Raw genomic sequence first — 57,671 nt, 5'->3', positions numbered from 1 at the left:
CCCGGCCAGCGAGAACCAGGCAACCGACCGCGCCTACCGCATCGGTCAGGACAAGCCGGTGTTCGTCTACAAGCTGATCACCCGCGGCACGGTGGAAGAAAAGATCCAGCAGTTGCAGCAAGAGAAAGCCGCCCTCGCGGCCGGCCTGCTCGATGGTGGGCAGGCCGGTCAGTGGCGGCTCGGGGATGACGAGATCGAAGCACTGTTCGCGCCGTTGCCGGGCAAGCGAGGGCGCTGAATACGGGGCGCCTACTTCGCAGACACCCCGGTCAATCCACCAACTGCCCGTCCTTCAAAGCCCCCAGCGCCTCGAGCCAACGCGGCTGCTGACGGTAGTCGGTGCGCGCAAAGCCCCGCCCGCGCATGCCGGCGATACGTGGCGAAGGCCGCACCTTCAAGCGCTGCGCCGCGCTCAGTGCAAGCTCCGCCGCCGCCCGGTCATTGCACACCAGGCCCATGTCGCAACCGGCGCTCAACGCCGCCTCGATGCGATTGGCCGCATCGCCCACCACATGCGCACCGGCCATGGACAGGTCGTCACTGAAGATCACCCCCTCGAAGCCCAGCTCACCACGCAGGATGTCCTGCAGCCAGCGCCGCGAGAAACCTGCCGGCTGGTTGTCGATCTGGGGGTAGATCACATGGGCCGGCATCACCGCTGCCAGTTGCCCACTGAGGCGGGTGAACGGCACCAGGTCAGCCTCGCGCAATTGCGCCAGGCTGCGCTCATCGGTCGGGATCGCCACGTGCGAGTCGGCCTCGGCCCAACCGTGCCCCGGGAAGTGCTTGCCACAGGCCGCCATGCCTGCGGCGTTCATGCCACGAATAAAAGCACCGGCCAGTTGCGTGGCGCGCTGTGGATCGCCCTCGAAGGCACGACTACCAACCACCGCGCTGCGCTGGTGATCGAGGTCCAGCACCGGCGCAAAGCTCAGGTCCAGGCCGACCGCGAGAACTTCGGTCGCCATCAGCCAACCGCATTGTTCGGCCAGGTAATCGGCGTTGGCGTTGTCGGCGATGGCACGCATGGCGGGCAAACGTACGAAGCCCTGGCGCAGACGCTGGACCCGACCACCTTCCTGATCGACCGCCAGGATCAGGTCAGGACGAATAGCACGGATCGAGGCGCACAGCTCGCGCACCTGGCGTGGGCTATCGATGTTACGGGCAAAGATGATCAGACCGGCCACTTCGGGCTGGCGCAGGAGGTGACGATCCTCGGGGGTCAACCATTGACCGGCGATATCCACCATCAGGGAGCCTTGCAGGCTGGCAGTCATAGGGTGTCCTTCATTAAATATCCAGAGAGGCCCATTGCGGGCAGGCAGCCTCGTCTATGCGCACCGGACAATGGAGCGGTACGCGCTCGAACAGATCCGACAGCTCGCGGTTGCGCAGGCGCACGCAGCCATGGGACAACGGCACGCCCAGCGGTTCGCTGTCAGGCGTGCCGTGCAGGTAAATGTAACGACTAAAGGTATCGACTCGACCCAGGCGGTTGACGCCCGGTTCGCAGCCACTGAGCCAGAGGATTCGGGTGAGGATCCAGTCTCGGCCTGGAAATTGCTCATGCAGAGCGCACGACCAGACTTCGCCGGTCCAGCGTCGACTGCGGAGCACAGCCCCTTGCGGCAATCCAGCGCCGATCTTCGCCCTGACCTGATGCAGGCCACGCGGTGTGCAGCCGGAACCCTTGAGTTCACCCGCTCCCAGACGCGCAGTGGAAACATCCAGGCGCACGCACAACGTCCCCCGGAAAAATCCGTAAAGGCGTTGGTCTGCGAGGGAGATGTGCAGGAAATCAAGGTCGGGCATGGGCGCTAGCTTAGCCGAAGCGTCCTGCTGCGCCCAGTGCTCAAGCCTTGGCTGGCGTACCGCTGACTGCGCTCTTGCTGCGTGGTCGCAGTTGCGCGGCCGCCATGGCCTCGTCGGTCACCCCGGTATCGGCACGCATGCCGGCGGCGAGGAACGGCACCATCAGGCGCATGACCTGCTCGATCGAAGTGTTGATGCCAAAATCGGTTTCAGCGATGGCGCGCAGCGCCTTGATACCGGACATGCTGAACGCCGCGGCACCCAGCATGAAATGCACGCGCCAGAACAGCTCGATGGGGGGAATGCGCGGAGCAGCTTCGTTGACCAACAGCATGTAGCGCCGGAACACCTTGCCGTACATGTCTTCAAGGTAGCGGCGCAGGTGGCCCTGACTCTGACTGAAGGCCAGACCCAGCAGACGCATGAAGATCGACAGGTCGTTGTTGCTGCGCGGTTGCACGGCCAGGGCCTGCTCCACCAGCATCTCCAGCAGCTCTTCGAGCGTCGGCTTCTGCTCCGGGCGCGCCTGGCGGCGCTCGAGCTCACGCTCCAGGCTGGCACAGAACGGACCGAGGAAGCGCGAGAATACCGCCTGGATAAGCGCCTTTTTGGAGCCGAAATGGTAATTCACCGCCGCCAGGTTGACCCCGGCCTTGCTGGTGATCAAACGCAACGAAGTTTCCGCGAAACCTCTTTCCGCGAACAGCTGCTCGGCAGCATCGAGAATGCGTTCAACGGTTTCCGATTGGGCCATGACTTATCCGCCTGACAAACAGTTGTTTGAAACATACGTTTCAAGCACGCGCATGTCAAGGTTCGGTGACCCGACGGTCGCCCTTTTTAAAGCGCCGTGGCTCAAGCTGCAAGCCACAAATATCAAGGGCTGGGCACAACGCCTGGCAGATCGCGGCGATTTTCTTGAAGCGTGGAGCTTGCAGCAGCCCCTGCACTGTATATAATCCCAGTCACTGTATAAAAAGACAGAGCCACTCGCCATGCTGAAACTGACGCCACGCCAAGCCGAGATCCTGGCCTTCATCAAACGTTGCCTCGAAGACAACGGTTTCCCGCCTACCCGCGCAGAAATCGCACAAGAGCTAGGGTTCAAGTCGCCCAATGCCGCCGAAGAGCACCTCAAGGCCTTGGCGCGCAAAGGCGCCATCGAGATGACGCCTGGCGCCTCCCGCGGCATTCGCATCCCTGGCCTCGAAGCCAAGCCTGACGACAGCGGCCTGCCGATCATCGGTCGTGTTGCAGCAGGTGCCCCGATCCTCGCCGAGCAGCACATCGAGGAATCCTGCAACATCAATCCAGCCTTCTTCCATCCCCGCGCCGACTACCTGTTGCGCGTCCACGGCATGAGCATGAAGGATATCGGCATCGTCGACGGCGACCTGCTCGCCGTGCACACCTGCCGCGAAGCCCGCAACGGCCAGATCGTGGTCGCCCGCATCGGTGACGAAGTTACCGTCAAGCGCTTCAAGCGCGAGGGCAGCAAGGTCTGGCTGATTGCCGAAAACCCCGAATTCGCCCCCATCGAAGTCGACCTGAAAGATCAGGAGCTGGTGATCGAGGGCTTGAGCGTCGGCGTCATTCGCCGCTGATCCAGGAGGCGTCATGCAGCAGTCCGCCCATTTATCGCAGCCCGCACAATTGCCATTGTTCGAAGCCTTTCTCGCACAGCCGGTACTGCCAGGCCTGAAAAGTCGAGAGGAACCGCGCAAGCCCGGCCAACCTGAACTGTTCAGTGAACTGTCGCTGCGCGGCGCGCCAGGGCACTGCCAGAGCCTTTTGGCCCCTATCCTGCGCGAGCTGAGCGAAGAAGATGATGCGCGCTGGCTGACACTGATCGCACCGCCGGCCAGCCTCACCCAAACCTGGCTGCGTGAGGCGGGCCTGAATCGCGAACGCATCCTGCTGCTGCACCCCGGAAGCAACCAAAGCGCCCTGCAACTGGCCTGCGAAGCGCTACGCCTGGGCCATAGTCACACCGTGGTCAGCTGGCTCGGCAACGTCAATACCAGCATCCGCCAACAGCTCGTTCGTGCCGCCACCTGCGGAAACGCACAAAGCCTGAACATCCGCCTCGGCTGATGTTCAGGCTTTGCCTGTACGATCTGCAATGATGACTCAACTGGCGTGTTCAATGCAGAACACGCGGCCCCTCATCACGCTCGAAGTCGCCTTCGATCAATTTACCTGCCATCTGCACACCAACGCTGAGCATGGCTTTGGCCACTTCTACATGCTGCCCTTGAAGAAATGCCTTGGCATCTTCGGAGAAATCCAGGGTAACCAGCGAACCCTCGTCCTCGGCACGGCGCAGTTCGATCCGGCCATCAGGCAATTCGACAATTTCTAGAAAGGACGTTGACATAAAGGGCCTGCTGTTCACGAAAGGCGAGTAGTGTACCAGCCGCGCAGATTGTCAGCACTCACTCAACGCTTCCCGGAAACGTCTTACAAGCCCTTTGAGGTTCTGCCGCCACTCTTCCAACTGTTCCCGAGACAGCACGATTTCCTCGACTTCATCGAGATTGACGGCCTGAATCAACGGCTGGGTGACATCGGTCTTGGCGACTTTCTTCGCGACCGGTGGTTGGAACAAATCGGCATAAGCCTTGATCAACTGCGCCAGCCAGGTTTGCGGCTGGCGTGCCAGCTCAAGCATCTCGGCCATTTCCGGAATGGCAACGGTCTTCAGCGTTTCATCGTCAAGCAACAGCTCCGCACGGGACGCCTTCGCCTGCGGCAGGCGATAGAAACCAGCAATCTCGTGACACAGCCCGAGCAACGCCCCATACAGATGGAACAACGCCGCTTCGCGCTCAGCTTGGATCAGGCCCTGGGCGTTCATGGCCTGGCTCTGCCCTGCCTTGGCCATGGACTCGAGGGCCAGGCCTGCAAAGAACAGTTTCTGGTTGGTGCGGGTGTAGAGTTCCTGGGCCATTTCGGATGACCTCCCATAGGCAGCAAGGCGAATAGCTGCATCATAAATGATTAGGGCCGCAAAGCGGCCCTGATCAAAACACCGAAGAATCAGCGCTTGTCTTCGACCTTCCACGCCTTGCCGTCGTAGAACGCCTTCCAGCCTGTCGGCTTGCCGTCTACCTCGGATTGCACGTACTGCTCCTTGGTCTTGCGGCTATAGCGGATCACCGCCGGACGACCGTCCGGATCCTTCTGCGGCGCATCGCAGAGGAAGTGGTACTTGGGGTCGATCTCGTGCTTGTGCGGGATGATCTCAAGCACCAATGGCGCACGGGTCTCGCGATTCTTCGGGAACTGGCTTGCCGCCAGGAACAAGCCCGAGGCACCGTCACGCAGCACGTAGGTGTCATCGACCTTCTCGCACTTGAGCTCCGGCATCTCCACCTTGTCCATCTTCGGTGGCGCCGCCTCACCGCTCTTGAGCAGCTTGCGGGTGTTCTTGCACGCCGGGTTGGTGCAACCGAAGAACTTGCCGAAGCGGCCGGTCTTGAGCTGCATCTCGCTGCCGCACTTGTCGCACTCAAGGCTCGGCCCTTCGTACCCCTTGATACGGTAGCTGCCTTCCTCGATCTCGTAGCCGGCACAATCCGGGTTGTTACCGCAGATATGCAGCTTGTGCTTCTCGTCGAGCAGATAGGCATCCATCGCCGTCGAACAGATCGGGCAGCGGTGCTTGCCGCGCAGCACCAACGACTCGGACTCACCTTCGTCATCCGCCGCGATTTCGTCGCCCGGCACCAGGTTCACAGTGGCCTTGCAGCGCTCTTTCGGTGGCAGGCTATAGCCCGAACAGCCGAGGAACACTCCGGTGGACGCGGTACGGATCATCATGGGGCGACCACATTCCTTGCATGGAATGTTGGTCAGGGTCGGCTGGTTGGCACGCATGCCATTCTCGGCGGACTCGGCCGCCAGCAGCTTTCTGCTGAAATCGCCGTAGAACTCATCGAGCACGTTCTTCCAGTCACGCTCACCCTGGGCCACATCATCGAGGTTCTCCTCCATGCCGGCGGTGAAACCGTAGTCCATCAGATCGGAGAAGCTTTCCGACAAACGCTCGGTGACGATGTCGCCCATCTTTTCGGAGTAGAAGCGGCGGTTGTGCAGGGTCACGTAACCGCGGTCCTGGATGGTGGAAATGATCGCTGCATAGGTCGACGGACGACCGATACCGCGCTTTTCCATTTCCTTGACCAGGCTCGCTTCAGTGAAGCGCGCTGGCGGCTTGGTGAAATGTTGGCTCGGATCGAGCTGGATCAACTTGAGCGTCTCGCCCTGCCCCATTTCCGGCAGCACGTCGTCCTCGCCCGGCTTGGCCTGCTGAGGCAATACGCGGGTGTAACCGTCGAACTTGAGAATACGCCCCTTGGCACGCAACTCGAAGTTGCCAGCCGCCACGGTGACGCTCGTGGACAGGTACTGCGCCGGTGGCATCTGGCAGGCCAGGAACTGGCGCCAGATCAGCTCGTACAGGCGCTCGGCATCGCGTTCCATGCCGCTGAGTTTGGTCGGATGGGTGTTGACGTCGGACGGACGAATCGCTTCGTGCGCCTCCTGTGCCCCTTCCTTGCTGCCGTAGACGACCGGAGCGGCCGGCAGGTACTGCTTGCCAAACTCGCTTTCGATGTAGCTGCGCGCCATTTCAACGGCATCGGTCGACAGGTTGGTCGAGTCGGTACGCATATAGGTGATGTAACCGGCTTCATACAGACGCTGGGCCATCATCATGGTCTTCTTTACCCCGAAGCCCAGGCGATTGCTTGCCGCCTGCTGCAAGGTCGAGGTGATGAAGGGTGCCGACGGCTTGCTGCTGGTCGGGCGATCCTCACGCTTGATCACGCTGTAGCTGGAAGCCTTGAGCTTCTCCAGCGCCGCCATGGCCTGCGCTTCGTTCAACGGCTTGAAGGCTTCGCCGTTCTCGCGCGCCACTTCGAAGCGCACCTTGGCGTTCTTCGCAGTACCCAGGTCAGCATGGACCTCCCAATACTCCTCGGGATTGAACGCACGGATCTCGCGCTCACGCTCGACCACCAGTTTCACTGCTACCGATTGCACACGACCGGCAGACAGGCCACGGGCGATCTTGGACCACAGCAGCGGCGAAACCATGTAGCCCACCACGCGATCGAGGAAGCGCCGCGCCTGCTGGGCGTTGACCCGAGCGATATCCAGGTCGCCAGGCTGCGAAAACGCCTCCTGGATGGCCTTCTTGGTGATTTCGTTGAACACCACGCGCTTGTAACGGCTGTCATCTCCCCCAATGGCTTCGCGCAGGTGCCAGGCAATGGCTTCCCCCTCGCGATCCAAGTCGGTTGCGAGATAGATGGTGTCGGCATCCTTGGCCAGGCGGCGCAGCTCATCGATCACCTTCTCCTTGCCGGGAAGGATCTCGTACTTGGCTTTCCAGCCGGCCTCCGGGTCGACGCCCATGCGCGCCACCAACTGGCGCCGGGCTTTCTCCTTTGGCGTCAGCGCCGGAGCCTCACCCGCGGTCTTGCCGCGCTTGGCCGCCGGTTCCTTGGCCGTACTGGCCGAACCGCTGGTGGGGAGGTCTCGGATATGGCCGATACTCGACTTCACCACGTACTGGCTGCCCAGGTACTTGTTGATGGTCTTGGCCTTGGCCGGGGATTCCACAATGACCAGCGATTTGCCCATGGATCGGAGTATTCCTGAATCTGAAGATGAAAAACGCGTCAGGTGCCGGACGCGGCACCGCTATATATAGTGGCAAAAGAGTGAGGTCAAGCGCGGTCGATCACTCGCAGGGCTTCCCGGCCAGTGCCGCAAGCCCCTCTTCGGCCTTGACCAAAGCAAAGCGTGGCACCTGCTCGCCGTCAACCTCGACCGACTCCTGGAACATCGAAAGTGGACGTACCCAGAACCCATAGTCACCATACAGGCATTGGTAGAACACCATCCACTCTTCGCTCTCCGAGTGCCGCGCAACGCTGAAGACACGGTACTCAGGCCCTTTGTAATGCCGGTATACGCCTGGTTGTATCTGCATGCTGCCCACCCTCTTGAACAAATCCTGTAAAAAACAAAAAACCGGGGCACAAGGCCCCGGCTGCTGTTCTGCGAAGCGATCAGACGCGTTCGAAGACAGTGGTGATCCCCTGACCCAGGCCAACGCACATGGTCGCAACACCCAGCGTACCGCCATTCTGCTTCATGACGTTGAGCAGAGTGCCGGAAATCCGCGCACCGGAGCAACCGAACGGGTGGCCCAGGGCGATGGCGCCGCCGTGCAGGTTAACCTTCTCATCCATCTTGTCGAGCACTTTCAGATCCTTCAGCACTGGCAGGGCCTGTGCGGCGAAGGCTTCGTTGAGCTCGAAGAAATCGATGTCGGCGATGGTCAGACCCGCGCGCTTGAGGGCTTTCTGAGTCGAAGGCACCGGCCCATAACCCATGATCGCCGGATCCACACCGGCTACTGCCATCGAACGAATCACGGCCAATGGCTGGATGCCGAGGTCCATGGCACGCTGGCCGGACATGACGATCATGCACGAGGCACCGTCGGTGATCTGCGACGAGGTACCGGCGGTGACAGTGCCACCCTTGGGGTTGAACGCCGGCTTGAGCGCAGCGAGGCCCTCGAGGGTGGTCTCGGGACGAATGGTTTCGTCGTAGTCAAAGACCTTGAGGAAGCCGTTCTCGTCATAGCCCTGCATCGGGATGATCTCATCCTTGAACTTGCCTTCGACGGTGGCCTTGTGAGCCAACTGGTGCGAACGCAGACCGAACAGGTCCTGCTGCTCACGGGTGATGCCGTGCATCTTGCCGAGCATCTCCGCAGTCAGGCCCATCATCCCGGAAGCCTTGGCGGCGTGCAAGGACAGGTGCGGGTTCGGGTCGACGCCGTGCATCATGCTGACGTGCCCCATGTGCTCGACACCACCGACCACGAATACATCGCCGTTGCCGGTCATGATCGCCTGGGCAGCGGTGTGCAGCGCGCTCATCGACGAGCCGCACAGGCGGCTGACGGTCTGGGCGGCGGAGGTGTGCGGGATCGGGGTCATCAGCGACGCCATGCGCGCGATGTTCCAACCCTGCTCCAGGGTCTGGTTGACGCAGCCCCAGATCACATCCTCGACTTCCTTCGGATCGACCTTGTCGTTGCGCTCCAGCAGCTTGCTGATCAGGTGCGCCGACATGTCTTCGGCGCGGGTGTTGCGGTGCATGCCACCCTTGGAACGGCCCATCGGCGTGCGACCGAAGTCGACAATCACCACGTCTCTTGGATTCAGGCTCATATCAATAATCTCGCTCTAGCTCGTGGCCGTTCAGTTGAAGAAGCGCTGGCCGTTCTTGGCCATTTCACGCAGCTTCGCAGTCGGGTGGTACAGCGGACCCAGATCGGCGTACTTGTCGGCCAGGGCAACGAACTCGGCAACACCGATCGAATCGATGTAGCGCAGCGCACCACCGCGGAAGGGAGGGAAACCGATGCCGTAGACCAGGCCCATGTCCGCCTCGGCTGCAGTTTCGACGATGCCATCTTCCAGGCAGCGCACGGTCTCCAGGCACAGCGGCACCATCATCCAGTTGATGATGTCCTCGTCACTGACTTCACGCTGCTCGAAGATCACCGGCTTGAGCACGTCCAGCACGGACGCGTCGGCGACTTTCTTCGGTTTGCCGCGCTTGTCGGTTTCGTAGGCATAGAAGCCCTTGCCGTTCTTCTGCCCCAGGCGATTGGCTTCGTACAGGGCGTCGACGGCGGAGCGGCGATCGTCCTTCATGCGATCCGGGAAGCCTTCAGCCATCACGTCGCGACCATGGTGGCCGGTGTCGATGCCGACCACGTCCATCAGGTAGGCCGGGCCCATCGGCCAGCCGAACTTCTCCATGACCTTGTCGATGCGCACGAAATCGACGCCTGCGCTGACCAGCTTGGCGAAGCCGCCGAAGTACGGGAACAGTACGCGGTTGACCAGGAAGCCCGGGCAGTCGTTGACCACGATCGGGTTCTTGCCCATCTTCTTGGCGTAGGCCACGGTGGTGGCGACCGCCACTTCACTGGACTTCTCGCCACGAATGACTTCTACCAGCGGCATCATGTGCACCGGGTTGAAGAAGTGCATGCCAACGAAGTTTTCCGGACGCTTGAGGGCCTTGGCCAGCAGGTTGATCGAAATGGTCGAGGTGTTCGACGCCAGAATCGCGTCTTCCTTGACCTGCCCTTCCACCTCGGCCAGCACCGCCTGCTTGACCTTTGGGTTCTCGACCACGGCCTCGACGACGATGTCGACGTTGGCGAAATCGCCATACGACAAGGTCGGGCGAATGGCGTTGAGTGCCTCGGCCATCTTCGCCGGGGTCAGGCGACCTTTCTCGACGCGCTTGCCAAGCAGCTTGGACGCTTCGTTCAGGCCCAGCTGGATGGCTTCTTCACGGATATCCTTCATCAGGATCGGCGTGCCCTTGACGGCCGACTGGTAGGCGATACCGCCACCCATGATGCCGGCGCCGAGTACGGCAGCCTGCTTCACGTCACGAGCGATCTCGTCATGGGCCTTGGCTTTGCGCTTGAGCTCCTGATCGTTCAGGAACAGGCCGATCAGGCTCTCGGCGACCGAGGTCTTGGCCAGCTTGGCAAAGCCTGCGGCTTCGACTTCCAGGGCCTTGTCACGGCCAAAGTTGGCGGCCTTCTGGATGGTCTTGATGGCTTCGACCGGAGCCGGGTAGTTCGGGCCGGCTTGACCGGCGACAAAGCCCTTGGCGGTTTCGAAGGCCATCATCTGCTCGATGGCGTTGAGCTTGAGCTTCTCGAGCTTGGGCTGACGCTTGGCCTTGTAGTCCAGCTCTCCGCTGATGGCGCGCTTGACCAGGTCCAGGGCACCGGCCTGCAGAAGCTCAGGGGCGACCACGGCATCGACGGCGCCCACTTTCAGGGCGTCTTCGGCGCGGTTTTCCTTGCCCGAGGCGATCCACTCGATGGCATTGTCCGAGCCGATCAGACGCGGCAGGCGAACGGTGCCGCCAAAGCCCGGGTAGATGCCCAGCTTGACTTCCGGCAGGCCGATCTTGGCGCTGCTGGACATGACGCGGTAATCCGCCGCCAGGCACATTTCCAGGCCGCCGCCCAGGGCGATGCCGTTGATGGCCACGACGGTTGGCACCGCGAGGTCTTCGAAGTCGCTGAAGATACGGTTGGCTTCCAGGTTGCCGGCCACCAGCTCGGCTTCGGGCAGCTTGAAATTGTCGACGAATTCGGTGATGTCGGCACCGACGATGAACACGTCCTTGCCGCTGCTGACGATCACACCCTTGATGGAGGCGTCGGCCTTGATGGTGTCTACGGCCTGACGCAGCTCGTTCAGGGTAAGGCGGTTGAATTTGTTGACGGACTCACCCTTGAGGTCGAACTTCAGTTCGACGATGCCGCTTTCAAGAGCCTTAACCGTGATGGCTTTACCTTCGTAAATCATCAACTGATCTCCACGATATGGAAGCTGAACTGTACACGCCGATCACTGGCAGGAAGGCCGGCTTTACGCCCCTCCCCCAGGCACACCCGTCAGCGCGCTAGTCGGGATTCTGTACGAGCGATGTGAACATACAAACGCTCAATTCATACGCCCGTTTGATTTGGGTACGCACACATTCTCCGAAAAGGTCGGCGTTGTCAAATGCTCGAAAGCACCCGGAAAACGCGACTTTCCAGTCATTTTGTAACACCAGGGGATAAAACATGATGACAGTGATTGTCGATCATTCATGTCGACGATCGGCCAATGGCTGGTGGGGTCAGTTGCGCTGCCAGCCTGCTGATTTTTCATGTGCACATTGGAGACAAGGGTCTACACTGCCCTCGAATCGAATGTTTTCCCGGCCTGCCTGGCCAGCTTCACCACTGTGGGATCAGGGTTGCCCTGCTCCCACTTTTTTTTTGCGCATGCCTCAGGCGAGGGTTTCGAGGGTGTGGGCAATATCCTGCAATACAGATTTTTCGCCGCGCTCGCTCCAGTACAAGGCGATCATGCGGGTATCGGCCTCCACCTTGTAGACACTGGCCGGCAACCGCGCAAAACACTCCGCCAGACGTGGCTCCTGGCAGGGTTCGCGCCATTTGTTCCACCACACGCCCGGGCTGACCTGCCAGTAGCACCAGCTATCCTCTCGCCCCTTGCGCCGCCCGCGGTAGTACTGTGGGCACGGGCTTGGCGGTTGGTTTTCCAGCCAGTGCGGCCACTCCTGGGGCGCCAGTTGCATGGCCAGACCCATGCGCCGCCCCTCCAGGCGCAGGCTCATCTGTTCGCTCTGCTTGCGCGACGGTCGCAACCAGGCCAGCGGGCTGAGAATCAGCGCAAGGATTGACACCACCAGCCATACCGTCATATCTGTAGTTCCCATAAAGCGTTGCAAATGAGCGGGTTAGTCTTTTTCACGCAAGGCCTGCCAGAAAGCGACCATACTTTCACTATTGCGATTGTCAGGAGTGCCGCTCATGTCCTACGAACATCTTCTGGTTGCCGTCGACCTGACCGAAGAATGCGACCCAGTGATCAAACGTGCCATGGCACTGGCGAAACCGTCGAACGCCAAGGTCTCGCTGGTGCATATCGTCGAGCCGATGGCCATGGCATTTGGTGGCGACGTGCCGATGGACCTGTCGCAACTGCAGCAACAGCAGTTCGACCAGGCCAAGGAACGCATGGATCGCCTGTTCAACAAATATCCAGACATCAATCGCGGCGATTCGCACCTGACCTACGGCCAGCCGCGCCAGGAAATCCACCAACTGGCCAAGGATCAGAAGTGCGACCTGATCGTGGTCGGCAGCCATGGCCGCCATGGCCTGGCGCTGCTACTGGGCTCCACGGCCAATGACGTCCTGCATGGAGCACCGTGCGATGTGCTGGCGGTGCGGTTGCAGAAGAAAGAATGATATAGCCCGAGCCGGCCCTATCGCTGCGACTTGTCCCGCGATAGGGCCGGCTCGATCGACTCAACCTTCCAGCTCGGCCCAGCGCTCGACCAGCACATCCAGCTCAGCCTGCAACGTCTCGAGCTTGGCCAGCACGTCCGACGTTTCGCCAATCGGCCGCTGATAGAAGCCAGGCGCATTCACCTCTTCCTGCAGCACCGCCATCTTCTGCTCCAGCGCATCGATCTGCCCAGGCAGCATCTCCAGCTCACGCTGCAGTTTGTAGCTCAGCTTTTTCTTGCTGCTGTCGGCCACCACAGGCGCCACGGGCTCCGGGGCGACCTCTACCGCAACCTTCTCGACCACCGCACTGTTGAGCTTGGACTTGCCGCCCTTGCTCTCGGTCACGCCCAGCAGCTTCGGCGAGCCCCCCTGGCGGATCCAGTCTTCATAGCCACCCACGTACTCACGCACCTTGCCCTCACCCTCGAACACCAGGGTGCTGGTGACCACGTTGTCGAGGAAGGCCCGGTCGTGGCTGACCATCAGTACCGTACCCTTGAAGTTGGACAGCACTTCCTCAAGCAGCTCGAGCGTCTCGACGTCCAGGTCGTTGGTCGGCTCGTCCAGCACCAGCAAGTTGGCCGGTTTGCTGAACAGCTTGGCCAGCAACAGACGCGCACGTTCACCACCAGACAGCGCCTTGACCGGCGTGCGTGCACGCTGAGGGCTGAACAGGAAGTCTCCGAGGTAGCTCAACACGTGGCGATTCTGACCATCGATCTCGATGAAGTCGCGACCTTCGGCGAGGTTGTCGATCACCGTCTTCTCGAGGTCGAGCTGGTGACGCATCTGGTCGAAGTAGGCCACCTCCAGCTTGGTGCCGCGATCGACCTTGCCGGCGGTCGGCTCCAGGTCACCCAGCATGAGCTTGAGCAGGGTGGTCTTGCCGGTGCCGTTGGCGCCGAGCAGGCCGATGCGGTCCTGGCGCTGCAGGACCATGGAGAAATCCTTGACCAGCTTCGGCCCCTGAGGGTGCGCGAAGCTGACGTTTTCCAGCACCATCACCTGCTTGCCGGACTTGTCGGCGACCTCGATCTGGATGTTCGCCCTGCCCTGGCGCTCGCGACGCTCGCTGCGCTCCACGCGCAGGGCCTTGAGGGCACGCACACGACCTTCATTACGGGTACGCCGGGCCTTGATGCCCTGGCGGATCCAGACCTCTTCCTGGGCCAGGCGCTTGTCGAACAGCGCATTGGCGGTTTCCTCGGCGGCCAGCGCAGCCTCCTTGTGCACCAGGAAGCTGGCGTAGTCGCCGTTCCAGTCAATCAGCCCGCCGCGGTCCAGCTCGAGGATCCGCGTGGCCAGGTTCTGCAGGAACGAGCGGTCGTGAGTGATGAACAACACGGCGCCGTTGAAGCCGCTCAGGGCCTCTTCGAGCCAGGCGATGGCACCGATGTCCAGGTGGTTGGTCGGTTCGTCGAGCAGCAGCAGGTCAGGCTCGGACACCAGGGCCTGAGCCAGCAGCACGCGACGGCGCCAGCCGCCGGACAGCTCGGCGAGGGTCTTGTCGGCCGGCAGCTGCAGGCGGCTCAGGGTGCTCTCCACGACCTGCTGCAGACGCCAGCCGTCGCGGGCCTCCAGCTCGTGCTGGACATGCATCAGCTTGTCCAGGTCGGCATCATTCTGGATGTTCTGGCTCAGGTGGTGATATTCGGCGAGCAGCGCACCGACGCCGTCGAGGCCCTCGGCGACCACATCGAACACACTGCGATCGTCGGCCACCGGCAACTCCTGCGGAAGCTCACCGATCTTCAGTGCCGGCGCACGCCAGATTTCCCCTTCGTCGGGCTTCTGCTCACCCTTGACCAGGCGCAGCATGCTCGACTTGCCGGTGCCGTTGCGGCCGATGATGCACACCCGCTCACCACGGGCGATCTGCCAGGACACTTTGTCCAGCAGCGGCATGGCGCCGAACGCGAGGGACACATCGCTGAATTTGAGCAGGGTCATGATCATCTCCAAAAACCGGGCGCGCATTCTACCTGACTTTCACGCCTACTTCGCCCCTGCGTGACATTCCAGATGCGATGACGGCGCGCGCTTGGCGACGCGTGGTCGGCGTTAACGATTCGATACAAGCCCAATGCTTTCATCCACCGCCGGCAAACGGCTAAGCTAAGGAAACAAGATTTCAACAGTGCTGGCTTCGCCGTCACTTTTCATGGTTCAACTGCCCGGACGTATCATGCGCAGCCGCCTGTTCCAATTCGTTTCCTGCCTGGTGCTCACCGCCACGACCGCGAGTGCTGCACAGGCCATCGACATCACCCAGCAGCGCCAGTACTACGACGAGGCCAAGCGTGCCCTCGCCAAAGGCGACAAGGGCCCCTACCTGCGCTATGCCCAAGCGCTCAGCGACTATCCGCTCACACCCTACCTGGCCTACGACGAACTCACCGCGCGGCTGAAGACTGCCAGCAACGAGGAAATCGAAGGCTTCCTCGCCAAGCACGGCGACCTGCCCCAGGCCAACTGGATGAAACTGCGCTGGTTGCGCTGGCAGGCCGAACGCGGCGACTGGAAGACCTTCGCCAAATACTATGACCCGAAGCTGAACTTCACAGAACTGGACTGCCTCAACGGCCAGTACCAGTTGACCAACGGGCTGCGCGCCGAAGGCTTCGCCACCGCCGAAAAACTGTGGAACGTCGGCAAGTCGCAACCTGCGGCCTGCGATACCCTGTTCGGCCTGTGGGCCGCAGAAGGCCAGCTCACCGAGGCTCGCCGCTGGCAGCGCGCCAAACTGGCGGCCGAGGCGCGCAACTACAGCCTGGCCAACAACCTGGTGCAAACGCTCACCACACTCGGCCCACAGGGCAAGCTGCTGGTCGACGTGGCGCAAAAGCCCGAGCTGCTCAAGCAGCCTTCGCGCTTCACCCCGGTCAACGAGGCGATGTCCGATGTGGTCAGCCTCGGCCTGCGCCGCCTGGCGCGGCAGGATCCCGAGCAAGCCATGGCACTGCTCGACGACTACGCACAACGCATGCATTTCTCCCGCGACGAGAAGGTCGCCATCGCCCGCGAAATCGGCCTCACGCTGGCGCGGCGCTACGATCCGCGCGCCCTCGACCTGATGACCCGCTACGACCCGGAACTGCGCGACAACACCGTCAGCGAATGGCGCATGCGCCTGCTCCTGCGTCTCGGGCGCTGGGAAGAAGCCTACGAACTGAGCCGCCGCCTGCCCCAGGATCTGGCCGACAGCAGCCGTTGGCGTTACTGGCAGGCGCGCAGCCTGGAGCTGGCACAACCGAACAACCCGCAGATCCCACTGCTCTACAAGAATGTCTCGCGTGAGCGCGACTTCTATGGCTTCCTTGCTGCCGACCGCGCGCAGACACCTTACCAGCTCAACAACAAGCCTCTGGTGCTAAGCCAGCAGTTGATCAACAAGGTGCGCAACACCCCCGGCGTGCGCCGCGCCCTGGAGTTCCACGCCCGTGGCCAGATCGTCGAAGGGCGCCGCGAGTGGTACCACGTCAGCCGCCACTTCAACCGTGACGAAATGGTCGCCCAGGCCCGCCTGGCCTACGACCTGCGCTGGTACTTCCCGGCCATCCGCACCATCAGCCAGGCCAAGTACTGGGACGACCTGGACATCCGCTTCCCGATGGCTCACCGCGATACCCTGGTACGTGAAGCCAAGGTCCGCGGCCTGCACTCCAGCTGGGTGTTCGCCATCACCCGCCAGGAAAGTGCCTTCATGGACGATGCCCGCTCGCCGGTGGGCGCCAGCGGCCTGATGCAACTGATGCCAGGAACCGCCAAGGAGACCGCGCGCAAGTTCAGCATCCCCCTGGCCTCACCTGCGCAGGTGCTCGATCCGGACAAGAACATCCAGCTTGGCGCCGCCTACCTGAGCCAGGTACACGGCCAGTTCAACGGCAACCGCGTGCTGGCGTCGGCCGCCTACAACGCAGGCCCCGGTCGCGTACGTCAGTGGCTCAAGGGCGCCAAGCACCTGAGCTTCGATGTCTGGGTCGAGTCGATTCCGTTCGACGAGACACGTCAGTATGTGCAGAACGTGCTGTCCTACTCGGTGATCTATGGCCAGAAACTGAACGCACCACAACCGTTGGTGGACTGGCACGAGCGCTACTTCGACGACATGTGACCCGACCAAGGCCCTGCCGGGACAACCGGCAGGGCCTCATGTCGAACCGGGTTAACTTTCGGTTAATCAGCCTGCTCCAGCATGGTGCACTCAATGCACTGCCAAGGCGTCGACATGCGTGTTCTCCTGCTCTTCCTGACATTCCTGCTCGCCGGCCCGCTCCAGGCCAACCCCTTCGCTCCCAAGTCGGATTTCCTGCCGGTGAACCAGGCTTTCGTCCTGAGTCAGGATCGCCTGCCCTCCGGGCAGATGCGCCTTTATTTCCAGATCAAGGACGGCTATTACCTCTACCAGAAGCGCCTCAAATTCGACGGCATTCCCGTCGATCAGCAACCGCAACTGCCTCCTGCCCTCAACCATCACGATGAGTTCTTCGGTGATAGCGCCGTCTACCGCACCGAACTCCAATTGCTGCTGCCCGCCAATGCCACTGGAGAACTGCGACTGGGCTGGCAGGGCTGCGCCGATGCCGGGCTGTGCTATCCACCGCAAACCACGGTGATCGACCTGGGCGGCCAGCCTGCGCTCTCTGCGCCAGCCGCAGCCGACAGCGGACAAGCCAGCGACCAGGCCCTGGCCAGCGGCCTGCAACACAGCAGCCTGGCCTGGAGCCTGCTGGCCTTCTTCGGCCTGGGACTGCTGCTGGCGTTCACCCCCTGCTCCCTGCCGATGCTGCCCATCCTCGCCGGACTGGTCATGGGCAATGGCGCAAGTGCCCGACGCGGCTGGGTGCTGGCCGGGGTCTATGTATTGAGCATGGCGCTGGTGTACGCCGCCTTGGGTGTGGTCGCGGCATTGCTCGGCGCGAGCCTCCAGGCGTGGCTGCAACAACCTTGGCTGTTGGGCAGCCTGGCGGGTCTGTTCGTGTTGCTCGCCCTGCCGATGTTCGGCGCCTTCGAACTGCAACTGCCCGCCGCCGTGCGAGATCGCCTCGATCGTGCAGGTCAGGGAACACGTGGCGGCAACCTGTATGGCGCAGCGTTGCTTGGCGCGCTCTCTGGCCTGCTGATGGGGCCGTGCATGACCGCGCCACTGGCCGGTGCCCTGCTCTATATCGCCCAGAGCGGCGATGTGGTGCAAGGCGCACTGGTGCTGTTCAGCCTGGGGCTGGGCATGGGCGTACCGCTGCTGCTGTTGGTCACCCTGGGCAACCGCTACCTGCCACGCCCCGGAGCCTGGATGAACCTAGTCAAGGGCGTGTTCGGCTTCGTCTTCCTGGCCATGGCCCTGTACACCTTACGCAGCCTGCTGCCCGAGCCGCTGCTGCTGGCACTGGTCGGCGCCTGGCTGATTGCCCTGGCCTGGGCGGCCTGGCCTGCCCTGCAGCGTCTACCGGCGCTGCGCGCCCTACCGTTACTCGGTAGCCTCTGGGGTGGCCTGCTGCTGGTCGGTGCCGCCGCAGGAGGCAACGATCTCTGGCAACCGCTGCAGCCCTTCACCGGCGGCGGCACGACAACCGCCGGTAATGTCCACGATGCACGGGTCATCACCGTCAACACCCCACAGGACCTGCAGCGTGAACTGGATGCCGCCAAGGCACGCAACCAGTGGGTGCTGGTCGACTACTACGCCGACTGGTGCGTATCGTGCAAAGTGATGGAGAAACAGGTGTTCGCCCGCGGCGATGTCCAGGTCAGCCTCGACGGCGTGCAAATGCTGCGCCTGGACGTCACCGCCGACACCCCTGCCAGCCGCGAATTGCTGCAGCGCTACCAGGTTCCAGGCCCGCCCAGCCTGATCTGGATCGGCCCGGAAGGTGACGAGCGGCGCGCCCGACGCATCACCGGTGAAATCGACGCCGCTGCATTCCTGCAACACTGGGCCCAGACCAGGAGTCAAGGCTGATGCTGACGGTAACCTTGGGGCCGCTGACGATGGCCTTGAACCACCTGCTGTTGCTTGCAGCGTTGGGCATCGCCTGCCTGGTCGGCTGGTGGGTCGCTCGCCGTGGCGGCGAGAGCCCCGAATCGGCGCTGTTCAACCTGTTTCTGGTCGGGCTCCTCTGCGCCCGTGCGGGCTTCGTCCTGGAGTACTGGGCGATGTACCGCGATGACCCTGTGCAGATCATCGACATTCGCGATGGCGGCTTCCAGCTCTGGAGTGGCCTGGCGGGACTCATCGCTGCTGCCTTGTGGCAGGGTCGCCGCCGACCGGGGCTGCGCCGCCCGCTGGGCTGGGCGCTGTTCAGCGGCGCACTGTTCTGGGGGCTGGCGAGCCTGGGCAGCCACCTGTACAGCAAAGGCACCGAGCTGCCCGAACTGAGCCTGCAAAACGCCAGCGGCGAATCGGTGGCCCTGCACAGCTACCGCGGCACACCACTGGTCATCAACATCTGGGCCACCTGGTGCCCACCGTGCAGGCGTGAGATGCCTGTGCTGCAACAGGCCCAGAGCGACTACCCCGACGTGACCTTCCTGTTCGTCAACCAAGGCGAAACACCAGAGAGCGTCAGTACCTTCCTGGCCACGACCGGCCTGAGCCTGAATCACGTGCTGTTCGACGGCAGCGGGCAACTGGCGCAACGGGTCGGCTCCATGGCCCTGCCCACCACCCTGTTCTACAACGCCGAGGGACGCCTGGTCGGCAGCCACCTCGGCGAGCTATCCCGCGCCAGCCTGCACAACGCCCTGGAGCCTTTAGAGCGGGCCGTAGCGCCCGCCCCCGCCGCACAAGGAAAATGACATGCGACTGACTGCTCTCCTGCCCCTCTCCCTGGCCCTGCTCGTCGCGCCCCTGGCGCAGGCCGAGCCCTGGCCAAAGGCGATCCAGCAGATGGAAGCCAAGGGCGCGGTAATCAAGGGTACTTTCGACGCGCCCAATGGCCTGCGCGGTTATGCCGCCGAGTACCACAACAACGGCATCGCCCTGTACTTGACGCCCGACGGCAAGCACGTGCTGGTTGGCAGCCTGTTCGATGAGCAAGGCCAGGACCTGAGCGCCGAACCGTTGGACAAGTTGGTCTACACACCGATGAGCAAGGAAATCTGGGCGAAGATGGAAAAGACCGCCTGGATCCAGGACGGCAAGACCGATGCGCCACGTATCGTCTACCTGTTCAGCGACCCCAACTGCCCGTACTGCAACATGTTCTGGCAACAGGCGCGGCCCTGGGTCGAGTCGGGCAAGGTGCAACTGCGCCATATCATGGTCGGCATCATCCGCCCGGACAGCCCGGGCAAATCCGCAGCGCTGTTGTCGGCAAAAGACCCTGCCAAGGCACTGCAAGACCACGAAAGCGCCGGCAAGGCCAGCACGCTCAAGGCGCTGGACACCATTCCCGACGCGACCCAGAAACAGCTGGCAGTCAACCAGGCACTGATGGAGGAAATGGGGCTAGGTGCGACACCGGCGATCTTCTATCAGGATGAGCAAGGGCAACTGCAGAGCCAGCAGGGTGCACCGCGGCCGGAAATGCTGGGGAAGATACTCGGCAAGCGCTGAATAACAAGGCTCGCTGACGGGTACCTGATAATTCTGTCAGGTGTATGCAATCGGTTGCGAAACTACACTGACGAACACTACTGAATCGTCATTTGGTCATGCCCATGTTCAACGCCGAGCATCGACATCATTCCGGTACCCCACATGCCTCCGTCAGTTCCAGTCGCGGTCATCCCGTACTGGAACTGTCACTGCTGCGTCAGCCTGGTGAAAGCGGTTCACCCAGGCTTTTGCGCAGTCGGGTCCAGATACAGCCCGAACAACGGAGCACCTCGATATTCGGGGCTCGTCCACTGCGCGCAACGCCCGAAGCCACGCTTCTTGCCAATGCCACCAGCATCGTCACCCTGGGCGGTCAGGTACTGGCGCAACAAACGGTGGACGATGACCGTACCCTGAGTTTCAACGATATTGCCGGGCAACCATTGTGGAAGAGCAACGCCCAAGGCACTGTCACTCGCACCTTGTATACCTCGCCAGAAGAAGGTGGTCGACCACAAGCAGTTCTCGAACAGCCCTGCGCGGGCGCTCAGCGCCAGCGCGAGCGTCTTCGGTATGGGCTCGCCGACGCCCCGAGCCGGTTGCGCAACCTTGCCGGACAACTGATCGAACATCATGACAACGCTGGAGTCACGACGACTGCCGCCCTGTCACTGACTTCCCAGCCCCTGGAAACCCAGCGTCGCCTTCTACAACCCTCGGCCAGTCAGCCAGACTGGGCACAAGGCAGTGAAGACGAACTGGAACAACAGCAGTGGTCGAACATCGCTCGACATAACGCGTTGGGCGAGCTACTGAGACAGACCGATGCAACCGGTGTAATCACGCATCACACCCATGACCTCAGCGGTGAGGTATGCCACACCATACTGCAGCACGACAAACGCTACGCTGTGCTGCTCGACACCGTGCAGTATCGCGCCGATGGAAAAATGCGGGTAAAGATCACAGGTAATGGTGTGGTTCAGACCTGGACTTACTCGCAGCGCAGCAACCTTCTCAGCCGACACCACATCGCCCGTCCCGTCGATCATCCGTTGGGGCCGTTGTCGATCAGCGACTTGCATTATCACTACGACCCCATTGGCAACATCACCGTCATCGACGATATGGGCGCCGCCCCAGGCTGGCATGACAACCAGCACATCACGGCGCGGCGTGAATTCAACTACGACAGCCTGCAACGCCTCACCTGTGCCACAGGTCGTGAGCGCGCGTCAGTCACCAGGTTCGCGGCGCGGGCCTTTGCCAGGTCCGACCGCCAGGGAGGCACCGTATGGACTCGTTACACAGAGCACTTCAGCTATGACGACGGCGACAACCTGACCCGCCTCAGTCATAACGGCGGCGCGGGCTCGCGCACACGCCACCTGAAAGTTGCCGCCAACAGCAACCGGGCACTGCCCAAAGATCATCCGCTTACCCCAGAACAGGGGTTTCTGGCGGGCGGTCTGCAGAAGCAACTGGATGGCGGCAGGCCCCTGATATGGCAGGCGGACAATCAACTGCATCAGGTGGTCATGGTCGAGCGACCAGGCGAAGACAACGATACCGAGCACTACCACTACGCCAGTGGCGGAGTACGCTCACGCAAGGTGAATCGGACCCGGCGATCAAATGAAGTGGCTTTGACCGTTACCACCTACGTGCAGGATTGCGAAGTGCGCATCAGGATGCTGGAAGGTCAGGAACAACCTCGGCAACATATCGCCATCAGCCAGATTCAAGAGGTGCGCTGGATATCGGATCGCACCAATGAACGGTGCTATTTGCGCTACGCATTCAGTGATCACCAGAACAATGTGGGTGGGGAAACCGACGAGCAAGGCCTGGTGGTATCACGGGAAGAATATGCACCGTTCGGCGCGACGACAGGTGTCGATGAGGACGGTATTGAAGTCGATAGCTTGCAACTGCGCACACACCGTTATTCGGGAAAAGAACTCGATGCCAGCGGACTTTACTATTTTGGCTGGCGTTATTATCTATGCGCCTTCGGTAGATGGTTGAGTGCGGATCCTGCAGGACTGGTCGACGGTTTGAATCTTTTCTGCATGGTGGGTAACAACCCGGTCAACAGGCGCGATCCCATAGGGCTGGCCGCCGATGACCCGCTCGAGGATGCCAGGAGGATCATTATGCTAATGATCCTGGCTGCGAACGGCTTGACGGCCGGTGCCGGAGGGTATTCGTTGTATAGCCTGCAGCTTGAGCCAACCACGCTCGCGCGGAATGCCGCAGAAGGGTCACCAACACCTGCTGCCACTTTTTGGCGTACTTACAAAACAGCGTTTGAGGGTAATAATGGAAGGTTAAGTGCCTTGGCTTCAACTCTCAGATTCACGGGGGTCTTAACTGCGATCATCACTTTGATAGGTGCAGCAACGCAGGCATATCCAGAACTCGTATTGCTTGGTATAACTTTTTTCAATATTTTATTTAATACCAGCGCCACGGTCTTTACAACCAGGAGAGCCATTAATATCACCAACACACGACTTGCCAATATGCAAAACAGCAGCGATGACCAAGCAGAAGCAGGGCGTGTGAACGCTGAAGCAAATCCGACACCGGAACTCACCTCCGCCGATACTCCTCCACCTCCACTTGCAGTTGAATCCGACCTATCTGCACCTATACAAACACTTACTGCCCGGCCAATACGTGAAGTCGCCCCAACAGGGGAGCATATCCCTCTGCAAACAATAACGACAGAAGCGAGGACCACTGCAAACGCCCGTCCGAGCGAAGCTATCGTCGAGATTGATGAATCGCCTGGTGGGGCAGCCAAGCAGCGACCCACTAAGCGCAACAGCTTTATATCTGCTAATAACTTACGCAGAAAACCTTCCACTCAAAATAAATGAAAGCACTGACTAGCCCAAGGGTTGGACACTGATCCAACCCTTGGCACAGCCACAGCACTACATATCCAGCTCAACTGGATTACAACCCCTCCAGCTCCGCCATCAGATCACTCAACCGATCCACCTTCTCCTCATCCAGCGCACTACCCTGCAACCCTTCGACATACACCGCCAACTCTTCCACGGTGCTGCACTCGAACATCGCTCGCAACGGCACATTCAGTTGCAGGCGCTTCTGCACGCGTGAGGCGATCTGCGTGGCCAGCAATGAATGCCCGCCCAGTTCGAAGAAGTTGTCGCGCACCCCGACCCGCTCAGCCTTGAGCACCTCGCCCCAGATAGCGGCCAGGGTCTCTTCCAGCTCGCTGCGCGGAGCCAGGTAGTCCTGGCTGTGCTGGCCACCGACCTCGATGACCGGCAGTGCCTTGCGGTCGAGCTTGCCATTGGCGTTGTGCGGCAGCTTGTCGAACCAACCCCAGTGCAGCGGCACCATGTACTCCGGCAACTCGGCGCGCAGGCGCTGCTTGATCTGCTCGAGCAGGCCGGCATCCGCTATCACGCCCTGGTGGGCAACCAGGTAGCCGACCAGGTGCTTGCCATTGGCGCCTTCCTGGACACCGACTGCCGCATCGCGAATCTGCGGCTGCTCGTGCAGGCGCGCTTCGATCTCGCCAAGCTCGATACGGTAGCCGCGGATCTTCACTTGGTGGTCAATGCGCCCTACATATTCGAGCACACCATCGGCACGGCGCCGCGCCAGATCGCCGGTGCGATACAGCCGCTCGCCCGAAGCACCGTGTGGATGCGGGATGAACGCCAGGGCCGTACGCACCGGGTCACCGACATAGCCACGCCCGACACCCGTACCGGCCACGCACAGCTCGCCCACTGCGCCCAACGGCACCAGCGTCTGCTCTTCGCCATAGAGGTACAGGCGGTTGTTGTCAGTCGGGGTGCCGATAGGCAGGTAGCTGCCGCGGGTCGAATCGGCATCGACGCGGAAGAACGCCACATCGTCAGAGCATTCGGCCGGGCCATAGGCGTTGACCAGGCCGATCTGCGGATAGCGCTCCAGCCACTGGGCGGCCAGCTCCGGTGGCATCGCCTCGCCGGTCGGCAGCATCCAGCGCAGGCCATCCAGCGCCTGGTGGTCGTTGGCCAGCATGCCCTGGATCAGCGAAGGCACGCTTTCCAGCACGGTGATGCCGCTGGCCTGGACATGCGCCAGCAAGCCCTGGGGATCGTGGGCAATGGCATTTGGCACGATCTCGACACGGGCCCCGAACAGCGGCGCTGCCAGGAACTGCCACACCGAGATGTCAAAGCTCTGCGAAGCGGTCTGGGCGATCACGTCGTGTTCGTCCAGCGCCAGGTACGGCACCTTGCTCAGCTGGTTGTTGAGCATGCCGCGCTGCTCGACCATCACGCCCTTGGGCAGCCCGGTGGAGCCTGAGGTATAGATCACATAGGCCAGGTTGTCCGGCCCGCTGTAGATACCGGGGTTGTGGCCCGCGACCTGGCTGGCCTGGATATCCTCCCACACCAGCAGCTTCGGCCGTACCGCCCCGCTCAGCTCGTCGAGCAACTGGCCCGCCTGCTCGGCACAGGCGGCGCTGCACACCAGTACTGGCGTGCGGCTGAGCTCGACGATACGCTGCAGACGCGCCGAGGGCAGGCCCGGATCCAGCGGCAGGTACCCCGCACCGGCCTTGAAGCTGCCAACTATCATGCCCAGCAGCGGCAGGCCACGCTCGGCCAGCAAGGCGACGGGCTGATCGATGTTCACACCGGCCGCGACCAGGGCATGCCCCAGGCGGTTGGCGGCCAGGTTGAGCCCGGCATAGTCGTAGGACGCCTCCAGGCAACGGGCAGCGATACGCTCGGGGTGCGCTGCGACGCGCGCCTCGAACAGCTCGACGTAACTCTGCTCCAGGGTATAGGCGTGCTCGGTACGGTTGCAGTCCTCGAGCAGGAAGCGCTGCTCCTCGGCCCCCAGCAGTGGCAGTGCCTGCACCTCACCCTCGAAACCTTCGACCAGCGCCAGCAACAGGCGCTTGAACTCGGCCAGCAGGCGCTCGACGGTCGGGTAGTCGAAGTAACGCTGGTCGAACGACAGGTGCAGGCCCAGGTCATCGCCCGGGTAGCACACCGCCGTCAGCGGGAAGTTGGTGTGGGTACGGCCCGAGTCGGAGCTGGCGTTCAGGTGTTGGGCGTGGTCAAGCACATTGCTCTCGACCGGCGCGTTTTCAAACACGAACAGGCTGTCGAACAGCGCCTGCCCCTTGGGCAGCTCGCTGCATTCCTGGATCGCCACCAGCGGCAGGTACTCGTATTCGCGCAACTGCATGTTGCGATCGAGCAAGCCCTGCAGCCACTGACGCACGCTCTGGCGCTCGCCGGCCGCTGGCAGTTGCACGCGCAAGGCGATGCTGTTGATGAACAGCCCGACCGTACGTTGCATCTGCGGCAAGCTCACCGGGCGCCCGGCAACGGTCACCCCGAACACCACGTCGCGCTCGCCGCTGTAGCGGGCCAGTACCAGTGCCCAGGCCGCCTGGGCAAAGGTGTTGACGGTCAGTTGATGAGCCTGCGCCAGTTCACGCAGACGCGCCCCCTCGCTCACCTCGAGGCGGGTGTAGCAATCGCCGACGATCATGCCGTCCCCGGCGTGGTCATGGCGCAGCGGGCGGTCGCTGGGGATCGCCGTAGCGCGTTCGAAGCCGGCCAGGTTGGCCTGCCACCAGCGACGCGCCTCGTCCAGGTCCTGGCGCTGCAGCCAGCCGATGTAGTCGCGATAGCGCGGCGGCACCGGCAGCTGCGCGGCACGGCCTTCGCCCAGCGCCTGGTAAATCTCGAAGAAATCGTTCATCAGCAACGAGCGGCACCAGGCATCGATGAGGATGTGATGGTTGCTCATCATGAACCAGTAGCGCTCATCGGCCACGCGCACCAGGCGCAGGTGGAACGGTGCCTCGCGCAGCAACTCGAATCCGGCTTCGCGCTCCTGCTTGTGCAGGGCCTGCAGGCGTTGCTCCTGGCTGGCGTCGTCCAGCTCGCGCCAGTCCTGGTAGTCCACCTGGGTCTTGCCCGCCTTGTGGATGATCTGCAGCATCGCTTCACCCGCGTTCCAGCTGAACGATGCGCGCAGCGCCTCATGGCGTGCAACTACTCCCTGCCAGGCCTGGGCGAAGCGCTCGGGGTCCAGCGCACTGTTGATGCGGTAGCGGTCCTGCATGTAGTAGATGCCGGTGCCCGGTTCTAGCAGGGTGTGCAGCAGCAGCCCCTCCTGCATCGGCGTCAGCGGGTAGACATCCTCGATTTCGGCTGCCGGCACCGGCAAGGTATCGATCTGCTCCTGGGTCAGTTGGGCCAGCGGGAAGTCCGACGGCGTGAAGCTACCGTTGCCCTCGGCCAGACAGTGGGCGACCAGCGCCAGCAGTTCCTGGCGATAGGCTTCGGCCAGCTCGGCGATGGTCGTTTCGTCGTAGCGCTCGGCACTGAAGGTCCAACGCAGTTGCAAGGCACCACCATAGACCTGGCCATCCACGCTCAGCCAGTTGGGCAGTGGAGCATCCAGGTCATGGGCCAGGCCCGCCGGGGTATCCAGCGGCTGGAACACGGCATTGGTGTCGAACTGCTGATCGAACTGCCCCAGGTAGTTGAAGGTGATGCGCGCCTGTGGCAACGCCGCCATGCGCTCACGCCCCGCAGTATCGGCCAGGTAGCGCAGCACGCCATACCCCAGCCCTTTGTGCGGCACCTGGCGCAGTTGTTCCTTGATGCCCTTGATCGAAGCACTGCGCGCGGCATCGTCGTTACCGGCTGCCGGGCTCAGGCTCAGCGGATAGGCGTTGGTGAACCAGCCGACGCTGCGGGTCAGGTCGATGTCTTCGAACAGCCCTTCGCGACCATGCCCCTCAAGCTGTACCAGCACCTGCTCATCGCCGCTCCAGTGGCTCAGGGTGCGGGCCAGGGCGGTCAGCAGCAAGTCGTTGACCTGGGTGTGATAGGCCGCTGGTGCCTGCTGCAGCAGTTGGCGGGTCTGCTCGGTGTCGAGCTCGATAGCCAGGGTGCGGGCATGGCGGTGCAGGTTGCCGCCCTGCGGGTGATCGCACGGCAGTTCGCGGCGCACACGTCCCAGTTGCCCCTCCCACCAGTCCAGCTCGTCACGCAGCGAGTCGCTGCCGGCATAGCTGGCCAGGCGCGCCGACCAGTCGCCCATGGCATGGGTCTTGGCCGCCAGGGTTTCACCGCGATACAGCGCCTGCAGGTCTTCGAGCAACACACGCCAGGACACGCCGTCGACCACCAGGTGGTGGATGGCCAGCAGCAAGCGTTGCTCGCCTTCGCCATCGGTCAGCAGCAGGCCGCGCAACAGGGGCCCTTGTTGCAGGTCGAGGCTGCGCTGCACGTCGGTATAGAGCGCCTGGCAATCACTGAAGTCAGCGACTGTCGCCGTCCACAGCAGCGGCTGGGCACTCGCCTGGTCGTATTCGCCCTGCCAGCGATCTGCGGCCTGGAGGAAGCGCAGGCGCAGACTGTCGTGATGCTGCACCAGCGCCGCCAGTGCAGTCTCCAGCCGTTCGGCGTGCAGCGGCTTGCGTGCTTGCAGCAGCACCGCCTGGTTCCAGTGCTGTGGCTGTGGCACCTGGCTGTCGAAGAACCAATGCTGGATCGGGGTCAGACCGATACGGCCCTGACGCGCCCCCTGCTCCACATGCGTCGGCGCCGCGCCATGGGTGACCACGGCTGCCAGGGTCTGGATGGTCTGGTGCTGGAACAGGTCGCGCGGGGTGAACTGCAGGCCCAACTGACGGGCGCGGCTGACCACCTGGATCGACAGGATCGAGTCACCGCCCAGTTCGAAGAAGTTGTCCTGTACCCCCACGCGGGAAACGTTGAGCACCTCACACCAGATCTGCGCCAACTGTGTCTCCAGCTCATTGGTCGGCGCCTGGTAAAGCTGGTGTGCCTGCGCGAGGTCCGGCGCTGGCAGCGCCCGCCGGTCGAGCTTGCCATTGCCCATCAGCGGCAGGCGCTCGAGCAGCACCAGGTGCGCAGGCACCATGTAGTCAGGCAGGTGCTTGCGGGCATGGGCCTTCACCGCCTCGCGCAGGTGCGCCTGGGCCTCGCTGCCACCTTTGGCCTGATCACAGACCAAGTAGCCCACCAGTTGCTTGCCGCCCGGCAGGTCGAGGGCCAGGACCACGGCCTCCTCGACAGCGGCGTGCTCCTGCAGGCGGCTTTCGATCTCGCCCAGCTCGATGCGGAAACCACGGATCTTCACCTGCTGGTCAGCCCGGCCGATGTACTCGACCAGCCCGTCGGCGCGCAGGCGCACCAGGTCGCCGGTGCGATACAGCCGGCCACCGCCATGGCTGAAGGGGTCGGCGACGAAACGTTCGGCCGACAGCCCCGGACGGTCGTGATAGCCCTGGGCGAGGCCCGCGCCACCGACATACAGCTCACCAATGCCACCCTGGGGCAACAGCGCCAGGTCCTCGTCGAGAATGTAGCCGGTGCGCGCCCCGATCATGCGGCCAATCGGCACGCTGCCCGCATCGGCTGACAAGGTTTCGGGTGCCAGGCATGCCAGCGGCATGACCACGGTTTCGGTCGGGCCGTAGGCATTGAAGAACTGCTGCGGAGCAAAGGCCTGACGGATGCGCTGCAGGTGTTCGCCCGTCAGCGCCTCGCCGCCGGTGATCACCAGACGCACCGGCAGTTGCTCGCCACGCGCGGCCAGGAACTGCGCCAACTGGCTACCGTAGCTCGGGGTGAAACCGAGAATGCTCACCTGCTGCTCGCGCACCAGGTCGCAGATCTCTTCTGCGCCCCATTGCCCCTGGGCACGCAGCACCACCCGTGCACCGCACAGCAGCGGCGTGAGCAGGCGTTCGCTGGCCGCATCGAAGTTGATCGAATAGAAATGCAGCTCGCAATCGTCGCTGCGCATGCCGAAGTCGGCGATCACCGCCTGGCAGTGCATGGCGATCTCGCCATGGCTGACTACCACGCCCTTGGGCTTGCCGGTGGAGCCGGAGGTGTAGATCAGGTACGCCTGGTGCTGCGGCAGGTTGAGGTTGTCCAGTGGCGCATCGCTGTAGGCAGACAGCGATGCGGCGTCGTCCTCCAGGCTCCAGGTGAGCACACCGGCCGGCAGCTCGCCGAGGGTCGCGAGCAAGTCGCGCTGGCCGATCAGCAGGCCCAGGCGGCTGTCCTCGATCATGTAGTGCAGGCGCTCGAGCGGGTATTCCGGATCGAGCGGCACATAGGCACCACCGGCCTTGAGGATCGCCAGCAGGCCGACCACCATCTGCGTCGAGCGCTCCAGCGCCAGGCCCACCCGCACCTGCGGGCCGACACCCCGCTCACGCAGGGCACGGGCCAGGCGGTTGGCCTGCTGATCGAGTTCGGCGTAGCTCAGGTGCTGGCCGGCAAAGGTCAGCGCCAGTGCCTGGGGCGTGCGCTCGACCTGGGCGGCGAACAGCCCGTGCAGGGTCTGGTCGAGGTCGAAGTCCTGCTCGCCCTGAAGTTGACCGACCAGCTCCTGCAGCTCGGCGCCCGACAGCATCGGCAGTTCGCACAGGCGCTGCTGCGGATCGTCCAGCATCGCAGCCAGCAACTGCTGCAAGTGTTCGGCCATGCGCGCGATGCGCGGCTCATCGAACAGGTCGCGGCTGTAGGTCAGGCAGCAGCCCAGTCGGCCGTCCAGGTCGGTGACTTCCAGGTACAGGTCGAACTTGGTGGCGCTGGCGTCGTTGACCAGGTAATCCACCTGCATGCCCGCCAGTGTGCGGCTTTGCTGGAAAACCCAGCGCTGCACGTTGCACATCACCTGGAACAACGGGTTGTAGGCACTGCTGCGCGGCGGCTGCAGGGCTTCGACCAATTGTTCGAACGGCAAGTCCTGGTGCGACTGGCCGTCGATGATGGTCTGGCGCATCTGCTCGAGCAACGCGGCGGCGCTCATCTGCCCATCCAGTTCGCAACGCAGCACCTGGGTGTTGAGGAAGGCACCGATCAGCCCCTCGCTTTCCGGACGGATGCGGTTGGCCACCGGCGCGCCGATACGCAGGTCGCGCTGGCCGCTGTAGCGGTGCAGCAGGGCGGCCAGCGAGGCGGTCATGGTCATGAACAGGGTCAGCCCACGCTGGCTGTTGAACGCATGCACACGCTCGACCAGCGCCGGGTCGAGGTCGAAGCGGTACAGCTCGCCGCGATGGCTCTGCACCGCCGGGCGCGGGCGGTCGGTCGGCAGTGCCAGCACCGGGTGCTCGTCGCCCAGGCGTGCTTTCCAGTAGTCTAGCTGGCGCGCGCCCTCGCCGCCTTCAAGCCACTGGCGCTGCCAGACGCTGTAGTCCAGGTACTGCACCGGCAGCGGCGCCAGCGGCGATTCGCGTTCGTCGACGAAGGCTTCGTAGAGCTCGCCCAGCTCGCGGGCGAAGATGTCCATCGCCCAACCCTCGGTGACGATATGGTGCAGGGTCAGGACGAAATAGTGCTCACGCTCCTGCACCTTGACCAGGCAGGCGCGCAGCAACGGACCACGCTCCAGGTCGAACGGCTGGTGCGCCTGTTCGTCAGCCAGTTGCTGCAGGCGTTGCTGGCGATTGTCGGCCGGCAGCGTGCTGAAGTCCTGCCAGTCCAGGTGCAGGCTGCTGTCGTCGGCCACGCACTGGTAGGGCTTGCCGTCGATGCTGGGGAAGGTGGTGCGCAGGGTTTCGTGGCGTACGATCAACGCCTGCAGGGCACGTTCGAAGGCGTCCACATGCAGCGCGCCGCGTAGACGCGCCATGCCGCCGACGTTGTATGCGGGGCTGTCCGGTTCCATCTGCCATAGGAACCACATGCGCTGTTGCGAGTACGACAGCGGCACGGCCTGACGGCGGTCGACTCGGGCGATCTCGCCCTGCAGGTTGCACCCACCGCTGGCGCGGATCCGCGCGATCTCGGCGCAGAACGCGCCCAGCTCACTGGCCTCGAACAGCGCCTTGAGCGGCAGTTCGACGTCGCAGGCCTGACGGCAGCGCGAAACGATCTGGGTGGCCAGCAGCGAGTGGCCACCAAGGGCGAAGAAGTCGTCCTGCAGGCCTACCCGGGGCAGGTTCAGCACCTCGCGCCAGATCGCCGCCACCTGCTGCTCCAGCGCGGACTGCGGTTCGACGTGTTGGCGTTGCTGCCAGACCGGCGTCGGCAACGCCTTGCGATCGACCTTGCCGCTCGGGCCCAGTGGCATCTGCGCCAGGTGAACCAACTGCGCTGGCACCATGTAGGCGGGCAGTTGCGCGCCGAGGGTAGCGAGCAAGGCGGCACTCTGCTCGACACCGCTGTAGTAGCCGACCAACTGCGCGCCGACGGCGTCCCGGTGGATCAGCACCAGCGCCTGCTCGACACCTGGCTGGGCCAGCAGCACCGCCTGGACCTCTTCAGGCTCAACGCGGAAGCCGCGCACCTTGACCTGCTGGTCGAGGCGCCCGAGGTATTCCAGCGCACCGTCGTGCACCAGCCAGCGCACGCGGTCGCCGCTGCGGTACAGACGCTGGCCGTCGCCATCGGGCTGCGGCACGAAACGCTCGGCGGTCAGGCCCGGGCGCCCGAGGTAGCCACGGGCCAGGCCTGCGCCACCGAGGCACAGCTCGCCCGGCACGCCCGGTGCGGTCAGTTCGAATTCATCATCCAGCACACGGCACAGCACATTGGCCAGCGGACGGCCGATGGGCGAGCGCTCGCCATCCTCGCGCTGGCTGTGCCAGTGGGTGACGTTGATCGCGGTCTCGGTCGGGCCATAACGGTTGTGCAACTGCACCTGGGGCAGCAACGCCAGGGCTCGGTCGCGCAGGCTGGCAGGCAACGCCTCGCCACCGGAGAACAGCCGACGCAGGCTGGTGCAACCCGCGGCCAGCGGCTCCTGGACAAACACCTGCAACAGCGGCGGCACGAAGTGCAGCGTGGTCACCCCATGCTGCTGCACCAGCGCGGCGATGCGCTGTGGATCGCGATGTTCACCGGGGCCGGCCAGCACCAGGCGGCACCCGGTGACCAGCGGCCAGAAGCATTCCCACACCGACACGTCGAAGCTGATCGGTGCCTTCTGCATCAGCACGTCGTGCTCGTCCAGCGCATAGGTGGCCTGCATCCATTGCAGGCGTTCGGCCAGGGCCGCGTGGGTGTTGCCCACGCCCTTGGGCTGGCCGGTGGAGCCGGAGGTATAGATCACATAGGCCAGGTGCTCGCCTTCCAGGCGCAGGCCTGGGGCCTGGCTGGGCCAGGTGTCCAGGTGCAACTGGTCCAGCGCGATGGTACTGACGCCCTCGACCTGGGGCAGACGCTCGAGCAAGTTGCTCTGGCTCAGCAGCAGGCCCGCGCCACAGTCGGCGAGCATGTAGGCCAGGCGTTCGGCCGGGTAGTCGACGTCCAGCGGCACATAGGCGCCGCCCGCCTTGAGGATCGCCAGCAGGCCGACCAGCAGTTGCGGCGAGCGTTCTACAGCGATGGCCACGCATGTGTCCGGGCCGACACCCTTGTCACGCAGGTAGTGGGCCAGACGGTTGGCCTGCTGGTGCAGGCTGGCGTAGTCGAGCTGACCGCCCTCCCACACCAGGGCGATGCGCTCCGGTGTCAGGCGTGCCTGTTCGTTGAGCTGCTCGACCAGCAAGGTCTTGGCGGGCTCGACCGGCGCCTGGCCCCAGGCGAGCATTTGTGCGCGGGCTGGCTCATCCAGCAGTTGTACCTCGCCCACAGCCAGTTGCGGCTGCGCGCAGACCTGCTCGAGCAGCGCCAGCAGGTGCTGGGCCAGACGCTTGACCGTGCTGGCTTCGAACAGCTCGGCGGCGTAGTCGAAGGCCAGTGTCAGCCGGCCCTGGTGATCTTCCTCACTGTGCAGTTGCAGGTCGAACTTGGCCTCGCGGCTGTGCCAGGGCAGTTCTTCGGCAAGCAGCCCGGGCAGGCGGCGCAGCGCGGACAGGTCGCGCTGCTGGTGGTTGAACATGACCTGGAACAGGCCCTGCTCGCGAGCCTGTGGCAGTGCTTCGAGCAGTTGTTCGAATGGCAGGTCCTGGTGCGCCTGGGCGCCAAGGGTGCGTTCGCGCACCTGGGCCAGCAACTGGTCGAACGGCGTACGGCCGTCGAACTCGGCACGCATGACCTGGGTGTTGATGAAGAAGCCGACCATGGCCTGTGTCTCCAGGCGCGGGCGGTTGGCGTTGGGGACGCCGACGCGGATGTCGGACTGGCCGCTGTATCGCTGCAGCAAGGCTTGCCAGCCCGCCAGCAGGACCATGAACAGGCTCACCTGCTGGTCACGGGCCAGTCCCTTGAGCGCTTCGCCGAGCTTGGCTGGCACTTTCATGTTCAGGCGCGCGGCACGCTGCTCGCGCAGTGCCGAGCGCGGATGGTCGGTGCACAGGTCGAGCACCGGCAAGTCGTCGCCCAGTTGCGCCGTCCAGTATTCCAACTGGCGCGCAGCCTCGCCCTCTGCCAGCCACTGGCGCTGCCAGGTGCCGTAGTCGGCGTAACCCAGCGCCAGCGGCGCAAGGCTAGCCTGCTGGCCCTGGCAGTGTGCGGCGTAGAGCCGGGCGAACTCTTCGAGCAGGATATTCAGCGACCAACCGTCGGCGACGATGTGATGCAGGGTCACCCACAGTTGGTGCTCCTCATCGCCCAGGCGTGCCAGGGTCACGCGCAGCAGCGGGCCCTCGCGCAAGTCGAACGGCTGGCGGGCCTCATGTTCGCGACGGTTGGCGATCTCGCTGGCGTCCAGCCCCTCGAGATCGGCACGCTGCAAGGTAAATTCGGCGTGCGCCAGCACATGCTGCAGGGCCTCGCCATCCACTTCGCTGAAACGGGTGCGCAGGGACTCGTGGCGCTCGACCAGCGCCTGGAAGCTCGCCTGCAGCGCCGCCTCGTCCAACTCGCCACGCAGGTGCAGGCCGGCTGGAATGTTGTAGGCAGCGGACTGGGGCTCAAGTTGCCACAGCAACCACAGGCGGTTCTGCGCCAGCGACTGCGGCAATGCCTTGGCGCGGTCGAGGGTGGCGATGGCGCCGGTGCCCTGCCCGCCCTGCTCCAGCACGCAAGCCACCGCGGCACTGTAGTCGGCCAATACCGGCGCCTCGAACAAGGTACGCAGGCTGAGCGTGATGCCCAGCTCGTCGGACAGCCGCGCGGTGACCTGGGTGGCGGCGATGGAGTTGCCGCCCAGCAGCAGGAAGTGATCGTCCGCCGCCACCGCCTCCACCTTGAGCAGTTCGCGCCACACTGTCGCGATGCGCGCCTGCAGGGCATCGCCTGAGGTGCCTTGCTCGGCGGATGCTTCATCGGCCGGGAAGCGGGCGTAGCAATCGAGGCTGCCGTCGTTCATGCGCAGGCGGCAAGCCGAGCGCTGCAGCTTGCCGCTGGAGGTCTTGGGCAGTGCCCCCGGATTGAGCAGCAACACCACCGCCGGCGCCTGGCGGCAGGCGTCGGCGATGACCTGGCGCAGGGTCTTGATCAGCGCCTCGGGGGGCATTGCCTTCTGCACGTTGCGGCTGACTTCCACCGCCACGCCGATGCCCTCTTCGCCCCGGTCGTCCACGGCGAACACCGCCACGCGCCCCTTGCGCAACACCTCGACCTCACGTTCGAGGGTCTTCTCCAGATCCTGCGGATAGAGATTCTGGCCACGCACGATCAGCATGTCCTTCAGCCGCCCGGTGACGAACACCTCGCCATCGCGCATGAAGCCCAGGTCGCCGGTGCGCAGCCAGGTCTGGCCGTCCATCTCGACAAAGGTACGCGCCGTGGCCTCGGGGTTGCGCCAGTAGCCCAGCGCAATGCTTGGGCCACCGGCCCAGATTTCACCCACCCGGTTATCGCCCAGCACAGCGAGTTGCTGCGGTTCGACGATACGCACCGCATGGCCCGGCTGCGGATAGCCGCAGCTCATCAGCACGCTGCCCTTGCCAGACTCGGCGCGGTTGGCGGCGAAGGCCTCGGCATCGAGCTCCAGCGCGCCGATGCCCTGGCCGCGTCGGCTGCCGCTGACGAACAGCGTGGCTTCGGCCAGCCCGTAGCTGGCGAAGAAGCTGCTCGCCTGGAAGCCGCAGGCGGCGAACTTGCTGGCGAAGGTTTCGAGGCTGTCCTGGCGGATCGGCTCGGAACCAGAGTAGGCCACGCGCCAGCGGCTCAGATCGAGCCCGGCCAAGGCCGCTTCGCTGACCCGCTCGCTGCACAGGCGATAGGCGAAATCCGGGCCGCCGCTGATGGTGCCGCCGTATTCGCTGATCGCCTGCAACCAACGCAGGGGCCGGGCAAGGAAGTAGCCCGGCGACATCAGCACACAGGGCACGCCGCTGAAGATCGGTTGCAGCAAGCCGCCGATCAGGCCCATGTCGTGGTACAGCGGCAGCCAGCTGACGATCACGTCGTCGGGGTTGAGGTCGATGCCGAAGCCCTGGCGGATCAACTGCTCATTAGCCACCAGATTGCCATGGCTGACCTGCACCCCCTTGGGCAGTGCGGTGGAGCCGGAGGTGTACTGCAGGAAGGCGATGTGCTCGCCGGCCAGCGCCGGCTCACGCCAGTCGTCGGCCAATTCCGGGGCCAGGCGGTCCACCGCCAGCAGGCCTGGGGCTGCGTCCGTCGCCAGGGCGTCGAGGCCCTGCAAACTGTCATGAAGCGCTTCTACCGTCAGCAGCAGACGCGGCTGGGCATCGTCGATGATCGACAGCAGGCGCTCCTGATGGTGTTGGCGCGAAGACTCCGGCGGATAGGCCGGCACTGCGATCACCCCGGCATACAGGCAGCCGAAGAACGCCGCGACATAGTCCGGACCACTGGGGAACAGCAGGATCGCGCGGTCGCCGAATGCGGCACGGGCCTGCAGGGCGGCGGCGATGGTACGGGCGCGCTGGTCCAGCTCGCGGTAGCTGAGCACCGCCTGTTCGCGGGGATCGTCGGCCAGAAAGCGCAAGGCGATCCGGTCCGGGGTCGCCGCGGCGCGTTGCGCCAGGGCCTGGACCAGCGTGAGCGGGAGTTCGAAGGCGTCCGTCATGGAGTGTTCCTGCCAGTGTCTGGGTAAGTCGGGCCGGGGCCGGGCCAGGTGCGCAAGGCACGCAGGGCGGGCGGCAGTCGGCGGCCGGATGTACACAGGGGAACGGATGGGCCGGAGAAATAATTAGAAACGTCGCTGGCCTGCGGACGACGTTCACACAGTGGTCATGGAGGGGGTGAAGCTTAGACCGCAATCGAATAGAGACTCACTTACTTCTGTATTTGACAATCATTATCATTCTGAATAGTTTGTCGCACGTCGTAGGAAGCATCGCCAAACGGTGTGCTCCCTTTCCCCACAGAGACAAGGTGATTTCCATGGCGGAACAACTATCCACAAGTAAGTGCGATTCACCATTACTCCAGGCGTTCGTCGACAATCGCAGCATCCTTGTCAAGATTGCCGCCCGTATCACGGGCTGTCGGTCGCGCGCCGAGGATGTGGTGCAGGATGCCTTCTTCCGGCTCGGTTCCGCGCCGCAGATCACGTCCTCGTTCAAGGCCCAGCTCAGCTATCTGTTCCAGATCGTGCGCAACCTGGCCATCGATCACTACCGCAAGCAGGCGATGGAGCTGAAGTACTCGGGTAGCGAGGAAGAAGGCATGAATGTGGTAATCCAGAATGCCTCGCCAGAATCCACCCACATCAACCTTGCGACCCTCGAACACATCGCCGAAGCGCTCAACGAGCTGCCCGAGCGCACGCGCTACGCGTTCGAGATGTACCGCCTGCACGGCGTGCCGCAAAAAGACATCGCCAAGGAGCTCGGGGTCTCGCCGACGCTGGTCAACTTCATGATCCGCGACGCGCTGATCCACTGCCGCAAGAACACCCGCCAGGCCGAGGGCTGACCGCCTCACAGGTACAGCGCACAGCACCTGCCCAGCGTGGTCGGGCCGCCCAGCGGCCCACGCCCTGCGTGCCGCTAGACCAGCGCGCAGCGATCGAAGAATCGCTCACGCCCCAGGATCATCAACGCCGCCCGCTTGTGCGGGAAATCGAACTCTTTCTCGCAGTGGAAGCACTGATCGTGCATGTAGCCGATCATCTTGCCGTTGTCGGCGCGCGGCTCGGCGACCACCTGCTGGGTGCGCGGGTCGTCGAGGAACAGATAGTGCACCAGCGCCGACATCCAGCTCGCCACCTTGTGCGGGCCACGGTGCGCCTGTTCGCCCACGAGCATGTGGATACCGCGGTCGTAGTCATCGGCCGGATAGAACGGCGCGATGCGGTCTTCCTTGGCCCAATAGGCTTCGAAGTAGGCGAACGGCTCATCGTCGAAACAGCCGATAAGCGTCAGGGTGTGCGGGTCTGCCTCGAGCTTGCTCAGGTATTCGCGGTGCTGCTCCAGGCTGCCCTGTTCCTGCCAGAAGTGCGCGACCCGCGGCTCGTTCTGCCAACGGTTGAAGCGCGCCAGGTCCTGCTCGACTTCCAGGGTGCGCAGCGACACCCACGCCCCCAGGCGCGCATCGAAACGTCGATACACCTCGCCCCGGGGCTTGGGCGCGCGGCGCGGATGGCGCTTGCCGTTGCTGATCTGCATCTGCTGCGGGTAGACACCGCTCTGTACCTCGCCAAGCCAGGGCTGCGGCAACTGCCAGAACAGCGCCCGCTCGCAGATCAATACGTCCGCTTGCTCGCTGGCGACCAGCAAGCCGCTCGCCAGCAGCGCCGGCAGCCACGCTGGCGTCTTCGGCAAATGCCAGGCCAGGCGCTGGCAGGCGGGGTCGCGCGACAGCAGCCAGTAGCAGGCGGCCCACAGGGCCTGGGCGCCGCGATCCGGGCAGACGGTTTCCAGGTGAACCTGCACGGGGTCGGCGGGCACCAGGCGCACCTGGATCAGCGGGCGGCCCTCCAGGGTCAGACTCAACCGGGAAGCGGTCTCGTCGCCTTGCAGGTTGTGCCATCGCGGAAGGGAAAGCGGCGTCGAAGCGGCATCGAAAGGCATGGTCATGGCTCACGCAAAAATGGGATCACACTCAAGTGTCTGAACGTGATCGCCGCCCGGGAATTTAATTGCGCGGCGTTTGCACGGTGATCCGATAAGGGCCGAAAAGCGCCGCCAGCTCACCGCTGTCGCGCAGGCGCTGCATCAGCTGGGCGAAGGCTTCGGCGCGGATCGGCGCGTCAGGGCGCAGCAGTGCATAGTGATGGTAGACCTGATCGACCCGCTCCGAGGCCAGCAGCTCGCTGTCCTTGGTCGGGTTGCGCTTGAGGTAGTCACTCAGGTACGAGCGGGTCACCAGGGCAATGTCCGCGCGCTCGCGTTGCACCATCGACAGGTTGCTGTCGTGGGAGTACGAGAGGATGGCCCGGAAGGTCTTCTTCAGGTACTCGGGGTCGGGATTGAAATCGGCAAACGCGTAGTGATAGCCGTTGAACAACGCCAGGCGCTTGCCTTTGAGGTCATCGAAATAATGCTGGTCACGCCCGGCCTGACGATGGGCGACGAAGATCTCGGCATCTTCCAGGCCCATGTCGACCGCCGTGTGCGGGATCTGCTGCCAACCCCATTGCGGGTTCTCGAAGATCGCCATGTCGGTGCGCGCTTGCTGGAAATCACCGAAGCGGCGCGGGATCGAGGTTGGCACCAGAACGAAACGGTAACCAGCCTGGAGCTGGTTCAGCGCCTCGGCGAACTGCGGCAGCAACCCTGTATCGGCACCCTGCTCCGGACGCACCGTGTAAGGCGGGAAATGCGCGGCCCCGATCCGCACCTCCACCACGTCGGCGGCACAGGCCGGCCCGGCCAGCCACAGTGCAGCGAGCATCATCAGGGATGACAGGGCCTTGAGGGCGGGCGGTGGCGTCAAGTGAGGCACTCAAATCACGGGTTTGGACCTTGATGCGCCTAAGCTAGGCGTTTTCCTGTCAGGGCACAACCGCTGGTTATGCCAAAATAGCGGCATTCTGCCAGGGGATGCCGTAAGGGTTCTGGATTGGCTACGCTCTAGGGGCCCGCGGCCCTGCTCTCTCGTCCGACGCCGCGGACCACAGCGTCTTGCAAGGGAGCCTGGTATGGGCCATTGGCTGGTCATCGACCTGGAAGCCACCACCGACGACGGTGGCTGGCCGGTCACCGAGATGGAAATCATTGAAATCGGCGCAAGCCTGGTCACTCGCGAAGGTCGCGAGGTCGATCACTTCCAGCGCTTCGTCAAGCCGCGGCGGCGTCCGCAACTGACACCCTTCTGCCGTGAGCTGACGCACATCGGCCAGGCCAGTATCGACAGCGCGGCGTCGTTCGCCGAGATCTGGGAGCAGTTCGAACGCTGGCTGGGCCATCATCGGGCGCAGTTGCAGGCCTGGGTCAGTTGGGGCGACTACGACCGCCAGCAGTTGCTGCAGGAATGGCAGCAGCACCAGGTCAACAGCCTACTGGCGCAATTGCCGCACATCAATCTCAAGCAGCGCTTCGCCAAGGCCCGTCACCTGCAGCGTCCCACCGGCCTGAACGGTGCACTGCAACTGGCCGGCATGCAGTTCGTCGGGCAACAGCACCGGGCGCTGGAGGATGCACGCAATACCGCACGGTTGCTGCCCTTGAGCCTCACCTGAAAGCAGATGACGACCGCGCAGGGCTTGGGCATACTGGCCAGCCTTTTTTCAGCCCTTCTGTTCAGGAGTCGCCCATGTTCCAGGTCAACGAGTACTTCAACGGCACCGTCAAGTCGATCGCCTTCGCAGGCGAAGAAGGTCCGGCCACCGTGGGCGTGATGGCCCCGGGCGAATACGAGTTCGGCACCGCCAAGCGCGAGATCATGCACGTGGTGTCCGGCGCCCTGATCGTCAAGCTGCCGGGCAGCGACAACTGGGAAACCTTCAACGCAGGCGACAAGTTCAATGTGCCGGCCGACAGCAAGTTCCAGCTGCAGGTGAAGGTCGATACCGCTTACCTGTGCGAGTATCGCGACTAAGCATCAGGCTCTTCGCGGGCTTGCCCGCGAAGAATCCAGCGCTAACCCTTCAGAAACCCCGCCACCTTCTCAGCCGCCGCCTGCAGATGCTGCTCATGGCTGAACCCTGAAGCTTTCAGCGGCTTCAGATCATGATCCCCCGCCACCAGCCAGTTCACCTCGATCGCCGTTGACAGTTCATACCCCTGAACCGCCTCGCGATTGCCCAGCGCATCCCGCTCGCCCTGGACAATGAGCGTGGGCGTCTTCAGCCCGGCCAGATGCTCGACCCGCGGTTTCTCCGGCTTGCCCACGGCATAGAACGGATACCCCAGGCACACCAGCGCATCCGCCTTCAACTCATCGGCCAGCAAACTGGCCATCCGTCCGCCCATCGACTTGCCGCCAATGGCCAAGGTGCCCGTGACCAATGGTCGCACCTGCCCATACACCTCGCGCCAGCACTCGAGCAGCACCTTCTGCGGGTTGGGCGGACGCTTGCCGCCGTTTATCCGGCGCTCGGCCATGTAGGGAAATTCGAAGCGGATCACCCCGACCCCAAGCCCCGCCAGCCTTTGCGCAATCTCGTCCATGAACGCGCTGTCCATCGGCGCCCCCGCGCCGTGGGCCAGGATCAGTGTGCAGGAACGCCCCTGATCGCCCCGGATTTGCGGAGGATCGACGCGCAAGCCTGGGACATTTCCCACTTGGGCCCATTGATCCCCGTCAATACCGGCACATTGCCCATCTTTCATGCTTGCCTCGCTGTTTAGCCTGCCTATAACCGTGGATGGGAACCCATACATGAACACAACCAGCAGTACCGCCTACAACTACAAGGTGGTCCGCCAATTCGCCATCATGACGGTGGTGTGGGGCATCGTCGGCATGGGGCTCGGTGTCTTCATCGCCGCGCAACTCGTGTGGCCGAGCCTCAACTTCGACCTCCCCTGGACCAGCTTCGGCCGTCTGCGACCGCTGCACACCAACGCAGTGATCTTCGCCTTCGGTGGCTGTGCCCTGTTCGCCACCTCCTATTATTCGGTGCAGCGCACCTGCCAGACCATCCTCTTCGCGCCTAAATTGGCCGCATTCACCTTCTGGGGCTGGCAACTGGTGATCCTGCTGGCGGCGATCAGCCTGCCACTGGGCTACACCAGCTCCAAGGAATACGCCGAACTGGAATGGCCGATCGACATCCTGATCACCATCGTCTGGGTCTGCTACGCCATCGTGTTCTTCGGCACGCTGATGAAGCGCACCACCAAGCACATCTACGTGGGCAACTGGTTCTTCGGTGCCTTCATCCTCACCGTGGCGATCCTGCACATCGTCAACAACCTGGAGATGCCGGTCAGCCTGACCAAGTCGTACTCGGTCTACGCCGGGGCCACCGACGCCATGGTGCAATGGTGGTACGGCCACAACGCCGTAGGTTTCTTCCTGACCGCAGGCTTCCTGGGGATGATGTACTACTACGTGCCCAAGCAGGCCGAGCGACCGGTGTATTCCTATCGCCTGTCCATCGTGCACTTCTGGGCGCTGATCACCCTGTACATCTGGGCCGGCCCTCATCACCTGCACTACACCGCCCTGCCCGACTGGGCCCAGTCACTGGGCATGATCATGTCGCTGATCCTGCTCGCACCGAGCTGGGGCGGGATGATCAACGGCATGATGACCCTCTCCGGTGCCTGGCACAAACTGCGCAGCGACCCGATCCTGCGCTTCCTCGTGGTGTCGCTGGCGTTCTACGGCATGTCGACCTTCGAAGGCCCGATGATGGCGATCAAGACCGTCAACGCCCTCTCCCACTACACCGACTGGACCATCGGCCACGTCCACGCCGGCGCCCTGGGCTGGGTGGCGATGATCTCCATCGGCGCGCTGTACCACACCATTCCCAAGGTGTTCGGCAAGCAGCAGATGCACAGCATCGGCCTGATCAACGCGCACTTCTGGCTGGCGACCATCGGCACCGTGCTCTACATCGCCTCGATGTGGGTCAACGGCATCGCCCAGGGCCTGATGTGGCGCGCGGTCAACAGCGACGGCACGCTCACCTACTCGTTCGTCGAAACCCTGGTGGCCAGCCACCCCGGCTTCATCGTGCGCTTCGTCGGCGGGGCGATCTTCCTCAGCGGCATGTTCCTGATGGCCTGGAACACCTGGCGCACCGTGCGTTCGCCAGCGCTCGACGCCGCCCCTGCGAACGCCCAGCTGGCTTGAGGAGACACGCCTGATGAAACATGAAGTCATCGAGAAAAACGTCGGCCTGCTGGCTTTGCTGATGGTGTTCGCCGTCAGCATCGGCGGCCTCACGCAGATCGTCCCGCTGTTCTTCCAGGACGTCACCAACAAGCCGGTCGAGGGCATGAAGCCCTACACCGCGCTGCAACTGGAAGGCCGTGACATCTACATCCGCGAAGGCTGTGTAGGTTGCCACTCGCAGATGATCCGTCCGTTCCGCGCCGAAACGGAGCGCTATGGCCACTACTCGGTGGCCGGTGAAAGCGTGTGGGACCACCCCTTCCTCTGGGGTTCCAAGCGTACCGGCCCGGACCTGGCTCGCGTCGGTGGACGCTACTCGGACGACTGGCACCGCGCGCACCTGTACAACCCGCGCAACGTGGTACCGGAATCGAAGATGCCGGCCTACCCGTGGCTGGTCGCACAACCGGTCGACAACAGCCACACCGACACCAAGCTGCGTGTACTGCGCACCCTCGGCGTGCCCTACACCGACGAGGACATCGCCAGCGCCCGCGACGCGGTCAAGGGCAAGACCGAGATGGATGCGTTGGTCGCCTACCTGCAGGTGCTGGGCACCTCGATCAAGAATAAGAGGTAAGCACGATGGAATTCGACATCGGCATGATCCGCGGCCTCGGCACCCTGGTGGTGATGATCGCCTTCATCGGCCTGTCGCTCTGGGTGTTCAACCGCCGCCGCGACCGTGATTTCGCCGAAGCGCGCCTGCTGCCCTTCGACGACGACCGCCTGCCCCCTGCCGGGCAGGAACCTGCCATGAGGAGTAACGGGCAATGACCACCTTCTGGAGTACGTACATCAGCGTACTGACCATCGGCAGCCTGATCGGCCTGACCTGGTTGCTGCTCGCCACACGCAAGGGCCAGAGCCACGACACCAGCGACCAGACCATGGGCCACAGCTTCGACGGGATCGAGGAATACGACAACCCGCTGCCCAAATGGTGGTTCTGGCTGTTCGTCGGCACCCTGGTGTTCTCGGTGGGCTACCTGATCCTCTACCCGGGCCTGGGTAACTGGAAAGGCATCCTGCCGGGCTACGAGAACGGCTGGACCCAGGTCAACGAATGGCAGAAAGAAATGGACAAGGCCGATGCCCGCTTCGGGCCGATCTTCGCCAAGTTCGCCGCCATGCCGGTGGAGGAAGTGGCCAAGGATCCGCAGGCATTGAAGATGGGCGCACGCCTGTTCGCCTCCAACTGCTCGGTGTGCCATGGCTCGGACGCCAAAGGGGCCTATGGTTTCCCCAACCTGACTGACAAGGACTGGCGCTGGGGCGGTGAACCCGAGACCATCAAGGCCTCGATCATGAACGGCCGCCATGGCGTGATGCCAGCCTGGGCCGAGGTGATCGGCGAGCAGGGCGTGGCGGATGTGGCCGCCTTCGTGTTGAGCAACCTGGACGGGCGCAGCTTGCCTGAAGGGATCAAAGCCGACGTGGCCAAGGGCAAGGAAATCTTCGCCAGCAACTGCGTGGCCTGCCATGGGCCGGAAGGCAAAGGCACCCCCGCCATGGGCGCCCCCGACCTGACCCACCCGCAGGCGTTCATCTACGGTTCGAGCTTCGCCCAGTTGCAGCAGACCATTCGTTACGGCCGCCAGGGCCAGATGCCGGCTCAGGCCGAGATCCAGGGCAACGACAAGGTGCACCTGCTGGCGGCTTATGTGTATAGCCTGTCCCATGATGAAAATGCTGAAACGCTGACAGCCCAGTAATACCCCGCAAATCCCTCCTGTGGGAGCGGCGGCCCGCCCTCCCGCAGGGGCGCGCCGCTCCCCCTCCCTTGCACCCCCTCCGAACGGAACTAAGCTTGTTGCCAAAGTGGCCTCGTGTTGCAGCGATGCCATCGACGCGGCGCATTGCCTGACGCTGCGCGCCAAAAAGGCATCCGAAAAAAAGCTTGACCGATCGATCAGAAAAAGGTGAAAAACGGTACACATTACAGATATTTATTTGTGTACAATCGTTCGACCCGAAACGCCACGGGACGGTGGTGGCCAGGGTATGGACACGGGTCGGCGCAGGGTACCTTGCGTTGCCATAGCCATCGCGGCTATCGAGACTGGCGCCGATTTTTCCACCAACAAGAACACCTAAACCGTGGAACCTTAGCATGAGCACAGCAATCAGTCCGACTGCTTATAACTATAAGGTCGTCCGCCAGTTCGCCATCATGACGGTGGTCTGGGGGATCCTTGGCATGGGCCTCGGCGTCTTCATTGCATCGCAACTGGTGTGGCCGCAGCTCAACTTCGACCTGCCCTGGACCAGCTTCGGACGCCTGCGCCCGCTGCACACCAACCTGGTGATCTTCGCCTTCGGCGGCTGTGCCCTGTTCGGCACCAGCTACTACGTGGTGCAGCGCACCTGCCAGACCCGGCTGATCTCCGACGGCATGGCCGCCTTCACCTTCTGGGGCTGGCAGGCGGTGATCCTCGGCGCGCTGATCACCCTGCCGATGGGCTACACCACCACCAAGGAATACGCCGAGCTCGAATGGCCCATCGCAATCCTGCTGGCCATCGTCTGGGTCACCTATGCCGTGGTGTTCTTCGGCACCATCGTCAAGCGCAAGACCAAGCACATCTACGTGGGCAACTGGTTCTACGGCGCCTTCATCGTGGTCACCGCGATGCTGCACATCGTCAACCACATCTCGCTGCCGGTCAGCCTGTTCAAGTCGTACTCAGCCTACGCCGGTGCCACCGACGCGATGATCCAGTGGTGGTATGGCCACAACGCCGTGGGCTTCTTCCTCACCACCGGCTTCCTGGGGATGATGTACTACTTCGTGCCCAAGCAGGCGGAGCGGCCGATCTACTCCTACCGCCTGTCGATCGTGCACTTCTGGGCGCTGATCACCCTGTACATCTGGGCCGGCCCGCACCACCTGCACTACACCGCCCTGCCCGACTGGGCGCAGTCGCTGGGCATGGTGATGTCGATCATCCTCCTGGCCCCGAGCTGGGGCGGCATGATCAACGGCATGATGACCCTCTCCGGTGCCTGGCACAAACTGCGCACCGACCCGATCCTGCGCTTCCTGGTGGTCTCCCTGGCCTTCTACGGCATGTCGACCTTCGAAGGGCCGATGATGGCGATCAAGACGGTCAACTCGCTGTCGCACTACACCGACTGGACCATCGGCCACGTCCACGCCGGCGCCCTGGGCTGGGTGGCGATGATCTCCATCGGCGCGGTGTACCACATGATTCCGAAGCTGTACGGCCGCGAGCAGATGCACAGCGTCGGCCTGATCAACGCGCACTTCTGGCTGGCGACCATCGGCACCGTGCTGTACATCGCCTCGATGTGGGTCAACGGCATCACCCAGGGCCTGATGTGGCGTGCGATCAACGATGACGGCACCCTCACCTACTCCTTCGTCGAAGCGCTGCAGGCCAGCCATCCGGGCTATATCGTCCGCGCACTGGGCGGCGCCTTCTTCGCCTCGGGCATGTTGCTGATGGCCTACAACGTGCTGCGCACGGTACGCGCTGCCAATCCGGCGCAGGCCGATGAAGCCGCCAAGATCGTCGTCGTGGGAGCGCACTGATGAAGCATGAAGCAGTCGAGAAGAACATAGGCCTGCTGGCCTTCTTCATGGTCATTGCCGTGAGCATCGGCGGCCTGACGCAAATCGTCCCGCTGTTCTTCCAGGACGTCACCAACAAGCCGGTCGAAGGCATGAAGCCGCGCACCGCGCTGGAAGTCGAAGGCCGCGACATCTATATCCGCGAAGGCTGTGTAGGTTGCCACTCGCAGATGATCCGCCCGTTCCGCGCCGAGACCGAACGCTATGGCCACTACTCGGTGGCCGGTGAAAGCGTGTGGGACCACCCCTTCCTCTGGGGCTCCAAGCGTACCGGCCCGGACCTGGCCCGCGTCGGCGGACGCTACTCGGACGACTGGCACCGCGCGCACCTGTACAACCCGCGCAACGTGGTGCCGGAGTCGAAGATGCCCGCCTACCCGTGGCTGGTGGAAAACCACCTCGATGGCAAGGATACGGCCAAGAAGCTCGAAGTGCTGCGCACCCTCGGCACGCCCTACACCGACGAAGACATCGCCGGTGCCCGCGACGCGGTCAAGGGCAAGACCGAGATGGACGCCCTGGTGGCGTACCTGCAAGGCCTTGGCACCCTCATCAAGAGCAAACGGTGACGCTGATGGATATCGGGATGATTCGCGGCCTGGGCACCGTCGTCGTGCTGGTGGCCTTCGTGGGCCTGGCGCTGTGGGTGTTCAGCCCGCGGCGCAAGAAGGATTTCGACGAGGCCACGCAGTTGCCCTTCGCGGATGATCCCGAGGCCAGCCGGCATGTCGAGCACGCGCAAAAGAATGCTTCTGGGAGCAAACAACAATGACAACCTTCTGGAGTCTGTACGTCACCGTCCTGACCCTGGGCACCATCTTCGCCTTGACCTGGCTACTGCTGTCGACCCGCAAGGGCCAGCGCGAAGAGATCACCGACGAAACCGTCGGCCATGCGTTCGACGGTATCGAGGAGTACGACAACCCGCTGCCCAAATGGTGGTTCTGGCTGTTCGTCGGCACCATCGTCTTCGCCCTCGGCTACCTGGCGCTGTACCCGGGCCTGGGCAACTGGAAAGGCATCCTGCCAGGCTACAGCTACCTGGATAACGACAAGCAGACCGAGTTCAGCAATGGCCAGTCGGGCTGGACCGGCGTGCACGAATGGGAAAAGGAAATGGCCAAGGCCGATGCCCGCTTCGGGCCGATCTTCGCCAAGTTCGCCGCCATGCCGCTGGAAGACGTCGCCAAGGATCCGCAGGCCCTCAAGATGGGCGCACGCCTGTTCGCCTCCAACTGCTCGGTGTGCCATGGCTCGGACGCCAAGGGAGCCTACGGCTTCCCCAACCTGACCGACAGCGACTGGCGCTGGGGCGGCGAGCCGGAAACCATCAAGACCACCATCATGAATGGCCGTCATGGTGTGATGCCGGCCTGGGCCGAGGTGATCGGCGAGCAGGGCGTGGCGGATGTCGCCGCCTTCGTGCTGACCAACCTGGACGGGCGCAGCCTGCCCGAGGGCATCAAGGCCGACGCGGCCAACGGACAGAAGATCTTTGCCGCCAACTGCGTGGCCTGCCACGGCCCTGAAGGCAAGGGCACCCCCGCCATGGGCGCACCCAACCTGACTCACCCGCAGGCGTTCATCTACGGCTCAAGCTTCGCCCAGCTGCAGCAGACCATTCGTTACGGCCGTCAGGGGCAGATGCCCGCCCAGGCCGAAATCCAGGGCAACGACAAGGTGCACCTGCTGGCGGCTTATGTGTACAGCCTGTCGCAGCAGGCGGAGCCGGCTCAACCGGCTGAGTAAGCCTGGGCTGGCCTCATCGCGGGACAAGCCCGCTCCCACAAGGCGGGTGCGGTACTTGTAGGAGCGGGCTTGCCCGCGATGAGGCCGGCAAATGCACCGCTGGCTGACCTGGATCAATTGACACTCGCCATAACACGATTCAAACGACCACCCAACGCGACTAAACGTCGCAGCCAAGCCCTACCCTGCCATCACAGGCGTATCATGGGCCGCAGAGCGCCAACACAGGCGCGCGACCACGGCCGGCATGCACTGGCCCTGGCATTTCTCCACTGCCGTGGGACTTGATGATGAGCAAGCAGATTCCGGTACATGACGTCACCCCGCCTGCCAACAAAGGAAAGGATTCCGTCGACCTCTACGCCTCTCGAGAGAAAATCTACACCCGCGCCTTCACCGGCGTGTTCCGCAGGTTGCGCATGGTCGGTGGTGCCCTGCTATTCCTGCTCTACTTCGGCACCGTGTGGCTGAACTGGGGCGGGCACCAGGCCGTCTGGTGGAACCTGCCCGAACGCAAGTTCTACATCTTTGGCGCCACCATCTGGCCGCAGGACTTCATCCTGCTGTCGGGCATCCTCATCGTCGCCGCTTTCGGCCTGTTCTTCATCACCGTGTACGCCGGCCGCGTCTGGTGCGGCTATACCTGCCCGCAGAGCGTGTGGACCTGGATCTTCATGTGGTGCGAAAAAGTCACCGAGGGCGACCGCAACCAGCGCATGAAGCTGGACAAGGCCCCCATGAGCGGCAACAAGTTCCTGCGCAAGCTGGCCAAGCACAGCCTGTGGCTGCTGATCGGCTTCGTCACCGGCCTGACCTTCGTGGGCTACTTCTCGCCGATCCGCGAACTGGTCATCGAGTTCTTCACCGGCCAGGCCGATGGCTGGGCCTATTTCTGGGTCGGCTTCTTCACCCTCGCCACCTATGGCAACGCCGGCTGGCTGCGCGAACAGGTGTGCGTGTACATGTGCCCCTATGCACGCTTCCAGAGCGTGATGTTCGACAAGGACACGCTGATCGTCTCCTACGACCCACGCCGCGGCGAAGCCCGTGGTCCGCGCAAGAAAGGCGTCGACTACAAGGCCCAGGGCCTGGGCGACTGCATCGACTGCACGATGTGTGTGCAGGTCTGCCCCACCGGCATCGACATCCGCGACGGCCTGCAGATCGAATGCATCGGCTGCGCCGCGTGCATCGACGCCTGCGACGGCATCATGGACAAGATGGACTACCCGCGCGGGCTGATCAGCTACACCACCGAGCACAACCTTTCCGGGCAGAAGACCCACATGCTGCGCCCGCGCCTGATTGGCTACGCCCTGGTGCTGCTGGTGATGATCGGCGCCCTGGCCACTGCCTTCGCCACCCGTTCGCTGGTGGGCTTCGACGTCAGCAAGGACCGCGTGCTGTACCGCGAGAACGCCCAGGGCTGGATCGAGAACGTCTACAGCCTCAAGGTGATGAACAAGGACCAGCGCGACCACGTCTACGTGCTCGACGCCGCCGGCCTGCCTGGCCTGCAACTGTCCGGGCAACGCGAGATCCGCGTGGCCGCCGGCGATATCGTCAGCCTGCCGGTACAGCTGTCGGTCGCACCCGAGAAATTGCCCTCGAGCACCAACGACATCACCTTCATCCTCAAGGATGCCGACGACAACGGCACACAGGTTGAAGCCAAGAGCCGCTTCATCGGCCCACAGATCCGCTGAGAGAGACGTTCGACAATGACTGCCGCCACCGCCAACAGCCCCTGGTACAAGCACCTCTGGCCCTGGATCATCATCGGCATCCTCACCACCTCGGTGTGCCTGAGCCTGACCATGGTGAGCATCGCCGTGCGCAACCCGGACAACCTGGTCAACGACAACTACTACGAGGCTGGCAAAGGCATCAACCGCTCGCTGGACCGCGAGCTGCTGGCCCAGACGCTGAATCTCAAGGCCAGCGTGCACCTGGACGAGCTGACCGGCGAGGTGGCATTGCGCCTGACCGGCAACAGCGATCCGCAGACCCTGGAACTGAACCTGATCTCGCCGACCCAGCCGGACAAGGACCGCAAGGTCCAGCTCGCCCGTGCCGAGGCCGGGCGTTATGTCGGTCAGCTCGAAGACAAGATCGAGGGCCGGCGCTTCGTCGAGCTGCTCGGCAACGAGAAGGGCCAGGTGTGGCGGTTGTTCGAGGAAGAGAAGGTCGAGCACGGCGTGCCCCTGGAGCTGGGCGATGAAGCACTGCAGGGCGCCGAGCACCAAGAATGAAACGCCATATCAGTTCCGACCCCGTGGGAGCGGGCTTGCCCCGCGATGGCGGTCGCCCGGACAACAGCATTGCCTGGGCTGACGCTATCGCGGGGCAAGCCCGCTCCCACAGGTTTTGCACTGCTGCCCAAGGTCAGGTATGACGCCAATGACCCAACCCACCCCCTGCTACCACTGCGCCCTGCCCGTCCCCGCCGGCAACCGCTTCAGCGCCGTGGTGCTTGGCCAGCCCCGGCAGTTCTGCTGCCCTGGCTGCCAGGCGGTGGCCGAGGCCATCGTCGCAGGTGGGCTCGAGCACTACTACCAGCACCGCAGCGAGACCAGCGCCAATCCCGAGGCACTGCCACGGCAATTGCAGGACGAACTGGCGTTGTACGACCGCGCCGACGTCCAGCAGAACTTCGTGCAGCACCAGGGCACCCTGGCCGAAACCACCTTGATGATCGAAGGCATCAGTTGCGCCGCCTGCGGCTGGCTGATCGAGAAGCATCTGCGCAATCTCGAAGGCGTTGGCGAGGCGCGCCTGAACCTGTCCAATCACCGTCTGCACGTCAGCTGGAACGACGGGCAACTGCCGCTCTCGCGGCTGATCGCCGAACTGCGCGGCATCGGCTACGCCGCCCACCCCTATCAACCCGACCAGGCCGCCGAACAACTGGCCCGGGAAAACCGCACGGCGCTGCGCCGGCTCGGCGTGGCTGGCCTGTTGTGGTTCCAGGCGATGATGGCGACCATGGCCACCTGGCCGGAATTCAACATCGACCTGTCGCCCGAACTGCACACCATCCTGCGCTGGGTCGCGCTGTTCCTGACCACACCGATCGTGTTCTACAGCTGTGCACCGTTCTTCAAAGGCGCTGCTCGTGACCTGCGTACCCGCCACCTGACGATGGACGTCTCGGTATCGCTGGCCATCGGCCTGGCCTACGGCGCCGGGATCTGGACCGCGATCACCGGCAGCGGCGAGCTGTACTTCGACACCGTGGGCATGTTCGCCCTGTTCCTGCTCACCGGCCGCTACCTGGAGCGGCGCGCCCGCGAGCGCACGGCAGCGGCCACTGCGCAACTGGTCAACCTGCTGCCGGCCTCGTGCCTGCGCCTCGACGCGCAGGGCCGTGCCGAACGTATCCTGCTGGCAGAGCTGGCCTGCGGCGATCGCGTGCAGGTCCTGCCGGGCACCGTGATTCCCGCTGACGGCCGCATCCTCGAAGGCCGCTCGAGCATCGACGAATCGCTGCTCACCGGTGAATACCTGCCCCAGGCCCGACGGGCTGGCGACCGGGTCACCGGCGGCACGCTCAACGTCGAGAGCGCCTTGACCGTAGAGGTCGACGCCCTTGGCCAGGATTCGCGCCTGTCGGCCATCGTGCGCCTTCTCGAGCGCGCGCAATCGGAAAAGCCACGCCTGGCACAGATCGCCGACCGCGCCTCGCAGTGGTTCCTGCTGTTCAGCCTGGCTGCCGCGCTGACCATCGGTCTGTGGTGGTGGCACCTGGATGCCGAGCGCGCATTCTGGATCGTCCTGGCGATGCTGGTCGCGACCTGCCCCTGCGCACTCTCGCTCGCCACTCCGACGGCACTGACCACGGCCACCGGCACCCTGCACAAACTGGGCCTGCTGGTGACCCGCGGCCATGTGCTCGAAGGGTTGAACCAGATCGACACCGTGGTGTTCGACAAGACCGGCACCCTGACCGAAGGACGCCTGGCCCTGCGCAGTATCCGCCCGCTGGGCAGCCTTGCACCCGACCGCTGCCTGGCCCTGGCCGCCGCCCTGGAGAACCGCTCGGAACACCCGATCGCGCGTGCTTTCGGGCGCAGTGCCGAACCTGCCGACGATGTCCAGGCCGTACCTGGCCTGGGCCTTGAAGGTCAGGTCGGGCAGCAGCGCCTGCGCATCGGGCAGGCCGCCTTCGTCTGCGCCCTGAGCGGCGCCGAAGTGCCGGCCGTACCCGAGCCACGCAGGCAGTGGCTGCTGCTGGGGAACCGCATGGGCCCCCTGGCCTGGTTCAGCCTTGACGATCGCCTGCGTGACGATGCCAGCGAGTTGCTGGCCGTGTGCAGGGCGCGCGGGTGGCAGACCTTGCTGCTGTCGGGCGACAGTTCACCGATGGTCGCAGAAGTCGCCGCGCAACTGGGCATCGACCAGGCCATCGGCGGCCTGCGCCCGGACGACAAGCTGGCGCGGGTCAAGGCTCTGCAGGCGCAAGGACGCAAGGTACTGATGCTCGGCGATGGCGTCAACGACGTCCCGGTACTGGCGGCGGCCGACATCAGCATCGCCATGGGCTCGGCCACCGACCTGGCCAAGACCTGCGCTGACGCGGTGCTGCTGTCCAACCGCCTGCAGGCCCTGGCGCAAGCCTTCGAACTCGCGCGCCGGACCCGGCGCAACATCCTCGAGAACCTGCTATGGGCAACGCTGTACAATGGGCTCATGCTGCCCTTCGCCGCGCTGGGCTGGATCACCCCGGTGTGGGCGGCGATCGGCATGTCGGTGAGCTCGCTGATCGTGGTGCTCAATGCCCTGCGCCTGACGCGTATGCCGACAGTGCAGGCGGCCAATGCTGCCCCCAGTCCGGTCATGGCCTGAGCAGGAGTTCGATCGTGCATGACATGGCTTTTGCAGTCTGAAGAGGACACCCCAATGCCCGCCCTCTACGTGATGATCCCCGCGGCCCTGCTGCTCGTCGGCGTGGCGGTATACATCTTCTTCTGGGCCGTGGACAGCGGCCAGTACGACGACCTCGAAGGCCCTGCCCACAGCATCCTGTTCGACGACCAGGATCCGCGCCACCAGGCCGCGGTGAAACCCGAAGCGACCACACCCGAGCAACCCGACGACAAGGATCCCGCCCCGCGTGCCTGAACTGCTCCCCTTGCTCGGTTCTGCCCTGGTGCTCGGCCTGCTCGGCGGCGGCCACTGCCTGGGCATGTGCGGCGGCCTGATGGGTGCCCTGACCCTGGCCATCCCGCCCGAACAACGCGCCCGCCGCCTGCGCCTGCTGATCGCCTACAACCTCGGCCGCGTGCTCAGCTACGCGGCTGCCGGCCTGCTGCTGGGCCTGGCCGCCTGGGCCCTGGCCAGCAGCCCGATGGCGCAGGTGCTGCGTGTGGTGGCGGCCCTGCTGCTGATCGCCATGGGTCTGTACCTGGCTGGCTGGTGGAGCGGGCTGACCCGTATCGAGGCCTTGGGCAGGGGCCTGTGGCGGCACATCCAGCCGGTGGCGTCGCGCCTGCTCCCGGTCTCCAGCCTGCCCAGGGCCCTGCTGCTGGGTGCCTTATGGGGCTGGCTGCCCTGCGGGCTGGTCTACAGCACCCTGCTGTGGGCAGCGAGCCAGGGCAATGCGCTGCACAGTACAGCATTGATGCTGGCGTTCGGCGTGGGTACCTGGCCGGTGCTGCTGGCCACGGGCCTGGCCGCCGAACGGGTCAATGCCCTGCTGCGACGGCGTAGCGTACGCCTGGCGGGCGGTGTGATGGTCATGCTGTTCGGCCTGTGGACCCTGCCCGGGCCGCACCAGCACTGGCTGATGGGGCATTGACTGAAGCGGGCGAGCAAGGTTGGTCACAGAAGTGGGTGGCGCAGGATATGAGGGCATCCGGGGTTGTTAACCACTTGATAGCCCGCCAATGTGTGTGCATCAAGGGAAACCTGCCGTGGATGCCGGTACGTTGGATGAGTCCCGGCAGAGAAAAACGCAATCGGACCTGCAGACTTCTGGGCAGTCGGAACCTCCCGTGAGCTTGCGCTATCCCCATGATGAGGAACGACTACCGCGTGGTAGGCCTGATGGGCCAACGCTGCAAGGTCGGCCCCCGAATCACTTTTGATCCGCTCATAGACATAATCACCCGGAACCAATGCATTGCGACCATTGCACTTGGCTTCAGCCACCAACGCGGAGCCATTGTTGTCGGTGTTGGCACGGGACGTTCTGTAGACGCTCAATGCGTTTACCGAATCGAAACGGAAAGTGTGATCGGCCAACGCCTGCAATTTGCCCATCAATTGCTTCGAGCGGCTGATCAGGTTAGTCACACCCATCGGGAAATAGATCACCTTCGCCTGATTCAGCAAATCGAGGTCCCACTCCAGTAAACGCCAGTGGTCAGAATCTGCATGGGAAATGATCACGATCACCTCGTTCTCCCCTAGAGCGGTGCGCAGTTCGTTGATGAACGGCGTGCCATCCTGAAACCGGCGCCGTCGATACACCTCACGCTTGATCGGTGTGCCTGCGCCGGCATCCAGCAGATAACGCTGATCCCCGTAGCTGTATAGCGAGCACATGCCTTGTCCAACATGAAAAGCCGATAGCGTTGCACGGCTAGCACGCACGACCTTGTGTTCTGGATGGCTCGCCTCAAGGAGCGGCAACTTCAGCCCGCCCACGATCTGTACAGTCATCACATTGAAGTAGGAAGCACTGGCTTCGGTGAAGGCAGGATAGGCATAACTGTCGGTGATCTCGGTAGACGGTTCTATTTTGATGTAGAACCAGAAGTCCTCCAGGACGTCGAAGGCCCCGTCTGGCAACGCCCGGTTAGGGATAGGGTTGAACGCTGGGAAGCGCATCGCTTTCGCCAAAACCTTCGAGGAAACATCGAGAATATACGTCTGGCAACCCGACTCCCCAAGAAATGCACTAGAACTGAAGTCACTCGGCGAGATACCCACGAACCTTGCACATCTGCGCCCGGGAGCGTAGTCCTGAATAGCATCTATTTTGTCCAGCTGGGCGTAAAAACCTCCCGGTGGAAGGTCCACAGGCACATTCATTCCATCTACCGACATGCACTACCGCTCCCTGTTACTGTGGTGTAACCGCATCGGCCAAACTGCCTCGACCATCGAAACGACCATTGCGAAATGGCGATACGATATCACCTCCAATTCAGCGAGTTGCCATCACGTTACAGTCCTGCCTCAATCAAGCAGCTTGATACAGGTCAAGCCCCCTTACTACAGATATATCTAGACTCCGGGCACTGCTGCTCTATCCGGGGACTGCCCACATGCTCGACGACCTACGTTGGGACGCCGACCTGATCCGTCGCTACGATCTGGCCGGACCACGCTACACCTCCTATCCGACCGCTGTGCAACTGCATGGCGAAGTGGGCTCGTTCGACCTGCTGCACGCCCTGCGTGAGAGCCGCCGTGCGGTGCGCCCGCTGTCGTTGTACGTGCACGTGCCGTTCTGCGCCAATATCTGCTACTACTGCGCCTGCAACAAGGTCATCACCAAGGACCGCGCCCGCGCCGCCCCCTACCTGCAACGCCTGGAGCAGGAAATCCAGCTGGTCGCCTGCCACCTCGACCCCAAGCAACGCGTCGAACAACTGCATTTCGGCGGCGGCACCCCCACCTTCCTCAGCCATGTGGAACTGCGCCAGCTGATGACCAGCCTGCGCCAGCACTTCAACCTGCTGGACGATGACTCCGGCGACTACGGGATCGAACTCGACCCGCGCGAGGCCGACTGGTCGACCATGGGGCTGCTGCGCGAGCTGGGCTTCAACCGCGTCAGCCTCGGCGTGCAGGACCTCGACCCGGCCGTGCAACGAGCGATCAACCGCCTGCAGAGCCTGGAACAGACTCGCACCCTGGTCGAAGCTGCACGCACCCTGCAATTCCGCTCGGTGAACCTCGACCTGATCTACGGCCTGCCGCGCCAGACCCCGGAAGGTTTCGCACGCACCGTCGAAGAGGTGATTCGCCTGCAGCCAGACCGCCTGTCGGTGTTCAACTACGCGCACCTGCCCGAACGCTTCATGCCCCAGCGACGCATCGACGCTACCGAGCTGCCGGCCCCGGCCGTCAAGCTGGAGATGCTGCACAACACCATCGAGCAACTCACCGCCGCCGGCTATCGCTATATCGGCATGGACCACTTCGCCCTGCCCGACGATGAACTGGCCATCGCCCAGGAAGAAGGCACCCTGCAGCGCAACTTCCAGGGCTACACCACCCACGGTCATTGCGACCTGGTGGGGCTGGGCGTTTCGGCCATCAGTCAGATCGGTGACCTCTACTGCCAGAACAGCAGCGACCTGAACACCTACCAGGACGCCCTCTCCAGCGCCCAACTGGCGACCCAGCGCGGCCTGTTGTGCAACCAGGATGATCGTGTGCGCAGGGCCGTGATCCAGCAGTTGATTTGCCACTTCGAACTGGATTTCGAGCAGATCGAGCAGGCATTCACCCTGGACTTTCGCGGATATTTCCATGAGGTCTGGCCGCAACTGCAGGCCATGCAGCGAGATGGCCTGATTACGCTGGACACGCGAGGCATCAAGGTCTTGCCGGCCGGCCGCCTGCTGGTGCGCTCAGTATGCATGGTGTTCGATGCCTACCTGGCACTGCAGAATCGCCAGCGATTTTCCCGGGTCATCTAGTCGATTTGCCGGGACGTTACACCGCATGGACAGCTCGCCTTTGTCAGGCACACCATGGATGGTCGAAGGCATCCGCGCCCACCTGCGCAGATCGCCGCCGAGCCGCACCAAAAAAGTGCAGGCTGGCCTCTAATCCAGCTGTAGGTTACCCTTACAGCTTATGTGTGCTTTATCACAAGGATCGAAAGAAATGTCCGAGCCAGTCAAACTGCGCCCCCACAGCCAGGCCCATTGCAAGGATTGCAGCCTGGCCCCCCTGTGCCTGCCCCTGTCGCTCAATCTTGAAGACATGGACGCACTGGATGAAATCGTCAAACGCGGCCGCCCACTTAAGAAGGGCGAGTTCCTGTTCCGCCAGGGTGACAATTTCGGCTCGGTCTACGCTGTACGCTCCGGCGCCCTCAAGACCTTCAGCCTCAGCGATGCGGGCGAAGAACAGATCACCGGCTTCCACCTGCCCAGCGAACTGGTCGGGCTTTCGGGCATGGACACCGAAGCCTATCCGGTATCGGCCCAGGCCCAGGAGACCACCTCGGTCTGCGAAATCCCCTTCGAACGCCTCGACGAGCTCTCCGTGCAACTGCCACAACTGCGCCGCCAACTGATGCGGGTGATGAGCCGCGAGATCCGTGACGACCAGCAGATGATGCTGCTGTTGTCGAAAAAGACCGCCGACGAACGCATCGCCACCTTTCTGGTCAACCTCTCGGCACGCTTCCGCGCTCGTGGCTACTCGGCCAACCAGTTCCGCCTGAGCATGTCGCGCAACGAAATCGGCAACTACCTGGGCCTGGCGGTGGAAACCGTGTCGCGCGTGTTCACCCGCTTCCAGCAGAACGGCCTGCTCAAGGCCGAAGGCAAGGAAGTGCACATCCTCGACCCGATCCAGCTCTGCGCGCTGGCCGGTGGTGCGATGGAAGCTTGAGCTCATTGACTTCAGCCCCTGGAGCACAAAGCCAAGCGGGCTTCAACTGATATTTTTGTCAGTTGAAGCCCGCTTGATCGAAACACATACTCATTGCTCCTCAATGCGATCAGGGAGCAGATCATGACCACGCCAAAATCGAGCGACAATTTTGAAAGTGCCAGTCTCGAAACCTTTAAGCTGAAAAATCAGTACAAAAGCAGCAAGTACTCAAAGCATCATTTCGAGCTTATCGAGCAGGGTGACAGCAAGTATTCATCGGGGTTCTCAAAAGCAATCAGCACAGGCTTAGGCAATCAGGTGCTTGTTGTTGGACAAGGTAGTTGCGTTCGTATCGTTTTCGGTGAGCCGGTCAAGGATGTTGCCTGGGTGTAT

Annotated in this window: 44 protein-coding genes (2 of these 44 running past the window's edge); 28 read left to right on the top strand and 16 right to left on the bottom strand. The window is 63.4% G+C overall.

Going from position 1 to position 57,671, the window contains the following annotated elements; translation table 11 throughout:
• Positions 1 to 238: the end of a DEAD/DEAH box helicase gene (locus tag HU748_RS07735; protein WP_346655460.1), read on the top strand. The gene continues 3,062 nt to the left of window position 1, outside the view; 238 of the gene's 3,300 nt are visible here — the last part of the coding sequence; its start codon lies beyond the left edge, outside the window; the stop codon is at positions 236 to 238.
• Between the two features lie 31 nt (positions 239 to 269).
• Here HU748_RS07735 and nagZ read toward each other — a convergent pair whose 3' ends face one another.
• The 3 genes from nagZ to HU748_RS07720 are packed head-to-tail and all read right to left on the bottom strand — an operon-like array spanning position 270 to position 2,569.
• Positions 270 to 1,268: a beta-N-acetylhexosaminidase gene (nagZ, locus tag HU748_RS07730; RefSeq protein ID WP_186720080.1), complete on the bottom strand. Its 999-nt coding sequence runs from the start codon at positions 1,266 to 1,268 to the stop codon at positions 270 to 272.
• A gap of 25 nt (positions 1,269 to 1,293) precedes the next feature.
• Positions 1,294 to 1,815 (bottom strand): L,D-transpeptidase, encoded by a 522-nt coding sequence (locus tag HU748_RS07725; RefSeq protein WP_186719916.1) that lies wholly within the window; start codon positions 1,813 to 1,815, stop codon positions 1,294 to 1,296.
• Positions 1,816 to 1,855: 40 nt separating this feature from the next.
• Positions 1,856 to 2,569, bottom strand: a complete 714-nt coding sequence (locus HU748_RS07720) for a TetR/AcrR family transcriptional regulator (RefSeq protein WP_186666311.1) — start codon at positions 2,567 to 2,569, stop codon at positions 1,856 to 1,858.
• 241 nt (positions 2,570 to 2,810) lie between these two features.
• Between HU748_RS07720 and lexA the strand changes: the two genes are divergently transcribed.
• Both lexA and sulA read left to right on the top strand, forming a co-directional pair.
• Complete coding sequence (lexA, locus tag HU748_RS07715) at positions 2,811 to 3,419, top strand: transcriptional repressor LexA (RefSeq protein ID WP_054894445.1); 609 nt, start codon at positions 2,811 to 2,813, stop codon at positions 3,417 to 3,419.
• A gap of 13 nt (positions 3,420 to 3,432) precedes the next feature.
• On the top strand, positions 3,433 to 3,909 hold the full coding sequence (gene sulA / locus HU748_RS07710; protein WP_186666312.1) for an SOS-induced cell division inhibitor SulA: 477 nt from the start codon (positions 3,433 to 3,435) through the stop codon (positions 3,907 to 3,909).
• A 49-nt stretch (positions 3,910 to 3,958) separates the two neighbouring features.
• Here the strand turns inward: sulA and HU748_RS07705 are convergent, their stop codons facing one another.
• The 7 genes from HU748_RS07705 to HU748_RS07675 form a co-directional block, all read right to left on the bottom strand.
• The gene (locus HU748_RS07705; RefSeq protein ID WP_186666313.1) at positions 3,959 to 4,192 is read right to left on the bottom strand and encodes a hypothetical protein; all 234 of its coding nucleotides are present in this window, start codon (positions 4,190 to 4,192) and stop codon (positions 3,959 to 3,961) included.
• A 51-nt stretch (positions 4,193 to 4,243) separates the two neighbouring features.
• Positions 4,244 to 4,765, bottom strand: a complete 522-nt coding sequence (locus HU748_RS07700) for a DUF6586 family protein (protein WP_186666314.1) — start codon at positions 4,763 to 4,765, stop codon at positions 4,244 to 4,246.
• 89 nt (positions 4,766 to 4,854) lie between these two features.
• A complete protein-coding gene (gene topA, locus HU748_RS07695) occupies positions 4,855 to 7,464 on the bottom strand; it encodes a type I DNA topoisomerase (RefSeq protein WP_186708382.1) in 2,610 nt (869 codons plus the stop codon).
• Between the two features lie 100 nt (positions 7,465 to 7,564).
• Positions 7,565 to 7,816 (bottom strand): DUF1653 domain-containing protein, encoded by a 252-nt coding sequence (locus HU748_RS07690; protein WP_186708384.1) that lies wholly within the window; start codon positions 7,814 to 7,816, stop codon positions 7,565 to 7,567.
• 79 nt (positions 7,817 to 7,895) lie between these two features.
• Positions 7,896 to 9,071 carry an acetyl-CoA C-acyltransferase FadA gene (gene fadA / locus HU748_RS07685; protein ID WP_186708386.1) on the bottom strand — a complete coding sequence of 392 codons (1,176 nt, stop codon included), beginning with the start codon at positions 9,069 to 9,071 and terminating at the stop codon, positions 7,896 to 7,898.
• Between the two features lie 30 nt (positions 9,072 to 9,101).
• A complete protein-coding gene (fadB, locus tag HU748_RS07680) occupies positions 9,102 to 11,249 on the bottom strand; it encodes a fatty acid oxidation complex subunit alpha FadB (RefSeq protein WP_186666319.1) in 2,148 nt (715 codons plus the stop codon).
• A gap of 472 nt (positions 11,250 to 11,721) precedes the next feature.
• On the bottom strand, positions 11,722 to 12,159 hold the full coding sequence (locus HU748_RS07675) for a hypothetical protein (RefSeq protein WP_186666321.1): 438 nt from the start codon (positions 12,157 to 12,159) through the stop codon (positions 11,722 to 11,724).
• A gap of 109 nt (positions 12,160 to 12,268) precedes the next feature.
• On the opposite strand from HU748_RS07675, the gene HU748_RS07670 reads away from it, so the two are divergent.
• Complete coding sequence (locus HU748_RS07670; RefSeq protein ID WP_186666323.1) at positions 12,269 to 12,709, top strand: universal stress protein; 441 nt, start codon at positions 12,269 to 12,271, stop codon at positions 12,707 to 12,709.
• A 60-nt stretch (positions 12,710 to 12,769) separates the two neighbouring features.
• Here HU748_RS07670 and HU748_RS07665 read toward each other — a convergent pair whose 3' ends face one another.
• Complete coding sequence (locus HU748_RS07665; RefSeq protein ID WP_186719914.1) at positions 12,770 to 14,701, bottom strand: ATP-binding cassette domain-containing protein; 1,932 nt, start codon at positions 14,699 to 14,701, stop codon at positions 12,770 to 12,772.
• Between the two features lie 235 nt (positions 14,702 to 14,936).
• Between HU748_RS07665 and HU748_RS07660 the strand changes: the two genes are divergently transcribed.
• The 5 genes from HU748_RS07660 (at position 14,937) to HU748_RS07640 (ending at position 23,173) form a co-directional block, all read left to right on the top strand.
• On the top strand, positions 14,937 to 16,865 hold the full coding sequence (locus HU748_RS07660; RefSeq protein ID WP_186708388.1) for a transglycosylase SLT domain-containing protein: 1,929 nt from the start codon (positions 14,937 to 14,939) through the stop codon (positions 16,863 to 16,865).
• A 114-nt stretch (positions 16,866 to 16,979) separates the two neighbouring features.
• Positions 16,980 to 18,710 (top strand): protein-disulfide reductase DsbD, encoded by a 1,731-nt coding sequence (gene dsbD, locus HU748_RS07655; RefSeq protein ID WP_186708390.1) that lies wholly within the window; start codon positions 16,980 to 16,982, stop codon positions 18,708 to 18,710.
• Positions 18,710 to 19,546 carry a TlpA disulfide reductase family protein gene (locus tag HU748_RS07650; RefSeq protein ID WP_186666328.1) on the top strand — a complete coding sequence of 279 codons (837 nt, stop codon included), beginning with the start codon at positions 18,710 to 18,712 and terminating at the stop codon, positions 19,544 to 19,546. Before dsbD ends, HU748_RS07650 begins: the two co-directional genes overlap by 1 nt.
• Before the next feature lies 1 nt (position 19,547).
• Positions 19,548 to 20,306 (top strand): thiol:disulfide interchange protein DsbG, encoded by a 759-nt coding sequence (dsbG, locus tag HU748_RS07645; protein ID WP_186666329.1) that lies wholly within the window; start codon positions 19,548 to 19,550, stop codon positions 20,304 to 20,306.
• A 104-nt stretch (positions 20,307 to 20,410) separates the two neighbouring features.
• On the top strand, positions 20,411 to 23,173 hold the full coding sequence (locus HU748_RS07640) for an RHS repeat-associated core domain-containing protein (protein WP_186719906.1): 2,763 nt from the start codon (positions 20,411 to 20,413) through the stop codon (positions 23,171 to 23,173).
• 79 nt (positions 23,174 to 23,252) lie between these two features.
• Here HU748_RS07640 and HU748_RS07635 read toward each other — a convergent pair whose 3' ends face one another.
• Positions 23,253 to 36,206, bottom strand: coding sequence for a non-ribosomal peptide synthetase (locus HU748_RS07635; protein WP_186719904.1), 12,954 nt, complete (start codon positions 36,204 to 36,206; stop codon positions 23,253 to 23,255).
• Between the two features lie 317 nt (positions 36,207 to 36,523).
• Between HU748_RS07635 and HU748_RS07630 the strand changes: the two genes are divergently transcribed.
• Complete coding sequence (locus tag HU748_RS07630) at positions 36,524 to 37,057, top strand: RNA polymerase factor sigma-70 (RefSeq protein ID WP_186719902.1); 534 nt, start codon at positions 36,524 to 36,526, stop codon at positions 37,055 to 37,057.
• 74 nt (positions 37,058 to 37,131) lie between these two features.
• Here the strand turns inward: HU748_RS07630 and HU748_RS07625 are convergent, their stop codons facing one another.
• Positions 37,132 to 38,154, bottom strand: a complete 1,023-nt coding sequence (locus HU748_RS07625) for a GNAT family N-acetyltransferase (RefSeq protein WP_186720079.1) — start codon at positions 38,152 to 38,154, stop codon at positions 37,132 to 37,134.
• Between the two features lie 64 nt (positions 38,155 to 38,218).
• On the bottom strand, positions 38,219 to 39,019 hold the full coding sequence (locus HU748_RS07620; RefSeq protein ID WP_186666337.1) for a transporter substrate-binding domain-containing protein: 801 nt from the start codon (positions 39,017 to 39,019) through the stop codon (positions 38,219 to 38,221).
• Between the two features lie 205 nt (positions 39,020 to 39,224).
• On the opposite strand from HU748_RS07620, the gene HU748_RS07615 reads away from it, so the two are divergent.
• Together HU748_RS07615 and HU748_RS07610 are read left to right on the top strand one after the other, a co-directional pair.
• A complete protein-coding gene (locus tag HU748_RS07615; protein ID WP_186666339.1) occupies positions 39,225 to 39,764 on the top strand; it encodes an exonuclease domain-containing protein in 540 nt (179 codons plus the stop codon).
• A 74-nt stretch (positions 39,765 to 39,838) separates the two neighbouring features.
• On the top strand, positions 39,839 to 40,123 hold the full coding sequence (locus tag HU748_RS07610; RefSeq protein WP_054894773.1) for a pyrimidine/purine nucleoside phosphorylase: 285 nt from the start codon (positions 39,839 to 39,841) through the stop codon (positions 40,121 to 40,123).
• A 41-nt stretch (positions 40,124 to 40,164) separates the two neighbouring features.
• Here the strand turns inward: HU748_RS07610 and HU748_RS07605 are convergent, their stop codons facing one another.
• A complete protein-coding gene (locus tag HU748_RS07605) occupies positions 40,165 to 40,857 on the bottom strand; it encodes an alpha/beta family hydrolase (protein WP_238343307.1) in 693 nt (230 codons plus the stop codon).
• A 49-nt stretch (positions 40,858 to 40,906) separates the two neighbouring features.
• Here HU748_RS07605 and ccoN (HU748_RS07600) point away from each other — a divergent pair, with 49 nt between their 5' ends.
• The 13 genes from ccoN (HU748_RS07600) (at position 40,907) to HU748_RS07540 (ending at position 53,514) form a co-directional block, all read left to right on the top strand.
• On the top strand, positions 40,907 to 42,331 hold the full coding sequence (ccoN, locus tag HU748_RS07600) for a cytochrome-c oxidase, cbb3-type subunit I (RefSeq protein ID WP_054894771.1): 1,425 nt from the start codon (positions 40,907 to 40,909) through the stop codon (positions 42,329 to 42,331).
• A 13-nt stretch (positions 42,332 to 42,344) separates the two neighbouring features.
• Entirely contained in the window at positions 42,345 to 42,953 is a 609-nt protein-coding gene (ccoO, locus tag HU748_RS07595) for a cytochrome-c oxidase, cbb3-type subunit II (protein ID WP_186666343.1), read from the top strand.
• 5 nt (positions 42,954 to 42,958) lie between these two features.
• Positions 42,959 to 43,150: a cbb3-type cytochrome c oxidase subunit 3 gene (locus HU748_RS07590; RefSeq protein WP_054894769.1), complete on the top strand. Its 192-nt coding sequence runs from the start codon at positions 42,959 to 42,961 to the stop codon at positions 43,148 to 43,150.
• Positions 43,147 to 44,088 (top strand): cytochrome-c oxidase, cbb3-type subunit III, encoded by a 942-nt coding sequence (gene ccoP / locus HU748_RS07585; RefSeq protein WP_186719900.1) that lies wholly within the window; start codon positions 43,147 to 43,149, stop codon positions 44,086 to 44,088. The genes HU748_RS07590 and ccoP (HU748_RS07585) overlap by 4 nt, the downstream gene beginning before the upstream one ends.
• Before the next feature lie 398 nt (positions 44,089 to 44,486).
• Positions 44,487 to 45,929 (top strand): cytochrome-c oxidase, cbb3-type subunit I, encoded by a 1,443-nt coding sequence (ccoN, locus tag HU748_RS07580; protein WP_054894767.1) that lies wholly within the window; start codon positions 44,487 to 44,489, stop codon positions 45,927 to 45,929.
• Positions 45,929 to 46,537 carry a cytochrome-c oxidase, cbb3-type subunit II gene (gene ccoO / locus HU748_RS07575; protein WP_054894766.1) on the top strand — a complete coding sequence of 203 codons (609 nt, stop codon included), beginning with the start codon at positions 45,929 to 45,931 and terminating at the stop codon, positions 46,535 to 46,537. The genes ccoN (HU748_RS07580) and ccoO (HU748_RS07575) overlap by 1 nt, the downstream gene beginning before the upstream one ends.
• 5 nt (positions 46,538 to 46,542) lie before the next feature.
• Entirely contained in the window at positions 46,543 to 46,740 is a 198-nt protein-coding gene (locus HU748_RS07570) for a CcoQ/FixQ family Cbb3-type cytochrome c oxidase assembly chaperone (protein ID WP_054894780.1), read from the top strand.
• Complete coding sequence (ccoP, locus tag HU748_RS07565) at positions 46,737 to 47,717, top strand: cytochrome-c oxidase, cbb3-type subunit III (RefSeq protein WP_186666351.1); 981 nt, start codon at positions 46,737 to 46,739, stop codon at positions 47,715 to 47,717. Before HU748_RS07570 ends, ccoP (HU748_RS07565) begins: the two co-directional genes overlap by 4 nt.
• Before the next feature lie 290 nt (positions 47,718 to 48,007).
• On the top strand, positions 48,008 to 49,423 hold the full coding sequence (gene ccoG, locus HU748_RS07560) for a cytochrome c oxidase accessory protein CcoG (RefSeq protein WP_186666352.1): 1,416 nt from the start codon (positions 48,008 to 48,010) through the stop codon (positions 49,421 to 49,423).
• A 15-nt stretch (positions 49,424 to 49,438) separates the two neighbouring features.
• Entirely contained in the window at positions 49,439 to 49,969 is a 531-nt protein-coding gene (locus HU748_RS07555) for a FixH family protein (protein ID WP_186719898.1), read from the top strand.
• A gap of 148 nt (positions 49,970 to 50,117) precedes the next feature.
• Positions 50,118 to 52,562, top strand: coding sequence for a heavy metal translocating P-type ATPase (locus HU748_RS07550; protein WP_186719896.1), 2,445 nt, complete (start codon positions 50,118 to 50,120; stop codon positions 52,560 to 52,562).
• A gap of 54 nt (positions 52,563 to 52,616) precedes the next feature.
• Positions 52,617 to 52,838 carry a cbb3-type cytochrome oxidase assembly protein CcoS gene (ccoS, locus tag HU748_RS07545; RefSeq protein WP_186666356.1) on the top strand — a complete coding sequence of 74 codons (222 nt, stop codon included), beginning with the start codon at positions 52,617 to 52,619 and terminating at the stop codon, positions 52,836 to 52,838.
• Positions 52,831 to 53,514: a sulfite exporter TauE/SafE family protein gene (locus tag HU748_RS07540; protein WP_186719894.1), complete on the top strand. Its 684-nt coding sequence runs from the start codon at positions 52,831 to 52,833 to the stop codon at positions 53,512 to 53,514. Before ccoS ends, HU748_RS07540 begins: the two co-directional genes overlap by 8 nt.
• A gap of 23 nt (positions 53,515 to 53,537) precedes the next feature.
• On the opposite strand, the gene HU748_RS07535 is transcribed toward HU748_RS07540, so the two are convergent.
• The gene (locus HU748_RS07535) at positions 53,538 to 54,767 is read right to left on the bottom strand and encodes a hypothetical protein (protein WP_186719892.1); all 1,230 of its coding nucleotides are present in this window, start codon (positions 54,765 to 54,767) and stop codon (positions 53,538 to 53,540) included.
• 221 nt (positions 54,768 to 54,988) lie between these two features.
• On the opposite strand from HU748_RS07535, the gene hemN reads away from it, so the two are divergent.
• From hemN to HU748_RS07520, 3 genes are all read left to right on the top strand, one after another.
• Complete coding sequence (gene hemN / locus HU748_RS07530) at positions 54,989 to 56,371, top strand: oxygen-independent coproporphyrinogen III oxidase (RefSeq protein WP_186666358.1); 1,383 nt, start codon at positions 54,989 to 54,991, stop codon at positions 56,369 to 56,371.
• 190 nt (positions 56,372 to 56,561) lie between these two features.
• A complete protein-coding gene (gene fnrA / locus HU748_RS07525; RefSeq protein ID WP_186666359.1) occupies positions 56,562 to 57,296 on the top strand; it encodes a Crp/Fnr family transcriptional regulator FnrA in 735 nt (244 codons plus the stop codon).
• A gap of 123 nt (positions 57,297 to 57,419) precedes the next feature.
• Positions 57,420 to 57,671, top strand: partial view of a hypothetical protein gene (locus HU748_RS07520; RefSeq protein WP_186666360.1) — the 5' portion only. It continues 192 nt past the right edge of the window; the window shows 252 of its 444 coding nt (coding positions 1–252); the start codon lies at positions 57,420 to 57,422; its stop codon lies off the right edge, out of view.

Source organism: Pseudomonas sp. RW3S2, from assembly GCF_014268955.1.
Classification (GTDB): Bacteria; Pseudomonadota; Gammaproteobacteria; order Pseudomonadales; family Pseudomonadaceae; genus Aquipseudomonas; species Aquipseudomonas wayambapalatensis.
Note: the sequence above shows the minus strand (reverse complement) of the source record. Positions and strands in the feature narration are given on the sequence as shown.

What these genes read in the sequence shown, in the direction of transcription:
- HU748_RS07670 (WP_186666323.1), top strand. Translation starts at nt 12,269, where the DNA reads ATGTCCTACGAACATCTTCTGGTTGCCGTCGACCTGACCGAAGAATGC.
- ccoS (WP_186666356.1), top strand. Translation starts at nt 52,617, where the DNA reads ATGCCCGCCCTCTACGTGATGATCCCCGCGGCCCTGCTGCTCGTCGGC.
- HU748_RS07630 (WP_186719902.1), top strand. Translation starts at nt 36,524, where the DNA reads ATGGCGGAACAACTATCCACAAGTAAGTGCGATTCACCATTACTCCAG.
- ccoP (WP_186719900.1), top strand. Translation starts at nt 43,147, where the DNA reads ATGACCACCTTCTGGAGTACGTACATCAGCGTACTGACCATCGGCAGC.
- HU748_RS07550 (WP_186719896.1), top strand. Translation starts at nt 50,118, where the DNA reads ATGACCCAACCCACCCCCTGCTACCACTGCGCCCTGCCCGTCCCCGCC.
- fadA (WP_186708386.1), bottom strand. Translation starts at nt 9,071, where the DNA reads ATGAGCCTGAATCCAAGAGACGTGGTGATTGTCGACTTCGGTCGCACG.
- HU748_RS07610 (WP_054894773.1), top strand. Translation starts at nt 39,839, where the DNA reads ATGTTCCAGGTCAACGAGTACTTCAACGGCACCGTCAAGTCGATCGCC.
- HU748_RS07570 (WP_054894780.1), top strand. Translation starts at nt 46,543, where the DNA reads ATGGATATCGGGATGATTCGCGGCCTGGGCACCGTCGTCGTGCTGGTG.
- hemN (WP_186666358.1), top strand. Translation starts at nt 54,989, where the DNA reads ATGCTCGACGACCTACGTTGGGACGCCGACCTGATCCGTCGCTACGAT.
- HU748_RS07660 (WP_186708388.1), top strand. Translation starts at nt 14,937, where the DNA reads ATGCGCAGCCGCCTGTTCCAATTCGTTTCCTGCCTGGTGCTCACCGCC.
- HU748_RS07705 (WP_186666313.1), bottom strand. Translation starts at nt 4,192, where the DNA reads ATGTCAACGTCCTTTCTAGAAATTGTCGAATTGCCTGATGGCCGGATC.
- ccoP (WP_186666351.1), top strand. Translation starts at nt 46,737, where the DNA reads ATGACAACCTTCTGGAGTCTGTACGTCACCGTCCTGACCCTGGGCACC.
- topA (WP_186708382.1), bottom strand. Translation starts at nt 7,464, where the DNA reads ATGGGCAAATCGCTGGTCATTGTGGAATCCCCGGCCAAGGCCAAGACC.
- ccoO (WP_186666343.1), top strand. Translation starts at nt 42,345, where the DNA reads ATGAAACATGAAGTCATCGAGAAAAACGTCGGCCTGCTGGCTTTGCTG.
- ccoG (WP_186666352.1), top strand. Translation starts at nt 48,008, where the DNA reads ATGAGCAAGCAGATTCCGGTACATGACGTCACCCCGCCTGCCAACAAA.
- ccoO (WP_054894766.1), top strand. Translation starts at nt 45,929, where the DNA reads ATGAAGCATGAAGCAGTCGAGAAGAACATAGGCCTGCTGGCCTTCTTC.
- HU748_RS07615 (WP_186666339.1), top strand. Translation starts at nt 39,225, where the DNA reads ATGGGCCATTGGCTGGTCATCGACCTGGAAGCCACCACCGACGACGGT.
- HU748_RS07535 (WP_186719892.1), bottom strand. Translation starts at nt 54,767, where the DNA reads ATGTCGGTAGATGGAATGAATGTGCCTGTGGACCTTCCACCGGGAGGT.
- HU748_RS07625 (WP_186720079.1), bottom strand. Translation starts at nt 38,154, where the DNA reads ATGCCTTTCGATGCCGCTTCGACGCCGCTTTCCCTTCCGCGATGGCAC.
- dsbD (WP_186708390.1), top strand. Translation starts at nt 16,980, where the DNA reads ATGCGTGTTCTCCTGCTCTTCCTGACATTCCTGCTCGCCGGCCCGCTC.
- HU748_RS07605 (WP_238343307.1), bottom strand. Translation starts at nt 40,857, where the DNA reads ATGAAAGATGGGCAATGTGCCGGTATTGACGGGGATCAATGGGCCCAA.
- HU748_RS07665 (WP_186719914.1), bottom strand. Translation starts at nt 14,701, where the DNA reads ATGACCCTGCTCAAATTCAGCGATGTGTCCCTCGCGTTCGGCGCCATG.
- sulA (WP_186666312.1), top strand. Translation starts at nt 3,433, where the DNA reads ATGCAGCAGTCCGCCCATTTATCGCAGCCCGCACAATTGCCATTGTTC.
- fadB (WP_186666319.1), bottom strand. Translation starts at nt 11,249, where the DNA reads ATGATTTACGAAGGTAAAGCCATCACGGTTAAGGCTCTTGAAAGCGGC.
- HU748_RS07675 (WP_186666321.1), bottom strand. Translation starts at nt 12,159, where the DNA reads ATGACGGTATGGCTGGTGGTGTCAATCCTTGCGCTGATTCTCAGCCCG.
- HU748_RS07555 (WP_186719898.1), top strand. Translation starts at nt 49,439, where the DNA reads ATGACTGCCGCCACCGCCAACAGCCCCTGGTACAAGCACCTCTGGCCC.
- lexA (WP_054894445.1), top strand. Translation starts at nt 2,811, where the DNA reads ATGCTGAAACTGACGCCACGCCAAGCCGAGATCCTGGCCTTCATCAAA.
- HU748_RS07635 (WP_186719904.1), bottom strand. Translation starts at nt 36,206, where the DNA reads ATGACGGACGCCTTCGAACTCCCGCTCACGCTGGTCCAGGCCCTGGCG.
- HU748_RS07690 (WP_186708384.1), bottom strand. Translation starts at nt 7,816, where the DNA reads ATGCAGATACAACCAGGCGTATACCGGCATTACAAAGGGCCTGAGTAC.
- HU748_RS07720 (WP_186666311.1), bottom strand. Translation starts at nt 2,569, where the DNA reads ATGGCCCAATCGGAAACCGTTGAACGCATTCTCGATGCTGCCGAGCAG.
- ccoN (WP_054894767.1), top strand. Translation starts at nt 44,487, where the DNA reads ATGAGCACAGCAATCAGTCCGACTGCTTATAACTATAAGGTCGTCCGC.
- HU748_RS07725 (WP_186719916.1), bottom strand. Translation starts at nt 1,815, where the DNA reads ATGCCCGACCTTGATTTCCTGCACATCTCCCTCGCAGACCAACGCCTT.
- ccoN (WP_054894771.1), top strand. Translation starts at nt 40,907, where the DNA reads ATGAACACAACCAGCAGTACCGCCTACAACTACAAGGTGGTCCGCCAA.
- HU748_RS07640 (WP_186719906.1), top strand. Translation starts at nt 20,411, where the DNA reads ATGTTCAACGCCGAGCATCGACATCATTCCGGTACCCCACATGCCTCC.
- fnrA (WP_186666359.1), top strand. Translation starts at nt 56,562, where the DNA reads ATGTCCGAGCCAGTCAAACTGCGCCCCCACAGCCAGGCCCATTGCAAG.
- dsbG (WP_186666329.1), top strand. Translation starts at nt 19,548, where the DNA reads ATGCGACTGACTGCTCTCCTGCCCCTCTCCCTGGCCCTGCTCGTCGCG.
- HU748_RS07650 (WP_186666328.1), top strand. Translation starts at nt 18,710, where the DNA reads ATGCTGACGGTAACCTTGGGGCCGCTGACGATGGCCTTGAACCACCTG.
- HU748_RS07700 (WP_186666314.1), bottom strand. Translation starts at nt 4,765, where the DNA reads ATGGCCCAGGAACTCTACACCCGCACCAACCAGAAACTGTTCTTTGCA.
- HU748_RS07590 (WP_054894769.1), top strand. Translation starts at nt 42,959, where the DNA reads ATGGAATTCGACATCGGCATGATCCGCGGCCTCGGCACCCTGGTGGTG.